Genomic DNA, 54039 nt, shown 5'->3' with positions numbered 1-54039 from the left:
ATGAGTATAAAGAGTTGCATCAGCAAACAAGCAACCCCAAACAAAACTTCAAACTTTTCCATCGCCAAGTAATGATGATTAAAGGTTGGCTTAGAGGTATACATCATAGTGTTAGAAATTTACAGCCCTACCTGGACGAATTTTGCTACAGGTTTAATCAAAGTAATTCAATAGAAGAGATTTTTCACAACATAACTGGCAGAATGATTAATACTCAACCAATTTTTATTAAACAATTGAAATTGGAGTAGCTAAATGCCTACTTCCATAAATATAAATAAACTACTATAACGAATGCAGTACATCAAATTTTACAGCAAATCCGATATTCTTTCTTTGACACATATCCGACGCTTTGAAACCAAAATAGGGGAGCGCCTGCAAACAATTTCAGATGTAAATAATCTTGAAAATTCTATTGCATCGTCAACAGCAAAGTTTGTGCTGGTGGGCATACCGGAAGACATAGGGGTAAAGGCCAATTATGGTGCTGGAGGTACAGACACCGTTTGGAAGCCTTTTCTCGAATATTTTGTAAATATTCAAAGCAATGATTTTTTGGAAGGAGGAAATATCCTATTGCTCGGTCATTTTGACTTTACGGGTATTTCTTCCGTTATAGAAGGTAATGCACATAGTTATGAAGAAAAGGTAATGGCTTTTCGCCATGCGGTAAACGAGGTAGATGAAGCCGTTGAACCTCTTATAAAGCTAATTACTCAAAACAATAAGATACCGATAGTAATCGGGGGAGGTCACAACAATGCCTACCCTTTATTAAAAGGTGCATCAAAAGGTTTATACAACTCAGGTCAAATACCCCTGGCGTCTATCAACTGCATTAACCTAGACGCATTTGCAGATTTCAGACCGCTGGAAGGTCGTCACAGTGGTAACGCATTTTCTTACGCAGAAGAAGATAGGTATCTACAGAAATACTGTGTAATTGGAATCCAGGAAAATTACCTGACACAAAACACCTGGCTTGATGTAGTGAACAATCCCTTCATAGATTTTATTAGCTATGAAGACATTTTTATACATGAAAAACAAAATTTTCTGCAGGCAATAGCACAAGCTACCACTTTTACAGAAGACACTTATACGGGAATAGAAGTAGACCTTAATTGCATTGAAAATGCTTTGAGCAGCTCAACTATAGCAACCGGCGTTAATCCTATACATGCACGGCAATTTGTTTCTTATGCTGCAGGGGACACAAAAACTGCTTACCTGCATATTTGCGAAGGAATCTCAACTGCATCTAACGACAAAAAAACTGAGACTACAGCAAAATTAATTTCACACCTGGTAAGTGATTTTATAAAGGCGAAAGAATAGCAAGTATTTAGAAAACTGGTGGTTAATGTCCCTTGTAAAAATGGAAGGTAATGCGCATGTGTTTCAATTTTAAGTGGCGTATCGTTAAGTTATAGCAGCTTTTTTAGGATTTACAGCAATTGAAGTGTCGGCAGTGTGCCTGTTTCTATCAATCCAATAAGCCCATATTACAAATAACCATTGTAATTGTCCGGCCCATGCAATTGCCTTAACGTTTGAAGGAGGTGCCCCAAACATATTTGCAATATGAATAACGAGCAGGAAAATCGCAAGTGACCAAAAGCCGATTGAACCTGCTTTATTAGATGCCTTTGTAGCAGTTAAGTAAAGAAATATGCCTGATACAAATAATAGTAGCTCCACTATTAAACTCGCAGTTATTGATTTCCATAAACCTAAACCAAATAAAGGTGACTTTCCGGGATATAAGGGTAAATCAGGAATATGAACAATAAGGTCAAGCACCCAATGGCTTACCACGCATAGGCCCAGGACTATGGCCGACTTTGTCTCTTTCTTAAATAGCCAATATAAAACTGAAAACAACAATCCCCATAATAATACCATTGCAAGGCTATGCGATATTGGATAACTTATAAAGTTAAGTGGAAGCCCTTTTTTTCCTGTAATCTCTACCTTTTCAACATGGAGCAGGAGCAAAGTTGGCCATAAAAGATCTAAAAATTGCACTGCTAAAAAGTAAGTTCCTAATGACGGAGTAGGGTTAATCTTCTTTGCCGCAAAGCCAAGTGCAAAATGTCCTATGAACATACGAACCTGTTAAGGGTTAAATGAATATATGAAAAAAAACTTATTAATTAATTAAGAAGTCAAAAGTAAACATGACATTGTGGATATGCAAGAGTGTTGTGGAATCCCTTATGTAATACATATTTTTAGAGGACATATATTCATTTAGAGAGTAATATTTCCTACAATCACTTTTAAGGGTACCTTTTCAGTCAAAGTGCCGATACTGGTGTTTTAGTTGCACTTATTAATTTATACAACTTTCCGTCGGGTTTGGTTAATAAATATAATTCTCCTCGCGAATCCCGCCCAAAATGCACATCTACACGACCAGTTCCACAAAGCTCGGTAAGTGTCTTCACCTTGCCATCGACTGAGATGTTCCATTCTTTTATGATAGCTTGCCTTCCTTGCTTTACATCACTCATGTCTATATAAAATAATCTGCCGGTTGGGATATCGCCGAACAGGTATTTGCCTTTTAATTCCGGGATAGAAGTTCCGGAATATTCAAATCCTCCTGAAATCGCTTTTCCTTCATCGTGATCATATTCTGCAATAGGATAAGTGATGTGGTAGCTACTATCATTTACTGGAAGTGGATACACTTTATTTAATTCGCCATAAGGATTTAAAACAAAAGAACCTTCTCTTACAGGCCAGCCATAGTCATGGCCTTTCATAACAAGGTTAACTGATTCAATATTACCATGTCCGATATTGCAAACCAGCATTCGCCCACTCTTGCTCCAGGTAATACGATGTGGGTTTCTAAAGCCATAAGCATAAATTTCTCCCAGGTCTTTACTGTTTTGACTTTTAGTGAAAGGATTTTGGGGCGGAATTCCGTACTGACCGTTTCTGCTGTTTTTGCCAGTAGGATTGATGCGAATAGTAGTTCCCCATATTTTTTCACGACTATGCGTTAAGAAGGGAAATCCGTTTTCAACACTGCCACCATCACCAATTCCTATATACAAGAGGCCGTAATCTTCGTTACCAGGTTTAGCAAGTGGGTTGAAGGTAATCTCCTGAACGCCGTGAATACCCGCAACCATATTCACTCTGAACAGTTCCCTGCCTTTTCCTGAAAAAGTAGCAGCAGCAGGGTTGTCAGCTTTCCACTCCGTCAGCACCCATTGCAAAGTAACCTTAATAGAATCGGGGTAGGCGAAATCTGCTTTAGCTGAACCGGGAGGTTCTGTGTGGGTTGTATATATAAGACCGTTAGTAGCAAATTGCGGATGAAAAGCAAAACTGCCAAAGCCTGTAGCCAGACCAGGCTCATTAACAAATTTAGGTTTAAGTTTAGCCATATCCATATACACCGACGGCTTATTATCTTGTAGCTTATAAAGTTTTCCACGGAGGTCGAGGACAAATGACGTACCTGTATTTGGTTGGTAATCTAACTTTGTTATTCTTGTTAAAGGTAACTTTCCACTGTCACTGGAAGGAGGAAACTGTGTTACCTCTTTCATTTCTACCACCAGATTTGAAGATTTGATTTTGCCGGGAATAGGATCTGATAATTCCTTGCCATCTTCCTTTGTTACCTTTGTAGCAGGAAGTTTATGGGTATTTAAAAATGAGACGATTTGGTTCAATTCATCATTTGTAAAAGTTGGAAATGAAGGCATAAATGTCCTGTATTTTTTATACAACTGTTTAGCCCTCTCATCTCCAGACTTAATAACTGATTGTGGATCTTTTATAAAATGTTCAATCCATTCAGCCGAAACCTTCGTTGTTAATCCACCTAATTGCGGACCAATGCCATCCTGGCTAAAGTTATGACAACCGCTACAATGCTGGTTGAATGATATTTCACCTTTATTAATCGTAACAGAGTCAGTAGAGATGTTGTTATTTGCAGAATTTACAGAATTGCAGGCGCTACAATAGAATAAAAACCACACAGTTAAAATAACCAGAATTCTTTTCTTCATTATTAAAGTATGCATAATTAATTAAATCAAATCTATAACTTTTAATGTTTTCTCATGCACATCTTTAAACGGCATTATAATCTTTAAGCCACAAACATTCTGAACATTTGTAGTGCATAAGCTTTAAAATCTCACTTTTTATTTCACTTTATGTGAAAAATTCTTGTGTATCTTTCAGTCTGTTTGTAATACTTTGTTTAGTTCTATTAATTTGTATTTTATTTATTTCTATTCTTAACATGAAGAAATACGATCGCAGAGATTTTTTGCAAAACATAGGGGGCCTTCTTGCATTAGCATTTGCCGCAAGCGCATTTGATTTCAAAAAAAACAAACCTCTTCTTTCATTTTCGACCTTAGGTTGTCCTGATTGGAGTTTTGAGAAAATAGTAAATTTTGCTAAAGAAAATGGGTATGACGGCTTGGAGATACGAACTATTCAGCGGCAGATGGACCTGCCTAAATGTGCAGAATTTAGCACTCTGCAAAAAATTGCTGAAACCAGGAAATTTGTAAAAGACAAAGGGATTAAAATAGTTGACCTGGGAGCATCCGCATCTTTACACCACAGTAATAGCATAGAACGCAAAAAAAATTTAGACGAAGCAAAACAGTTTATCGACCTTGCCGAGCAATTAAAATGCCCTTACATAAGAGTGTTTCCCAATGATTTTCCCCCTGACCAGGATCGTAATGCCACTATTGATCTTATTTCAAAAGGTTTGTTAGAATTGGGCGATTATGCAAAAGGAAGTGAAGTAACTGTTTTATTAGAATCGCACGGTCAGGTTGTAAAAAGCAATGACCTCGAAACGATCATGAAGGCTGCAGAACATGAACATGTAGGGTTGATTTGGGATATTGTAAATATGTGGGTAGTTACTAAAGAACCTCCGGCCGAGGTGTATCAAAAGTTGCGAAAATACATCAGGCATACTCATATCAAAGATGTAAACATAGTTGATGGAAAAGAGCATTACACATTATTAGGCAAAGGAGAATCACCCGTTTTTGAAGGAATTGATGCTTTAAATAATGGTGGATACACTGGCTATTTTAGTTTCGAGTGGGAAAAACTATGGCACCCCGAAATTGCTGAACCCGAAATTGCACTTGCTGATTTCCCTAAAACAATGGAGGAACATTTCAAAAAAATGAAAAATTCATAACTGAAACAAATCTTTTGTTTATTTTTTCTGAGTATTGTTGAAGAAGTGAATTTGAATAGGATACACGTAGTACCGTGTTGTATGTGGGCGAGTTTCTACTCATCGTCATCATTCAATAACTCTCCGTTTGCTAGTTCCGGAATAAGCGTTTTTACCTGTTCATCGCTTAATGTTTCAACTCCTTTGAGTCGTTTTTGTATGGCTCTTGTTCTTTTGCCTACCACATCTTCCAGTTGATTTAATCCTGTTTGTATGTTGTTTTGCGCTTTTTGTAGTAGTGTGCTGAAATTGCCAAATTCTGTTTTTACTGCACTTAGTAGCTGCCAGACTTCGCCGCTGCGCTTTTCAATAGCAAGAGTGCGAAAACCCATCTGTAAACTGTTGAGGAGTGCAGATAAGGTAGTGGGACCGGTAATAATAATTTTGCACTCGCGCTGGATAGCTTCGAAGAGACCCGGTGTACGCAGTACTTCGGCATACAAGCTCTCGAAGGGCAGAAACAAAACGGCAAAATCTGTAGTATTAGGCGCGTCAATGTATTTGCTGCAAATATCCTGTGCACAGTTTTTAATGCCTTTTGTAAAAGTACGGCGGTGCTCTTCTACCAACTCTGCGTCTCCATGATCATAAGCTTCCAGCAGCAGTTCAAATGCTTCTTTTGGAAATTTACTATCGATAGGTAGCCAAACAGTACTTTCAATGTGTTGCCTTCCGGGTAGCTTTACGGCAAACTCTACGACGGCATTGCTGCCTTGCTTTGTCTTTACGTTCTTGCCATACTGCTCTTGAGTAAGTATTTGTTCCAGCAGGCTTTCAAGTTGGTATTCGCCCAGCACACCTCTTGTTTTTACATTGCTCAGTACCCGTTTAAGATCGCCAACGCCTGTTGCCAGTTGCTGCATATCTCCAAGCCCTTTGTGTACCGCTTCGAGTCTTTCGCTTACAAGTTTGAAAGATTGCCCGAGCCTTGCTTCAAGTGTTTGCTGTAGTTTTTCGTCAACTGTTATCCGCATTTGTTCCAGCTTTTGCTCGTTACCCTTTTGCATTTCTGCGATTTTCTTTTCAAGCGTTTGCCGCATACTGTCGAGGCGGGTGCCTATGTCCGTATTCTGTTCAGTCTGTTTGCTTAAAAGTGCGTAGAAACTATCTTTCTGAATGCTATTAAATTTATGAATTGATTGTGAGAGGTCTTTTTTAAATACTTCGAGAGCCAGCTTTATCTCTGTACGTGTTTCCTTCACATTTATACCATTAGATTCTTTGAAAGCAGTGAGTTTATAATCAATTGTACTGGTCATGTGGTTTAATTTTTCTTCAAACGAAAACAGGGAGGAGGCAAGTTCTTTTCGTGCCAATGCAGCATTATCGAATACTTCTTTACGATTCCCCGCAATCTCTGCTTTTACCGAAAGGTCAATTCGTTGTATCTCATTTTTTAATGACTCAAGTTTGTATCCGATCTCGTTTTCTTTGCTGTTATTCGTATTTAATGATATGATGAGATTGATGACAAGCAGTATAGTAATAATGGAAAGAGCGATATATATAATAGTCATAAGGCAATTTAAAGTTTAGTATTGAATAAAAAAGAGGAGGAAACTAATCAAAAGAATTAATTAAGCTAAAAGATGGCTTCAATGTGGCATTTATACAGTGATTAGATTAGAAGTTAGCATGTAATTTTTTAAAGGGTTAACGCAAGATTGGCAGCAATGTAAAACACTAGACTAAAAGGCAAGGATTAAGACTAACATATCAGATCGAAAACTTGCATACTAATTGTTTTACCAGTGCTTTTTTTATGACGAAAATCACGCTTTAATATCTCTGAAGTCATCATTGCCCAAGCCACAGAAAATTATCTTGTGTACACAACGCTATACAATAAAGGTTATATGACGAAACTAACTTTTTTACTAGTCGTTTTAGCACTGATGTTGCGAATATGATAGCGCCGTAAATGAGATTGAGCGGGCCTAGCAGATGCAATTATTCGTTAAAGCTGTAGCACATTTAAAAAACCTTTTTTCGCACCTTGAACAGTAGAGTTTAAGACAAATACCTGTTTTAAACAGGAAATTTTCACATGCAATACTGATCCGGATAAAACCATCAAGTAGATTTATTTCAGCTTCTGCACATCAAGTATTGGGGTATAAACAAGCTTATAATATTTTTTCTAATCCTATGATTAAGAGGTGATTATTGTAAAAGATTTTTATTGAATTATTTGTTACTAAAAATATTAAATTTTAGTTTTGAGTTTTAAAAAAGTTTAATTATTATTGTTATATAATTAATTGATTTAATTTTACTTCCTCTATCCTAAGGTCAAAAAGCCTATCCATATATTCAGTTATTAATTTTTTTAATAAATAAAAAAGAAAATTTCTTTTTTAAAAATGAAGGTATTTTCTAGGGCAAGTTGGGTTATAATAAATATATGGTAAATAATTAAATGGTTGGAAGACCACTATTAAATACTTCTGACTACTTTTCTTGTTTTCCTGTTGTGCAAAAGGCTAGAAAAGGTTTATTGGTATAATACCAATAAAATCTTGGAATGAATGCAGACTCCCCCCATCGCCATTCATAGCTCTATATGTACAAAAGTGGCCATTAGCAGTTTTGGTCAATAATCGAAATAACAGTTTTAGTCTCCTTAATTATTTATTGGTGATATTAGTGATGTTAGTCATTTTTATTTCTGATAAATGTGGCTTGTGAGGAGAATTAGCAATGTTATTTTGAGTTGTTATTGGAAAGTGGATGAAAGGATATCTTAAGTTTTTTATCTCTCTCTTTTTGTATATTAAAATTTGCTTTGTACCAATGTATTTGTGACAAAGTTGGGCAGAGCCTGCTTATTCCTTATTTAATGCTTAAAATAATAATATGAACAAAGAAGTGAAATGGTATGCTGTTTATACCAGGCCTAAATGGGAAAAAAAAGTTGCTACTCACCTGGAAAAAAAAGGAATTGAACATTATTGCCCTTTAAATAAAGTGTATCGTCAATGGAGCGATCGCAAAAAAATAATTTTTGAACCTTTATTTACTTCCTACGTATTCATTCATGTGGCAGAACATGACCACTTACGGGTGCTTCAAACAGACGGCGTTATAAATTTTGTGTATTGGTTAGGGAAGCCAGCTGCTATTAAGGACAGTGAGATCAATGCGATAAAATGTTTTTTATCGGATCATCAAAATGTGCAGTTGGAAAAAACTAAGCTTACAGTAAATGATAAAGTACGCATTACACAGGGACCATTAATAGCAATGGAAGGAAATGTGATAGAAGTAATGAATCGTACCGTTAAAGTGGTTCTTCCTTCACTTGGCTTTACCATGACTGCCCAGGTGCAACGTTCTCATATTGAAAAGGTTACCACAAGACGAAAACAAGCTTTTCTTTAAAAAAAGCTACTGATAAAACTCACAGATATTTCAAAGAGCCTTTTTTATTTCAGTATTGCGACTGCAGTTATCCATCAAGTTTTTTTATCTAAATGTTTTAACAGGAGGTTCATTAATTCATTTTTTGTAAAGACTAATTGCTATTATGTGGAGGACCTTTTATTTCAATAAAAATTAATTATTTGTGACTGACAGTGAATAAACTTATCTCTAGTGTTTTCGTTATTCTATACTCCCCATTACTTCTTATCTATTCTTAACAAATTTCTTTAGAGTAAATCTTTATGCTTAGGAAGAAAAACAGAATTCTTTTGATTGGGGGAAATTATTTTCCGGAACCAACAGGTATAGGTAAGTATAGTGGTGAGATGATGAAATGGTTGGCTGAACAGGGAAATGATTGTACTGTGATAACTACTTTTCCATATTATCCCCATTGGAAAGTACAAAAACCATACGAAAAAAGGTGTTTTTGGTACAAGGCTGAAAAGATCTCTGTGATGAACGAGTTTTCAATAAATATTATTCGTTGTCCTCATTATGTACCTAAAGAACCAACAGGGATTAGAAGAGTAATATCGGAATTCTCATTCTTTTTTTCATCGTATCCGGCAATTCTTCTATTGCTTTTTAGAAAGAAATTTGATTATGTAATTACTGTTGCACCTCCTTTTGAATTAGGATTACTTGGTATCTTGTATAAAAAAGTGAGGGGTGGCAAATTTTTGTATCATATACAAGATCTTCAGATAGATGCTGCTCGTAACTTGAAAATGATAAAAAGCAACAGGATTGTAAAAATATTTCTGGCGATAGAGAAATACATAATCAAACATGCAGATTTTGTTAGTACTATTTCTAAGGGAATGGTCCAAAAGGTTAAAAATAAATGTAATAAAGACGTTTTTCTTTTTCCAAATTGGGTAGATATTGAAACATTTTATCCTCTCAGAAATAGGGCTGACCTTAAGCATCATTTTGGTTTTAATTCCACAGATATCGTTATTTTATACTCTGGTGCTATTGGACATAAACAGGGATTAGAAGCAATTCTATATTCCGCTAAAGCTTTAAAAAGTTTATCTAATGTAAAATTTGCAATTTGTGGTTGTGGTCCTTATAAAGATCATCTTACCAGGTTAAAAAACGAGATGAATTTAACAAACTTGCTTTTTTTGCCTTTGCAGCCACTAAACATGTTTAATTTGCTATTAAATATGGCTGATTTGCATTTGGTATTGCAGAAGGCAGAAGCTAGTGATTTGGTTTTACCTTCTAAATTAAGCACAATTTTATCAGTAGGAGGAATTGCAATTGTTACCGCAAATAATGATACAAGCTTGCATGAAATAATGAGTTCTAACAATATGGGTATTTTAATAGAACCAGAAAACCTTCAGTCTTTAGTAGAGGCTATAAAGAATAATATAAGTAATTGTAATTTAGAGGAAAAGAGAAAAAAAGCTCGACTTTATGTTGAGAAGCATTTGGAAAGAGATAAAATTTTAAACAATTATTTCTCCAAAGTTTTGAATAATGAAAAAGCCGATTTTAAGTTGGTTGTTAAAAAAGTCATTTCAACAGCTAAGTTAGATTAACAGCTTTTTCCTACTCTTTAATTATATATTTAAACGTCAATATATAATACAGGCAAAAAAATCGTCTTTATCTAGGTAATCTAATTGAGTATTTTTTTTACTCTTTTCGGATTTTCTGCTGCAAAGAATAATAACAAGAAGGGATATAAGAGCGATTAGTAAAAGGGGAATGGTTAATACTACAAATAAAAACTTATACATTTTATTTACTAGTGCTTTATAAATTATGTTTTTAAATAACAGAAATCAAAGTAACGGATACGCCACCCTTTAAAACTTTAAATTTTAATTTTCGCAAAATACTTGTGGCTTCATTACTTTAACTGCCCGTAAAAATCATGCCATCTCGGTTTCTATTTCTACAACATTGCAATAACAATTGCACGATATATTGATCGGAAACTGGGTACCGTAACAATCTGTAAACCTAATTAATTTGTTAATAACCAAACTTGATTTTATTTTTCCTGCTGGGAGGGATTTGCTAATTTCAAGTTCAGCATCCCATTAACATACCTCCCGTTCTGCCATGATTAAAAAAAATAAGTTCACTTTTCTTTTTGCACTTTCCTCGTTTATGTTACCAATAATTTTTTTGACAGCTTGTAATTCTTCAAGGAAGATTAGTAAAGATTACCTTTACTTTAAGTCTGGCGCAGACACAGTAGATATACAACAAAAGGAAACGGTTATACAGCCTAATGACTTGTTGAGTATCCAGGTTTTTAGCAGGACAATTAATCAGGAACAGGCAGCAATTTTTAATATACCAAACACGAATAATGTAGCTGCTACGGGGTACCAGGTAGACTTGCATGGAAATATAGAAATGCCAATAATTGGCAGCATAAAAGCAGTTGGCCTGACAAAGGACCAGTTACAGACACTATTAGCAAAAAAATTAAGTGATTATGTTAAGAACCCGTCCGTACTGGTTCGTTTTTTCCAATTTAACGTAAACGTACTTGGTGAAGTTAGAACACCGGGGACGCAAAAATTTTTAGTGGATAGAGTTACGATTATTGATGCTATTGGTTCTGCTGGCGACCTTACAGACTATGGTAAAAGGGAAGATGTAACTGTAATCAGGGAGGAAAATGGAAAAAAGATTTTTCAACGGGTAGATCTACGTAGAAAGGACATTTTTGAGTCGCCGGTTTATTTATTACAACCAAACGATATTGTATATGTTGGGGCAAATAACAAAAAATTGAAAGCACTCAACGTAGATGTTGATACTCAGAGAACAACAGGATTAATTTTTAGCATTGTTTCTATTGCTGCTACACTAACCTCATTAATTGTTACCTTTTCAAGATAATCATGAATCAGGAAGACAAAGATTTGTTCGCAGGAAGTTCAAATGGCCATACAATAAAAGAACTATTATCAAAATATTTTGCCAACTATCCTCTGTTTATTAGTTCACTGATAATTTGTGTAGGAGCGGGTATTTTATATACACGTTATACACCACCAAAATATTTGGCTACCACGTCAGTATTTATTAAAGGCAATGAAAGCAGTGGAACAATGGGAGGAGGCAATAGCTCAGATTTGATAGAGTCCGCTTTGAACGGTAAGCAGCAAGTAAATATTGATAATGAAATACAGCTGATTAGCTCTGGTAGCTTAATGGAAAGGGTGGTTGCTAAACATCAATTCAATATCTCTTATTTTAAGTTGGGCAAATTGCTCGTGTCTGATTTGTATTTGGATGCTCCTTTTCGTCTGGTGCCACAGCGGATAATCGATAGTACCAAGTCGCAGAGTATTACGATAAAAAGCCTAAACAAAAGTGGCGGTACGTATTTATATGGACCTGAAAAAGAGGAAAAGATGTTTACTTTTAAGTGGGGAAAACCTTTTGCCTTAAGCAATAATACTTTCATATTATTTGCTAATGGTAGTATTCGCGATGGTGACGGAGACTATATTACAACGTGGAGACCGGTAACAGCAACTGCAGAAGACTTATCGGACCAACTCACCGTTACTGCACTTGACAGTAAAACGAGTATTATTCAGCTTAGCATTTTAACAGAGAACCTTGAGCAAGGGAAAGATATTTTAAATGCTGTTGCTAATGAATTTAATTTATCTGATATTGAAGATAGAAATAAATTATCTGAAAATACTGTTCGTTTTATCGATGAAAGATTAAATATAATTTCAGGCGAGTTAAAAGGGGTAGAAGGAAACATGGAAAGCTATCAGGGAAGTAATCAGTTGATTGATATAAAAAGTCAATCGTCACAATCGTTTGATAATTCAAATGCCACTTCTAATGCTATTAAAGAATTAAACATACAGCAAGGTATTGCAGGTATGATATTAAATTACTTTAATGATCCTGCTAACAATGATAAGTTAGTTCCTTCTTCACTTGGTTTAAACGACGCCACCCTTGCCACACTTATTGCACAATACAATGAGTTGCAATTGAAGAAGGAAAGGGAGGCACCTTTGGTCGCTTTGAAAAGTACAGTAATGCAGGATTTGAATACTCAGTTAGAAAATTTAAAGGTAAGTATTCTTGAAAATTTAAAAAATATTAATAGAAATTTAAAGTTGCAGGAGGCGAATTTACAGCAACACAATAATCAGTACAAACAATTTCTTTCTGCCCTGCCGCATAATGAAAGGGTAATGCAGGAAATTAAAAGAAAACAAAGCATTACTGAAGGTTTGTATTTATACCTGTTACAAAAGAGAGAAGAGGCAGCTATTTCCAGCACTTCAGCCAACGTAGCTCATTACAAACAAATTGATCCTGCTAAAAGCTTCGGATCAGTGGAACCTAATATCAGGAACATAAGGATGTACACAATCTTATTAGGACTATTTTTACCATTTGGATGGATCTATTTAGCAGATATGTTAAATGATAAAGTGTCAAATCGAAATGATATAACAAAGCGAGTTGAAATTCCAATTATAGGAGATATTAGCCACATAAACAAACATAAAAGTCGTTTTGTGTCTTCACAAAGGCGGGACTTGTTAGGAGAGCAGCTACGAACTATTCGTACAAATCTTTCTTTTTTAAATAAGAAGACACAGGTAGTATTAATTACTTCCTCTGCCACTAATGAGGGTAAATCTTTCGTTAGTATTAACCTGGCTTCTGTTTTGGCTATGTCCGGAAAAAAGGTTGCTTTACTTGAATTCGATTTGCGCAAACCTGGTATTAGTATGGCGCTGAACATCGATAATAACCTTGGTATTACGGATTATCTTACCGGCGCTACAAATAATCTTGGGAAGATATATCATATCTCCAAGGAGATACCCTCATTAGATATATACCCGTCCGGCGCTGTACCTCTAAACCCGGCTGACGTACTCCTTAATGAAAATATTTCTGCTTTGTTTGCTGAGCTTAGACCTAAATATGATTATATTATTATTGATTCTGCTCCTGTAGGAGTGGTAAGTGATGCTTTTATATTCGGGTACTATAGTGATGTTGTGTTGTATATTATACGTCAGCGCCAGACTTTGAAAAAGCAACTGGATTTTGTAAATGATATTTATAAATCTAGAAAGCTAAATAACATAGGATTGATTTTAAATGATGTAAAAACTGGTGGCAAATATGGATACAGTGGTTACGGTTATGAAAGTAAAAACGGATATTATAATAATGAACGCTTAAATGGTAAAAAAGTTTTTACTTGGGCCAAGAGGAAAAATTCAATAAATATTTAATTATAACTAATTAATTGGGGCAGGATTTTAAATTTAAATAGGATTTCGATCAATTGTAATACTTTTCTCACTATTTATACCGAAGCATTGTTAGCGCGCACTTTTTCTGACTTTTGACTAAGTAACTTAATTTTCTGCATTGAAATTTAGATTTGTTTAGTCTCTTCCAATAATTCCAATCACCGTAGTTTAAGGATAGACAAAAGCAGCTTTTCTTTTATACTGCTAATTTATTAAGCTTTAGTGTTAGTACTTATGCTAAAGGGAACTATAACCTTAAAACCTTCTGAGAAAGTTGTTTTTGCTTCATCAATGAATAGTTCAGCAAATAAAAATTTTTGGTGGAAATGGCTCATCGTAATTACTATTTTGTCTCTTTTTTTTGCTATTTCCATAGATTTTGCACCCTACCTTCATTCTGACGAGTTTATGATTATTGATTTAGGGCGAATAATACTAAATCCTCATACAGAATGGTCAATTGCCTGGATTACAAAACTCGATCATCCAGCTTTGCTTTGGTCTTACATTGGTCCGGTAGTACAAGAATTTATTTTTGAATACTTCGGTCAGTATGGACCTAGAATATCGGCTTTAGTAGGAGCTATGGTAGCGGCAACAACAATGGTAGGATGGCTTCATGCCCGAAGAGTTTTAGCCAATTCAGCGTTTATATTTGGCGTCATTTTTTTCTTAGATCCTCTTTTTGTACAATCTTATACCATTGGTAGAATAGATGGATGGGCAATGGGATTGTGTTTAGCGGCTTGCTGGATAATTAGCGACGCTAGACTAAGGTTAAGTTATAATAAGTTATTTAGAGGAGGTTTGTTACTTGCTGGCGCGTTAACTATAACTGCATTCTTTACCTGGCCCTCTTCAGTTTTCCTGTTTCCTCTTATACTGCTGGAGCTTATTTATCTTTTTATTAAATATAGAGCAACTAACAAAGATTATTATATACTTACCAGCCCAATAGTTTTCTTTGGATTGGGTGCCTGTACAATGGGTCTACTTTTACTTTTGCCTGTTTTTTCATTATTAGTTCAACAATTTATCAACATAACTGAAGGGCTAAAGACAAATACGCGATCAGGGACGGAAGGAGGCACTCCTCACATTTTTTACCATTTTTTTACTCAGTGTATTGCGTTATTTAGAATTATTAAGTTTAGCCCAATATTAGTGTTATCAGCCATAGTATGTATGGCGATGAAACGTGAAACAGGACTAATTGTTGCTTGGTTCACCGCAGTACTTGTAATGTTATTTACGGTAGTTTATATACATCGTGTTCAATACCTGTTACCTTATTTCATAGCTGCTATTGCAGGTATGTATCAAAAGGAGGATAATCTTAAAAACAAACATTCAACTTATTTGCTAAAAAGAAGTGCAATATCCTTGCTCCTTCTTTGGTCTATAGGCCTTTCTCTTTTCATTCGATCGGCCTTAGCATTTAATGATAAGACTTATAGAAACAGGGCTGCGGTTTATAAGGCTGCCCAAGTCATGATTGGTAAAGGAAAATATAAAGTATTAATTATACCTTATGAATTCTATTACGCAGGTCGTTCACTCAATTGGCAAATGTATAAACCCTACCTGGGGCAAAACGAGCCTTTCTCTACCAAAGAGTTGGAACGTATTCTACCTCATGTTGATTATGTTATTACCAATTTTCAGTCAGAAGAGACAGCAGGTTTTGTGCAGCAACTAAAAAAAGAAGGAATGCGTTACCAGGGAGATTATAACATATATAATTTTCCAGTAGAGAAATTTAATGGGATTACTACGAATATAACACGATTAAGAAATTTATATTCAATCTTTTATCAGCCGTACGGTCCTTATAGACTCTATGAAAGGTGAGTATGAGGTGCAACTTATATTCATGGGCAGCAAATGTTTGTAGTAAAAAGATCCTCAATTCTACTTGTTAAGTATTGATTATGCAGAGGAATGATACTGGGCCTATATCTATCAGTCGGGATCCTTTTAATAAAATCAGACGAAATTTGATTTGGAAGAATTTAAATATTCGTTTTTGGCTGTTTTCAATTTTAATTCTGGCAGTAATATTTTTAATAGAATCATCTACTATAGATGTAATGCCTAGCTTACAAAAAGATGAAATTCAAATTACAGATTATGGAAGACTAACTCTGAATCCATTGAGTGATTGGTCAGTTAATTGGTTAGTGCCAGAAGGGAAGCCAATTTTACTATGGTCTTATCTTGGACCCCTGTTATCCGAATTAAGCTATCAAATTTTTGGTAATTCGGGATTAGGTCCAAGAATAGCCGCACTATTGGGAGGGCTAGTTGCGGCAATAATGTCGCTGAAATGGCTATCTGCACGTCAAGTACCATTATATGCTGCTTGCTGTTTAAGCTTAGCATTTTTGCTGGACCCCTTATTTGTACTTTCTCAAAGGATGGCAAGGGTAGACAGTTGGGTTATAGCAATTTGTCTTGCTGCCTGCTGGTTGTTAAGAGCATCAGATTTAAAGAGAGACAAGTTTTTATGGATTCGTATAGTCTGTGCTGGTGGTCTATCTGCTGTTGCGGCACTTGTTTGGCCCTCCTCTATATTTCTTTATCCACTTATAATGCTGGAGTTTGCCCATTTAGTTAAATTTAAAATAAGTGATACTGGAAGTTGGAAATATGCTGCTATAAACGTATGTTATTTCATTGCCGGGTGGGTCTTCTTTTTGACAATACTGCTAGTTCCAATTTGGCATAATTTGTCAATAATTTTCAACGACATGTCAAGCGTTGTCTCTAAAAATGTCGATACCTCTAGATCTTTTTCGACGCGGATTTATGCAATATTTAACCAACACCTTTGGATGAAGCTAATAAAAGCGTTTGTAAAAACGTTAAGTCTTTTTCTGCCATTATTAGCGATATTTGGAGCTATATATCGAAGGGAAAAAGGGCTAATACTTGTCACAGTTTTTGTTGTCGCTTTAATTTTTGCTACGTTAATATATGAGCTTCGGGTTCTATACCTCCTCCCTTATCTTTTGCCATTAAGCGGTGGTATTTTTCAGCGTTTAGCAGATACTCCGGCAAAATTATTGTTAAGGCGAATTAGCGTGTATGCCCTTGTTGGAGTGGTATTATGGGCTGTCGTAACTTCCCTGTTTGTACGATCTGTCTTGGGTTATCAGGATAAGATGGAACGTAGTCGTGGTAAAATTCTTCATGCTGCAAAAGCATCAATTGGGCGTGGCGATTATAGGGTCTTTTTAGCTTTTAATTATGAACTTTATTATGCAGGTCGATCTTTAGGCTGGAAGCTTTATACTCCCTATGGCCAGCAAGATTATGATAGTGAGGGTAATTGGATAGATAAGGGTTATAATCCTTATAATAAATTCATTGAGCTTTTTTCCGAAATGGATTATGCCATCTTTTCTGACGGTAATATTACTAAGGAACTGTCAAATGAGTTAGATGCATCTGGACTACGCTACTACAGTAAAATGTTATTGAATAATGAAGAGGGCAGCCTTAATGAAAGTAGAACTGGCGGCAGAATGAGAGATCTGATACTTTTTTATCTGCAAGGAACCAAAAATTATGGCCCTTATTTGATCTATAAAAGGACTAAAAATCCAATAGTTGAAGCTAGTCTTAGATAAACGCACAAAACTTCCTGGCCTTATTAATTCAAAACTATACTGTAGTATCTATTGCTCCATAAACGATTACCTTTTTTAAGTTAAAAACTATATATATGATAACAATAGGCATCATCGGTTATGGCTATTGGGGCCCTAATCTTGTCAGGAATTTTTTTGCGGCCAAGGACTGTTGTGTCAAATCGGTTGCTGATTCGCGTTTGGAGCGCCTACAGCAACTTGGCAAAATATTTCCAGGAATATCGGGAGTGTGCGATGCAGATGATATTATTTATGATCCTGATATTGATGCTGTAGTCATTGCTACACCTGTTTCTACTCATTTTCAGCTCGCAAAAGAATCTTTGCTACACGGTAAACACGTGCTCATCGAAAAACCTATGGCATCTTCAGTTCAAGAGGGCGAAGAATTGATTGAGCTTGCGGAGCAAAAGAACTTGTTACTTATGGTAGATCATACATTTCTTTATACAGGCGCAGTAGAAAAAATGAAACAGCTGGTAGCAGATAAGGAATTAGGAAATATTAAGTATTTAGATTCAACCAGGATAAATTTAGGATTATTTCAACCTGATATTAATGTGCTTTGGGATTTAGCTCCTCACGATATCTCTATACTAAATTATATTATTAAAGAAACTCCATACAGCGTGAATGCTACAGGCATTACTCATACTAATAATGAAATTGAAAATATTGCTTACCTAACGATTAATTATAATTCAGGGTTTATTGCCCATTTCAATTGTTCATGGACGAGCCCGGTAAAGGTGAGAATGATGTTGATTGGTGGCGATCAAAAAATGATTTTGTACAATGACCTCGAACCGACGGAGAAGATTAAGATTTATGATACCGGCTACAATCATAAAAGTGACGAAGAAAAGAAAAGAATTCTTGTTGATTACAGAACGGGAGATATTCACGTGCCGAAGCTTAATACAACTGAGGCTCTTTTAGGAATGGCAAACGATTTTGTTGCCTCCATTCAGGAGAAAAGACAGCCTAAATCTTGCTACCAGATCGGTCTCGATGTGGTAAGAATTTTAGAGGCGTCAAATAAATCTATTAAAAATAACGGATGCGAGGTCCTATTAAATACGCCTAATAGGGTTCTTAAACAAAAAAATTACCAAGTACTAAGACATTAAGATGGAAACCGTTTCTAATAATAGTGATAAGCAAAGCTTACAAAATGTAAGATTGGGAAAAGATGTGAAGATTTACAATTTTGTAAATGCTTATGGATGCAGCATCGATGACGGTTCTAAAATCGGAACTTTTGTCGAGATCCAAAAAGGAGCAACCATAGGAAAAAATTGCAAGATCTCCAGCCACACTTTTATATGTGAAGGAGTGCATATCGCCGATAATGTTTTTATTGGCCATAACGTAACCTTTATTAATGATAAATTTCCAAGGGCTACCAATGAAGACGGTTCGTTGCAAACAGAAACAGACTGGAATTGCGTAGAAACGTATGTGGAACAAGGTGCTTCTATCGGCTCAAGCGTAACAATACTTTGTGGAGTCAAAGTAGGGAAAAGAGCTGTTATAGGAGCCGGATCAGTAGTTACGAGAGATGTACCCGAAAATGCAGTTGTTGCGGGTAATCCAGCCCGCATTATTAAGTATTTAGAAAAAACACTTGCCTGATATGTATAGTGTAGCAACCCAAAAAAAAATTCAGTGCCTCGATCTGAAAGGCCAACATCAACAGATTAAAAAAGAGGTATTTGAGGCTTTTGAAAAAGTGTATGATAATACCGCTTTCTCTGGAGGACCATTTGTAGAAGAGTTCGAAAAAAGTTTTGCTTCTTTTTGTCAAACAAAATTTGCAGTAGGTGTCAATAATGGTACTTCAGCTCTACATCTTGCAATGCTTGCTTTAGGGATAGGGTCAGGAGACGAAGTTATTGTTCCTGCCAATACCTTTATTGCTACCGCCTGGGGTGTGTCATATACCGGCGCTACTCCTGTATTTGTCGATTGCACGTCTGACACATGGCAAATTGATGCGAATAAAATAGAAGAAAAGATAAGCCCACGTACAAAAGCAATTGTGGGTGTGCACTTGTATGGTCAACCATTTGATGTAGATTTGGTAGCAGATATATGCAAGAAACACCACCTTTATTTACTGGAAGATGCGGCGCAGGCGCAAGGTGCTGAGTATAAGGGTTTGCCTGTTGGCGGATTTGGAGAAATGGCCTGTTTCAGTTTTTATCCCGGAAAAAATTTAGGCGCATGTGGTGAAGCTGGCGGCATTACCACAAACAATGAAGAATACTATAAGCATTTATTGAGCTTAAGAAATCATGGTTCTAAAATTCGTTATTATCATGATGAAATAGGATTTAATATGCGAATGGGTGGTTTGGAAGGAGCTTCTTTAAATGTGAAACTGAAATACTTGGAAGGATGGAATAACCGAAGAAAAGAGATCGCGAAGCGGTATCAACAGGATGTCAACAATCCTCAGATAACTGTACAAGCTCAACCACATTGGGCAAATTCTATTTATCATTTGTTTGTAGTAACAACAGACGATAGAGACAGCCTTATTAAATACTTACATGAGAATAATATTTTCCCGGGTTTGCACTATCCCGTTCCATGTCATCTGCAAAAAGCCTACTCAGTGCTTGAGTATAAGGAAGGTGATTGCCCTAATGCAGAATACTTGGCAAATCATTGTTTGTCACTACCAATGTATGCTGAACTGGCAGATGACGAAATTGAGTATGTAATTGATGTTTTGAACAGGTATTAAGGTATGCTGATAAACAAATTGAGTAAAAGGGTACAAGCTTTGGACCTTGATTTAAAAGGGAAGGTAGTGCTTACGGAAGCTGCAACAGGTGCATATGTGGTAACACCAATTTTGGCCGCAATTGCAGGAGCTAAGGTTTATGCTTATTCAAAAAATACCCGATACGGAACAGTAGATGAAGTATTTGAAAAAACTAAAGAAGTTTATTCTGATTTTAAGAACAACCTGGATATAACATTTATTGATACCATTACGCCTTCGGTAATTGCACAAGCAGATATTATTACGAACTCCGGCCATTTGCGGCCATTAAACAAAGAGAAACTTCAGCATGCAAAAGATGATGTTGTTATTCCTCTAATGTATGAAGCATGGGAATGGCGCGATGCCGATATGGAGATTGACTACATTAGACAGAGGCGATTTAAAATTGGAGCTACAAATGAAAGACATCCTGAAGTAGATGTTTTTAACTTTTTAGGCGACATGGCCGTAAAGCAAATATTAGACGCGGGGCTATGTCTTTATCGCAACAGGTTTATTCTCCTCTGCAATAATGATTTTGGACCTTACATTGCTAAAGTAGTAGCAAAAATCTGTGATAGATTAGGCATTATAGACAAGCAGGAAAACAAGCATAAATACGATGGTTTAGAAAATGTAGAATGGCTTAGCTGTTTCCCGGAAGTAAATATTCCTGAAAATTATAAAGATGCTGAAGCTGTTATTTTCACAGCTTACCCTTTTGGTGATACATGGATAGGCGATGACAGTCAATATCCAATATCAGTCGAAAGTATTAAGTCAGGTTTAAACCATCCATTGATCTTGCGATATGCAGGAGATGTTGATGCGAAAGCATTAGATGCTGCGAGCATCAACTATTTTCCTGAACATGTAGGCAGTGGTCATATGGGTATTCTTCCCTCTGCCATCGGTTACGATCCTATTATACGTTTACAGGCAGGTGGGCTAAAGGTTGGTGAAGCATTAATTACGGGCAACTACCATCACAATAATATTCCCATACTGGAACTGTTATGAATTCAAGGGAAAATTTAATAGCTATTGGCCGTTCAAGATACTTGTACGATGCTATCCGGTATTTAAAATCGATCGGATACACATTCAAAGCTATTATTACAGAGGAGGCATACGAAGAGTATGATATCAAGCATCACGATTTCGAAAAATTGGCAAATTGTATTGGAGCCCGTTTTTTCATAACAAAGGTTTTGTATACTGATGAAATCATTGAAATAATAAAGGGCAATAACATCCGTGTAGCAATCAGTGCCAATTGGAAATTTACTATTCCTAAGAAATTTCTTGATTTATTTGAATGTGGCATTCTCAATTTTCACCTTGGCAACTTACCTGATTATAAGGGCAATGCTACTGTTAACTGGAGCATTATTAACGGAGAAAGACATATTAACGCCAATATCCATAAGATGGATCCTATTCTCGATGCAGGTGACGTAATCTGTAGAAAAGCAATACCCATAACTGACGATTCGTATATAGCCGATATTTTAAAGCAAGCTGAAGAGGCTGCGCCTTTGCTTTATGAGGAGGCAGTGAAAAAAGTTTTAGAAGACCCCGACGCTTTTGAATTGAAAGGTAGTGTACACGGCCTTCGTTGTTATCCCCGGCTTCCTGAAGATAGCCAGATTGACTGGCATCAAAATGCAGAAGATATCCATAAACTTGTTCGCGCTTCCGGCCATCCTTATAGTGGTGCTTTTACTTTTTTTGATGGAGAAAAAGTAATTATATGGAAGGCTTCTTATTATCAGCCGCAAGAGCCGTTTTTGGCGGTGCCCGGCCACGTAGTAGCTGTTGATAAAAATACGAACAACATTATTGTAGCATGTAAAAATGGAATGTTAGAGGTGCAGGAAATAGAGCATATGGGAAAACGAATGCCTGCCGCAGCACTTATCAAAAGTATTAGAGTACGATTCAAATTCAAATCATATGTTTGACATCGAGCAAAATACAGTAACAGTAATTATTCCCATATTTAATGAGTATGAAGGAATACCATTCCTGGTAAAAAGCCTGAATGAGTTTTTTGCAGAAAATACTCTTATTAAGGGAGAGGTTATTTTTGTTAATGACGGTTCTGTAGATCATTCAGCCGCAAGGCTTTCTCACATGGGGCATGACACGTACCACGCAAAAATTATAAACCTTTCACGCAACTTTGGCTCCCATGCAGCTTTGCGCGCTGGCGTCGCCTATGCTTCAGGTGATTTTATCTGTTTTAACTATGCAGACCTCCAGGATCCTCTTGAATTGATTGTAGAAATGAAGGCAAAGATGGAAGAAGGCAACGACATTGTTTGGGCACAACGTGAGAGTACTAATTCATCATTTGCCGAAAGGGCCTTCTCTGCTGGCTATGCCTTTTTAATGAAAAAGTTTGCTTTTAAAAACTTTCCTGAAAAAGGTTTTGATATTGTCATGTTTCGTAAAAAAGTAGCGAGACAATTAGTTCGTAATATAGAAGCAAACTCTTCCATTTTTCTACAAATATTGGGACTGGGATTTCGGCAGGATTGTATATCTTATAAAAAAAGGGAAAGGAAGACAGGCGCTAGCAAATGGACAGTTTCAAAAAAAATAAAGCTTTTTATTGATTCCTTCGTTGCCTTCTCATTTGCACCTATTAGGCTTGTATCAATTATAGGCATTATGTTTTTCTTTTTTGGTACTTTATGGACTGGTTATATTATTTTCAGAAAACTTGTCTTCAATGATTTGGTTAGCGGCTGGCCTGCCCTTATCTCTATATTGATGGTAGGTTTTGGGATCACTAATATTTCATTAGGAATAATTGCCGAATATCTATGGCGAACGTTAGATGCTAGCAGGAAAAGACCTGTTTTTGTGATTGACGAAGTAGTGGAATTAACTAAAGAAAGCGAAGTTTTTATCCAAGAAAAATAAAATGGCAAAAGCAATCTTATACATACTATTATATGCTGCTTTTAATGTTTCGGGAGCGGCATTAATTAAATGGCAATTAAGGGGTAAAAGCTTGGCAACACTTAATGACTGGTTGAAATTCTTACTTAATCCGCCATTTGTAATGGCCTTTTTACTAATCATACTTTCAGCGCTCGCATTATTCAAAGCTCTTTCAACAAGCAATTTTTCTCTGATTATACCGATAGCTACCGGCATCAACTTCATCTTTACAATAGCAGTAGGTTACTACCTGTTCCAGGATAAGTTATCCGTACTATCTTTTTTAGGGTTTGTATTAATTATAGGCGGAATCATCATCTTAAGTATAAATAATCATGCACATGCATAATAAAATTTACAACAGTAACATATTAATTACAGGTGGTGCCGGGTTTATAGGCTCTTACGTGGTAGAAGAGTTGTTAAAACATGAACCCGCAAAAATTATCATTATTGATAACCTAATTCGCGGCACGTACGAAAACATGCGATCTTTTTTAGATAATCCCTTAGTTGAGTTTGTAGAAGGTGATGTAAGGGATGCAGAGTTGTTGGAGAATTGCATTAAAGGTGTCGACTATGTTTTTCACATGGCGGCTCTGCGAATCAACGCATGCGCTGCTAGTCCAAGAGAGGGTTTTAATGTAATGTTGAAGTCGACCTTTGAGTTAGCAGAATTGTGCGTAAAACATAAGGTAAAAAAGGTAATCTATAGTTCCAGCGCTTCGGTATACGGTTTAGCACAACATTTTCCAACACCCGAAACAGATAACCCCTATAATAACCAGACTTTTTATGGTGGTGCAAAATTATGGGGCGAGCAATTGTTCAGAAGCTACAAGTTTATGTTCAGTTTAGATTATGTAGCGCTGCGATATTTCAATGTCTATGGACCGCGTATGGATACCGACGGCAAGTACACTGAAGTTATGATTCGATGGTTGGATTGCATTAACGACGGAAAGCCGCCGCTGATTTACGGTGATGGTAGCACAACCATGGATTTTGTTTATGTGAAGGATGTAGCAAAAGCAAATGTAGCTGCCTTATTATCCGATGTATCGGATGAGGCATTCAATGTGGGTAATTGCGAAGAAACAAGCCTCAAGCAACTTTTACAGGTTTTGCTCGAAGTAAATAATTCAAACCTAATTTCAGAGCATAGAGAAGAAAATACAATAAACCCGGTAAGCCGAAGACTCGCAGATAATAGCAAAGCGAAAAAGTTATTGAATTTTGAGCCTTCGGTTGGTTTAGAAAAAGGTTTGTATGAATTAAGTAAATGGTATTTTGAAAAGAAAAAAACAATTGTTTATAACGTATGATTCCGATAGCAAAACCATATTTAACAGAGGAAGAAGCACAAGCCGCTTACGACACTATTCTTTCAGGATGGATTACGCAAGGACCAAAAGTGCAGGAGTTTGAAGAGAAGTTTGCTGCTTATACCGGCGCTAAATATGCTGTTGCTGTCTCTAACTGCACTACAGCTTTACATTTAGCCATGGTTGTTGCTGGCATTGGCCCAGGTGATGAAGTTATTTGCCCATCGATGAGTTATATAGCTACCGCCAATGCTATCAAATATGTTGGCGCCACACCTGTCTTTGCCGAAGTACAAAAAGAGACATACAATCTTGATCCTGTTGATGTCGAGAAAAGGATAACAATAAAGACGAAAGCCATTTTGCTAGTACACCAGATAGGCATGCCTGCCGACATTGATGCATTCAAAGTGTTGTGCAGCAAGTACGATCTAAAACTTATTGAAGATGCTGCCTGTGCTGCGGGATCAGCATATAAAGGAAAAAAGGTTGGTTCTCATTCTGAATTAGTATGTTTTTCTTTTCATCCCAGAAAAGTTATTTCAACGGGCGATGGGGGAATGATAACAACAAGTCGTGAAGACTACTACAACCGGCTCAGGTTATTGCGGCAGCATGGGATGTCTATCAATGATCGGGTCAGGCACGAAGCAAAAAAGATAGTTTTTGAAGATCACGTAGAGGTTGGATACAATTACAGAATGACAGATATTCAAGCTGCAGTTGGTATTAAGCAATTAGAGAAGCTTGATTGGATTGTAAATGAACGAAGAAAGATTGCAGCGGTCTATAATGAAGCTTTCCGTCATTTATCTTTTTTGCAATTGCCGTTAGAAAAGGAAGGATATTTAAGCAATTATCAATCATACAGTATTTATCTTAAAAAGTCTTGTCCCATCGACCGAAATTCATTGATGCAAAAATTGTTAGATAAGGGAATTGCAAGCAGAAGAGGTATCATGACCTCACACCGGGAAAGTGCTTATAAACAAGAAGCAAAGAACGTAAGTTTACCAGTTTCTGAGGATCTGCAGGATAATTCTATTATTTTACCCTTGTATGTACCTTTGCAGAAAAAGGAGTTAGAATTTATTATTGATACTTTTTTGTCAATAGTTAAAAATAAACATCAAGAAGTTCCTGCATTTTAATTAAAAACTTACAGAGTGATAAAATCCTTTTGTGTGTTAAATATACTAGTATTACTTCTATGAAAGCACTTGTTCAACGGGTGTATTCAAATCCTTCTTACGCTAAAGTGCTTGAATGGAGTAAGCTTTTGACAATTACAGGTTCTGCCCAAGTTGTGGTGCAGGTAATAGGCTTTGCAAGCGGAATTCTGATTATTCGGCTATTGTCGACACAAGAATATGCATTTTATACAATAGTAAGCACTATGTCGGGCGCAATGATTATGTTAGCTGATGGGGGTATATCAACTGGAGTGCTAGCTCAGGGAGGCAAGGTGTGGCAAAGTAAAGAAAAGCTTGGAGTAGTTATTGCAACAGGTATTAGTCTTAGAAAAAGGTTTTCAATAATTAGTCTGCTCTTTGCAATCCCTGCAATGCTTTTTCTTCTAAGGCAGCAACACGCTACATGGGGGATTGCCATCCTTATTACTGTGTCACTTATTCCTGGCTTTTTGTCAACATTGTTTGGTAATTTACTTGATATTGCTCCAAAACTCCGGCAGGACATTTCACCTTTACAAAAAATTCAAGTTCTTACTAATCTGGGGCGTCTCGCTTTGTTGTGTATTTCCCTCTTTATATTCCCTTGGGCATTTATCGCAATCCTTGCTGCAGGTCTTCCTCAAATTTGGGCAAACAGACGTTTAGAAAAAGTGTCATCCAGTTACGCTGACAGGAATCAAAAAGCGGATCCTGTGATTCAAAAAGAAATTCTGGGTACAGTCAAAAGAACTCTTCCTGATGCAATTTATTCTTGTCTGTCAGGGCAAGTTACTATATGGCTTCTTTCAATATTTGGATCAACGGTTGCCCTTTCTCAATTGGGTGCTTTAAGCAGACTTAGTGTAATTATCAACTTATTTAATATATTATTTTATACTCTTGTTTTACCTCGTTTTGCTCGTTTACCAAACAATTCAATATTGCTGATTAAACGTTATGCGCAAATTCAGGTAGGACTATTATTTTTAACTTCCCTCATTGTCACCGTCATATGGTTTTTTTCTTCCGAAGTATTATGGATTTTAGGACCGAAATTTTCCGGTTTAACTAATCAGCTCGTGCTGATTATGGCAGCAAGTTGCTTAAGTTCTATTGCCGGTTTATCATTTTACTTATGCACAAGCAGAGGGTGGGTAATTAATCCAGTAATTTCAATTCCGGTAAATATATTATCAATAATTTGTGGAGCGTACCTTTTGGATGTTTCATCTTTACATGGAATATTGATACTTAATATAGTTATAGCTATTGTTAATATGACGATGCATGTTTCCTACGGAATAATTAGAATATTGACGGCGAGCAAAATAAACACGGCATAAATACTTATTAAAATGATGGGTTAAAAATGAGTTTATGTATTGATGTAAAAGCAGTTAAATAAAATGTCTTTGAAGATATTATTTCTTAATTCTAGTATACCTAATTATGTTACTGATGGATTATTTCATGGATTGCGATCAATTTCCGGAGTTACAGTAATTGATATTCCTAGAATAGATTACATGTATGCTGATGCTTCTCATAACGATTTAATTAAAACTGGCAGCAGAGGAAACACGCTGTATAAACTACTAGATACAAAAAGTGATGAAAATGGAAAACGTACATTTTGGCAAGAGGATCTTGAGGAGTATAATTACATAGTTTTTACAGATATTTTTCATCAATGCGATCTTTTTCAATTTATTTACTATTCTATTCACCCCAAAAGAAGAAAGTCTCTATGTATTGTTGATGGTTATGACGTAACTTCTATGTTTCCATTTATTAGAAATTCTTTTAACCTGAGAGTAAGACCATGGGCATACTTGTACAATATAAAAAAGGTAAACTACTTTAAAAGGGAATATGAAAATACAGGAACCTTATATGGGCTGTCTGAACAAAGGCATCCTGTTATAAACAAATTATTTTCTAAGATATTAAAAAAACCCGTAAATCTTCTTCCAATTTCGATGTCGATTCCAAAACAGCATATTGAATTTATTCCCGTGAAGGAAAAGTTTCAGGACTTTGTTAATTATAATGTCGATAACGATTTGAGTGCCTTATTTCCTGAAAGGCCGTTATCTGAGTTAGGAAAGTGGCAACCTGTTTTTGAAAACCAGAATGAATATTTTAACGATATCAGAAGATCTAAGTTTGGTGTTACGGCAAAAAGGGCAGGGTGGGATTGTTTGCGCCATTACGAATATGCTGCCAAAGGGGCTATACTATGCTTTAAAGACCTTAAAAGGAAAAGTGATTTTTGTGCTCCCTTTGGTTTAAATAATTCAAATTGTATTATTTATGATAACAAGCTGGAGTTGTTGAATACAATCAAATCCATGTCTATCTGGCAATTAGAGAGTATACAGGAAGCACAGTACAAATGGATAGCTAATTTTACAACTGAAAAAGTTGCTTTACATTTTATAGATCAATTGGAGTTAGCTAAAACGACTTGCTAGAATTGACTTGATTGGTAAAGTTTAATAAATCACATTATGAGAATTGTTTTTCTATGTGGCTCTTTAGAACCCGGGCGTGATGGAGTTGGTGATTATACAAAACGCTTGGCTTGCGAGTTAATTCGGCAGGGTTCTGAGGCTGCTATTGTCTCGCTTAATGATAATTTTATTACTGAACCATTAGTAGTTACAGAACAAATCGATGAATTTGTATTGCAGGCGTTGCGTCTTTCTTCTACAATGTCTTGGAAGAAACGCTTTGAAGTTGCCAAAGAATGGATAGACAAGTTAAGTCCGAATTGGCTTAGCCTCCAGTATGTGCCTTTCTCGTTTAATTCAAAAGGCTTGCCCTTTGGTTTCAACAGGCTAGTCGCAAATTTAAGAAAGGGTACATATCTACATGTCATGTTTCATGAACTTTGGGTGCAAGGCGGTTATTCTTTTAAAATGAACATTTATGCTTCCCTACAAAAAATGATTATTAAGCAGTTGAAAGAGGAACTTAAACCGGAAGTAATTCATACTCATTTACCATTTTTTTATCTCAAATTAAAGAAATTAAATTTTGACGTAAAGCCTTTGCCATTGTTTTCTAATGTAGCGGTTCAAAAAAATGAAAGAGCAAGTCATGTAGATGAAGTTTTCAGAGTAGGAATTTTCAGCCATATCGATATTAATCAATCTATAGTCAATTTTCTTCAAAATTTAAAGCAAATAATTCATGAAGATGGTATTTTGTTTGAAGTCCTTTTGATAGGTGAGAATAATCAATTGAAGCACTTTGGAAATTTTTTAGAAGGGTTAGATGGTTTTAGTAACATAGTAAGATATACCGGCTTTCTTAAAAGCGCTGCGGTGTCTCATGCTATACAAACTTGCAGTATTGGCCTCACGTCTGTTAAAAGGCATGCTTTAGGCAAAAGCGGAACGGTCGCAGCATTCTTATCTCATCAAATCCCTGTAGCAGCTCCATGTTCCTGTTCGGATATAAATGACAGTAAAATGGGTTTTTTCTCAAATAGAATTTGTAAATCAATAATTATAAATCCTGATTTATCAAGCATTAATCAAGCTAAAATAGCTACTGAAACTTTTGGCGAAGAAATTGAAATTTCGAGAATCGCAGAAACTTTTTTGAAAGATCTGTGCAATTCATACTAAAACATTTACTTTATTTTCAATAATACAGAAATGCGAACATCTTACTGATTTGATGAATAAGCTAAAATACATAAAAAAAGTGTCAGTAGTCATTCCCGTGTATGGCCAGTGGAAGTTAGTGAAAAGAAATGTCGATGCCCTTCTTAAATACGATAGAAAAAACATTTATGAAATTATTATTGTAAATGACAAATCTCCTGAAGAAAACCCTTATTCATTTGATGATACGGTAGTTAAAATAATAAACAATGATAAAAATATAGGATATACAGGTACAGTCAATAATGGATTAAAGAAAGCAGAATCAGACGTTGTAATACTTTTAGATTCTGATGCTTTCCCTATAGAAGCGTTTGTAGAAAAGTTATTAGCAATGTATGAAGATTCAAATATTGGATGCATTGGATTTCGAACAGTTGATGAAGATGGTAATGAAACAGGAAGTTTTGAGCAATATGAACCCTCGGTTATTGGTCTTATTTTAGGACAGCAATTGCAACTCAAACTTAATATGATTGAATTTTGGAGAAAAAGAAAAATTTTGCCGTATTCTTGTTCTGTTAGTTTTCGTAAGAAGTGTCTTCAGGAGTTGGATTACTTTGATGCGCAACTATTTCCGACGTTAGAGGCTGATAATGATATTTCGCTGAGAGTGCATCAATCAAAATGGAAATTGATTATGACCCCCGAAATTACTCTGTGTCATAAAGGTGGTAATTCCTATAACATCAATTATAAAAGAGTTCTAATGTATCATGAGAGTAGGTGGAGGTTATTAAAAAAACATAGTAAAATTAAAGCCCCTGCATTGGTGAAAGAACTGATTAAAACAAGAATAAAGGTTGAATTATTAATTCTGGCTTTTCTTGAAATAATAAAATATAAAAATATGGATATTGGGGAAAAAATAAAAGGACGAAAAATAATATTACAGAAAGTAAATACTTTCAATTAGACGTTGGCTGACGTTAGCTATTATCTTTTAATCATGGCACTGAAGATTCTCTTTTTAACTCATAAATTTTATCCTGATATTGGAGGAATTGAAACTATTTCCTCCCTTTTAGCTTGTTCCTTTGCAAAAAAAGGATATGATGTACATCTGTTAACCTGGTCTGCAGACCCAACAGGAAAGAAGTTCCCATTTACCGTAATAAGGAAGCCAGCGTTGCAAAAGCTTTTTCAAGAACATGCCTGGGCCGACATGGTGTTTGAAAACAATTTATGTATACGCTTATCCTGGCCCGGTTTGTTTTATAAACGTCCTACGATAATTGGACTACACACGTGGATCTCACAGGTAGATGGTAAAGTAGGTTGGCAAGACTTGTTTAAATATAAGTGGTTAAAGAGGGCGACTGGAGTCATCGCATGCAGCGATGCTGTCAGAAGGCGTTGTTGGCCAAAGGCATTAGTAATAGGTAATCCGTACCAGGAGGAAATATTTCGAGTCCTAACTGATATACCACGAACCCTTGATTTCGTTTTCCTTGGAAGACTGGTTTCAGACAAAGGAGGAGCACTAGCGATAGAAGCCTTCCATCGTCTTGTCTGTCAAGAAGATGGTCAGAAAAAGGAAAGCAATAGACGAATATTGACTATTATAGGTGATGGACCAGAACGAGGAAATCTTCAAGGATTAGTTGCTAAACTTGGAATTAAAGATAATGTAGTTTTTACCGGTGCTCTGGGAGGTGAAGAACTTGTCAATTGTTTAAATCAACATAAGTTTCTTCTTGTTCCATCAATATGGGAAGAACCATTTGGAATTGTTGCTTTGGAAGGAATGGCTTGTGGGTGTGTGCCAATTGTATCTAACGGTGGGGGATTACCCGACGCGGTTGGTAATGCGGGCCTAGTTTTTAAAAGAGGTGATGTAGATTCTTTAGTAGCTGCCATACAAAAAATAAATAATGAACCGAATTTGGAACAACAATTGAGAAACGCCGCACCTGCTCATCTTAAAAAGCACAAACAAAGCATCGTTTTCGAGCAGTATTTAGATTTATTGAGGAAAGCGGTTTTAAGTTTTTAATTAAGGTAATGAAAATACTATTATCTCATCCAACAGGTAACGCAAATGTTCGTGCTGCAGCCGAAGGTTTTTTGAAAGCTGATATTTTGGGTGAATTTAATACAGCTATTGCAGTTTTTCCCGGAAGCATTTTCCATAGATTAAGCGGTATTCGCCCATTGGCAGAATTTCGTCGCAGAAGTTTCAACGAAAAGTTGCGACCTTTTACAAACACATTTCCATGGACAGAGATTGGAAGGTTTGCTGCCTTAAAATCAGGAATGCAGCAATTGACAAAACATGAAACAGGAATGTTTTGTATCGATGCAGTTTATCGAAGTATGGATCGTCATGTCGGTAAAAGGCTTAAGCATGCGCGCAAAAATGAAATTAGCGGTGTATATGCTTATGAAGATAGTGCGGTTAAAACATTTGTAAAAGCAAAAAGTCGAGGACTAAGTTGCTTTTATGATCTACCTATCGGCTATTGGCGATGTGCGAAGCAACTCTTGGAAAAGGAAAGGGAACAATGGCCCGATTGGGTTACTACTTTAAGTAGTTTTAATGACTCTCAATACAAATTAGCACTTAAAGATCAAGAGCTGCAATTGGCAGATAAAATATTTGTTGCAAGCCAATTCACTGCCGATACATTAAAACACTTTCCTGGAAAGCTCTCTGATATTAAAGTCGTGCCATATGGTTTTCCCCCCGTTGTTGAAAAGCGGCATTATAACATAACTGCCCATCATCCTTTGAAGCTTCTTTTTGTTGGCGGCCTTTCTCAGCGAAAAGGTATTGCCAACCTTTTTGCTGCCGTCAAAACTCTGGGCCATTACGTTGAACTGACGGTAGTAGGCCAAAAAACAACTAATTCTTGTGTCCCCTTAAATGCTGAATTGAGCAAGCATCGTTGGATTCCCTCTTTGCCGCATTTAGAGGTACTTAAATTAATGCAGACTCATGATGTCCTTGTTTTTCCCTCTCTTTTTGAAGGATTTGGACTAGTTATAACAGAGGCTATGTCTCAAGGAACACCTGTTATTACCACTGAAAGAACTGCTGGTCCTGATTTAATTGTCCACGGTCAAGATGGGTGGTTGATTGAAGCCGGATCTACTGATGCGTTGAAAACTGCTATTGAAACGATCCTGTTTAATCCGGAAATAATACGAAATGCAGGTCGGGAAGCTATGGAAAGAGCTCGAATAAGACCGTGGGAGGTTTACGGACGTGAACTGGCAGAAGCGATAGTTGATAATACCTGATCTGTTTAATTAATCGGTTGAACTATTACGATTTGTATGTTGAATTATTTTTATGATAACTCTGCTGTAAGTAATTTATCAGTTAATGCTCATCAATCTGAGTTACGTAAAATAAATTACTTTGCCGACCCTATGCTTAGGTTAAAGCGGGCAGTTTGGATTTATTTTTTTCTTTTGATTTTTGAAGGCGCTTTGCGCAAGTGGGTGTTTCCTGGATTAGCTACTCCGTTACTTATTATCCGCGATCCAATAGCTTTATGGCTTATTCTTGTTTCCTGGAAGAGAGGCTTACTACGTATGAACCCATTCTTATTTTTAATGATACTAATAGGGATAATAAGCACATTTACTGCTCTCTTTTTAGGACATGGAAATTTTTTGGTAGCTGCATTTGGTGCAAGAATATTAATGATACACTTTCCATTAATATTCGTTATCGGCCGTATTTTTGCGAGGGCAGATGTTATAAAATTGGGAAAGGTATGTCTTTGGATTTCCATTCCAATGACCGTGCTTATAACACTTCAATTTTATAGTCCCCAGTCGGCATGGGTAAATAGGGGTATTGGTGGTGACATTTCTGGGGGTGGTTTTGACGGAGCTCTTGGTTATTATCGTCCGCCGGCTACTTTTTCTTTCACAAACGGCACTACACTTTTTTATAGTTTCTGTGCACCGTTTATCTTTTACTTTTGGCTAAATAGAAAAAACAGAAGTAATTTAATGGTTATTGCAGCTACTATCAGTCTATTGGTTGCTATCCCCCTTTCTATAAGTAGAGGGTTGTTTTTTTCAGTGGCAGTAACTTCAGTCTTTAGTATAATGGCTATTTTTAGAAAGCCGAAATATATAAGAGGAATGCTTCTTATCTGCATGGGTGCACTAGTAGCTATTTTTTTCTTTAATAAAACGAGTTTTTTTGAAACGGCAACTCAAGCATTTAGCTCTCGCTTTGAAAATGCCAATAAGGCAGAGGGTGGTGTAAAAGGGGTTTTGGGTGACCGTTATTTAGGAGGAATGGTTGCTGCACTGACACAATCCTCAGGATTACCGTTATTTGGTTATGGTATAGGGATGGGCACCAATGTAGGAGGAATGTTGCTAACAGGAAAAAATGTGTTTTTAATTTCAGAAGGAGAATGGGGGAGATTGATTGGAGAAATGGGAACCTTATTAGGCTTGAGTGCTATTTTTTTGCGGTTAGGGGTATGTGCAAAAATTTTAATTGCCTGCTATAAAAAACTTGTACTTGGCGATCTTCTGCCATGGATGCTTTTAAGCTTTGCTTTATTACAAATACCGCAGGGGCAGTGGGCGCAGCCTACTTCTTTGGGCTTTAGTACAATTATTGGAGGTATAATAATCGCTTCATGTAGGTTTTCAAGTGAAAGATAGATGTTATCAATGACAATAAATCTTGCATTCTCATGAATATTGCTTTCTGCATCAACCGGTTAGCACTAAAGGGGCTAGGTGTAACACTTTATTCTTTGATCTGCAATTGTTCAAATAAAAGCAGTTTGAAATTTTGGTTTTTATGTTCAGATCTTAATGAAAAAGACCGGGAAGCAATTTCGCAGCTTCTAATAGGAGCCGGCCTACCAAAAACTCAGACTTTTATTGATTTTAATCCGCGAAAAGAATTTGGAACTTTTCCATCTTTACATGGAGATTGGACTGCGTATGGGCGATTACTTCTCGTGGATTTTATAAATGAAGATCAAGTGCTTTATTTAGATGCTGATTTAGTAGTTGAACTGGATGTTTTGGAAGTGGAAACTTTTGATTTTGGTGGAAATATATTGGCTGCTGTTGGGGGAGGCAAATTCAAGTACACATTAGGTAAAAAATTTTACATTGATAAATTGGACATATCTCCAGAATTTGAGTATTTCAATTCTGGTGTTCTTTTGTTTAATCTGAAGGAGTGGCGTACCCAAAATGTGAAGGAGAAGTCTTTGGAAATTGCGGAGAAATATCAGAAAGAACTTCCTTCTCACGATCAATCCTTGTTAAATATAATTTGTTCCGGCAGATTTTCAAAATTGCCTGCATCATTTAATTGCGAATGGATTGCTTCTGAACCTAAGCCTAGTATTTCAAAAAATATGATTTTGCATTTTGTTGGTTCCCCAAAGCCTTGGGATCCTTTAGCTTTTTTATTTCATAAAGGATACAATACCTGGAGGAGTTATCTGAGTCCAGAATGGAAAACTGAGTTCTGCCATTATTCCTTTGCGGATTATAAAAGAACCTGGAGAATCCGAAACTCATATTTACGAACCATAAATATGAGTTTAAAGAGCTTAAGAACCAATAATGGTATTGGTAAGATCATCAGTCGATGAGATGTTATATAAGATAAAGGTTGTTTGCTAATACAAGCCCATGCATATAATCTTGATAGGAAATTATAAGCCGGATAAGCAGGAAAGTATGATTCGTTATGCACTAATGCTTGAATCAGGGTTTATTAAGGCCGGATTTAAAACTCGCATTTGGTGGCCAACTGTCTTTCTAGGTGGTTTTGTTAAGTCCACTACGTCAGGTTTGGGCAAGTGGTTGGGCTATATAGATAAATGGGTTTTTTTTCCCTTAATCTTGAATTACAGATTATTAAAATTAAACCAAAATAATTTTAGGTTTCACGTATGTGATCATTCAAATGCACCTTACTTAAAACATCTGCCAGCCGATACTACTGGGATTACTTGTCACGATGTAATTGCAATAAGAGGTGGACTAGGTCATGCTGACGCTTATTGTGATTCATCAAAAATGGGAAAAATACTTCAAAGGTGGATTTTGGGTAATTTATGTAAAGCAAAGTTATTAGCGGCAGTATCCACATTAACACTTAATCAATTGAGAAAACTGATCTTACACCCATCTATTCAAAGTAAAAACTGGCGTGTGATTTATAATGCTTTGAATGCAGAATTTACACCGATTGAAGAGAAGAAAAGAAAACTTTTGTTGCAGAATACTGGATTATATCCCGATATGCCTTTTCTACTGCATGTTGGTTCAGGTCTACCAAGAAAAAACAGAAAAATGTTATTAGATATGGTACATGTTATTAAAAATGAATGGCAAGGAAATATTTGTTTTGCTGGTGACCCGATTGATGAAAAGCTTCTTTCCTTGGCGGAATCACTTGGCATAGAAAAGAGAATAGTTTCTATTATTAAGCCCGATCATGATACTCTAGTTGCCTTATATAATGCTTGTGAAGCCTTTATTTTTCCATCCTTTTCTGAGGGATTTGGTTGGCCGCTTATTGAAGCACAAGCTTGTGGCGCACCTGTTATTGCAAGCAATATAGAGCCTATGCCTGAAATAAGTGGACGAGCCGCCTTACATGTAAACCCGTACAGCCCTGAAGAATTTGCAGAAGCATTTCTTTCTTTAAAAGATATTGATAAGCGATCTGAAATAATAGAGAAAGGATTTTATAATTCACGACGTTTTTCTTTAAATAAAATGATAGATGAGTATCTTGCCCTGCATAAATTAAAGTGCATAGAGTCGAAAAATTATGTTTCTGAAAGTTATTAGTTATTTTCTTCCATGGCCTTTAAGAAGAAGGGCATTGCAATTGTGGTTTGGTTACAATATTCATCCCTCAGCAAAGATTGGCTTTGCATGGGTATTTCCGCACAATCTTATTATGGCTGCCAATACGAGAATTGATCATTTTACAGTTGCTATTCATCTTGACAAAATTGAGATGGAAGCAAACTCATCTATTGGCCGTGGTAATTGGATAACCGGTTTTTCCGCTTACACTAAGTCTCCACATTTTAAACATCAGGTTGGACGAAAAGCAGAATTGCTTCTTAAAGAAGCTGCAAATATTGTTAAGAATCATCATTTTGATTGTACTAATACAATAGAAATAGGACGATTTTCTACTATTTCCGGTTATAATTCCCAATTATTGACCCATTCTATCGATTTGGAGGAGAACCGCCAGCACAGCTCCCCAATCTTTATTGGTGACTATACTTTTGTGGGTACAAATGTCGTTATTTTGGGCGGCGCTTCACTTCCTAATTACTCAGTATTAGGGGCAAAATCTTTACTAAATAAAGCTTATACTGAAGAATGGAAATTGTACGGTGGAGTTCCTGCAAAAGCCATTTCTGACATTTCGAACAGAGCTAAATATTTTACAAGGACGGAAGGCTTTGTGTATTAGTAATTTGGATTAATTTTTTTTAGTAATGAGGGTTTTACATATAATTTCAGAAATGGATCCTAAAATGGGTGGGGTTGGCCAAGCTGTAAGAACAATGGTAGCAGGTCTAACCAGATTAGGTATACAAAATGAAATAGCTTGCCTTGATGCTCCGGATGCCCCTTTTCTCGTTGATGAAAAATCAATTGTGTATGCTTTAGGACCGGGGAGAGGACCATGGAATTATAGTAAGAAGTTGAGTTATTGGCTTAAAGCAAATTTAACCCGGTTTGATACAGTAATTGTTCATGGCCTTTGGCTTTATAATAGTTATGCTACGTATAGAGTATTACTTCAACTTAAAGCAGAAAGCAAATTAAATAAGCAAAGAAGAAATTTCCCGAAACTTTTCGTTATGCCTCATGGCATGTTAGATCCTTATTTTCAAAAAGCTCCGGGAAGAAAATTAAAAGCTTTGCGAAATCAGATTTTTTGGAAACTTGCTGAACATAAGCTAGTAAATGAAGCAGATGCTCTGTTATTTACCTCCTTAACAGAGCAACAACTTGCCCGGGAACCCTTTTCTCCTTATAAGCCTAAAAGAGAATTGGTAGTGGGTTTAGGAACGGAAGAGCCTCCTTGTTATACCACTGCTATCCAACAAGCCTTTATTCAACAATGTCCTAAAATTAGAAACAATCCTTATATACTTTTTTTAAGTCGTATTGATGATAAAAAGGGGGTTGATATCCTCATTCAGGCTTATAAAAAAGCCCTTAACAAATCCGGTTCTATACCTAAACTTGTTATTGCAGGACCAGGTTTAGAAACTGCTTATGGCAAGCAAATGCAACAAATGGTTTTAGATGCATCTCTTACAGATCACATATTTTTTACCGGCATTGTTAATGGCTATTCTAAGTGGGGAGCATTTTATGGCTGTGTAGCATTCGTACTTCCTAGTCATCAGGAAAACTTTGGAATTGCCGTCATAGAGGCATTAGCCTGTGGCAAACCAGTGTTAATAACAGACCAGGTAAATATCTGGCAGGAAATTAAAGAAGCGGGGGCAGGTTTAGTTGCAGCAGATTCAGAAGATGGAGTAATAGGTTTAATACAAATGTTGTTGTTGATGAATGAAAATGAGAAAGCACAAATGGGAAATCAGGCCAGGGCGCTATACCAAAAACATTTTGCAATAACTCCGGCCACAAAGAGATTATTTGAAGCTATAACTTCAGCCCATATTTGTTAAATTTCATTTGTATATTTAAGATGTAATAATAATGCATGCATAACCAGGATACTTTTACCGGTCCTTCTTTTTCGTTACGTAATAGAGTAGGACGCGTTTTGTGGGGCGTGGTAAATGTTTTTTTTAGATTTTCACCTATACCATTTTATGGGTGGCGTTCGTTACTACTTAAAATATTGGGAGCAAAGGTGGGTAAAGGGGTTCATGTTTATCCTGCAGTTAAGATATGGGCTCCCTGGAATTTAGTGCTTGAAGATGAGTGTGGAATAGCTAACGGCGCAATTCTTTATTCGCAGGGAAAAATTACAATAGGTCGTCGTGCTGTTATTTCTCAAGGAGTTAACCTTTGTGGAGGAACTCATGATTATACTAAGATTGGCTTTCCCCTTGTTACTAAACCAATATCTATTGGTGACTATGCATGGGTAGCTGCAGAAGCTTTTGTACACCCCGGTGTTAAAATAGGGGTAGGATGTGTGATAGGAGCGCGGTCTGTCGTAACTAAGGATATGCCGGATTGGACCGTATGTGCAGGACACCCCTGCGAACCAATTAAGGAAAGAAGGATTGATAATTTTCCTATGCCTTCAAATATTAACGATAGACGTTTTCCTCTTAAAGCTCATTAGATAGCAAAATTTTTAAATTTTTATTGTTAACAGCAGGAATCCCCTATCTATATATCCTGCCAATGCACACCTATTTGTCTTTTCATGATTTCAGTTATCATTCTTACTAAAAACGAAGAACGAGATCTTCCTAATTGTTTAAATTCTCTTATCTGGTGCGATGATATTCATGTACTTGACTCAAACAGTACAGACCAAACAATACAAATTGCAGTAACCTATGGTGCTAAAGTTGTAACCAATCCTTTTATTAGTTTTGGAAAACAACGAAATTTTGCATTAGATAATATCAATACAAAGCATAGCTGGATTCTTTTTCTTGACGCTGACGAAGTGGTATCGAATAAATTTAAAGATGCAATGATATATGCAATAGAAAATGCAGCTGAGGACACTGCAGGCTTTTATTGTTGTTGGAAGATGATGCTTGAAGGAAAGTGGCTTAAGCATTCTGATAATTTTCCTAAATGGCAGTTCAGACTCATGCGCAAAGGCAGAGCAAGGTTTACCGATTTTGGTCACGGTCAGAAAGAAAAAAATATAATTGGAAAAATGGAATATATAAAAGAGCCCTATTTGCACTTTGGTTTTTCTAAAGGGTGGATGAATTGGATTGACCGTCACAACTTATATTCCACGAACGAAGCTTTAGCACGAATTAATAATTGTCCTCCTTTCAAGAATATTTTTCATCGGCATGAAAGTGTTCGTAACCCTGCCTTAAAATGTTGGCTTAGCAAATTACCGATGTGGCCTTTTTTTCGCTTCTTCTACACCTATTTTATAAGAGCTGGTTTTCTTGAAGGACTACCTGGTTTTATTTATTGCGTTAATATGGGGTACTACGAGTTTCTTATTCAAATTAAAATGAGGGAAATAAAGAACGGGTATAATTTCAAAACTAATATCTAAGGAAGAAATAGTTTATGAACTTTATGTTTACATGTGAAAATACAGTGATACTGAGAAATATTAGTGTCGCAAATGTTCAACTCAGGTTTTGTGATGAATCATCTTACTTGTCTTCCATTCATTTATTACTACACTAATTAATTGCTTTACAACATCTCATTATAATAATGGAAAAATAAATAGTAAGATAGGATTTTTTATAGAATATAGGTTACATTTAAATAGTAGATAAATTAATTCTGATAAAGATGTATCACAAGAAATTATCGATATTGGTATATTCAATTCTATTTCTTACAACATCAACCTTGGTATTAAGTCAGCAAATCAACAAGTCTTTTTCCTTTATTTTAAATAATAGTGCCAAAACCAGTGCCGGGATATATAAGACTGATGGAACATTAATTAGGACGCTTTGGAGTGGTGTAAATTATAACGCGGGAACCTATAAAATTAACTGGGACGGTACTGATGACAATAGAAATAATGTTCCTGTTGGAAATTATATTGCAAAAGTACTATCTAATAATGTTAGCTATAAGTGGGAAGGCGTTATTGGTAACACTTCAGATAGCATGACAGGCAGCACTGTATATCATAGTAATGACATTATAAAGTGCATGGCTATTTCTGGGAATACTGCCTTTTGTGGCGCCGGTTATGCTGAAGGCCATTCAAGTCAAATTAAATTTAGTTTAGCAACCCCTCAACAAAAAAAAGAAGTTTTTGGAGAACATTCTACAAATCAATCTACATATTACAATACTACCGACGGAGTAAATGTATATTGGGCAGGATATGATCCCTTTAAGCCATCTAATCATTTTGTCTTTGCAACTAAAATCAATGGAGGTGTTGAAGCACTTTTTTCATCAGGAAGTACACTTAAAATGACATATGGAATAACTTATAAGAGTGTTATTGATTATTTAAATAATGACAACGCCACAATTACAGGTTTGGCAGTCCAGAAAAATCATGATTATTTATTTGTATCCCATAAAGTTTTAAATCAAATTCATGTACTTAACAAATCTACAGGTGCTTTAGCGCAAATTATATCTTTTACGTCCCCCCGAGGATTAGCTATAGATGGTAATGACAACCTTTGGGTTATTAGTGGAGCTAACACAGTATCAAAATATACAGTTAATAGTAAAGGTTATTTATCATCAGCCATTGTAAGAATTTCAGGATTAATTAACCCTTTAGCAATAGCTGTTTCGCCAGATAACAAAACAGTAGTAGTAGCCGATGCCGGAACAAGTCAACAATTAAAAGCGTTTAATAATTCCAACGGATCTTCTTTATGGACGTATGGGCAATTAGGAGGATATAAAAATGATGCAACAGTTTTAAATAACAGATTTTATTTTAGTGACCTAAATACAGTAATTAACAGCACCTTTATATGCTTTGAACCTAACGGCTCCTTTTGGGTAGGTGATACGGGGAATTTCAGAATGCAGCATTATTCTGCCGACAGAACTTTCATCAATAGAATAATGTATTTACCCACAATCTATAGTGTTTATGCTGATCCTAACAAACCTTCCCGTGTAATTGCCGGTTATTTGGAATTTGCGGTAGATTATTCAAAGCCGGTTGGCGCAAATAACGGCTCATGGAAACTGGTTAAGAATTGGATGGCTGCAATTCCGCCTAAATATTTTGGCTCTTTTACCCGAATTCTACAGTCAGTTACAACGCTTAGTAATGGCAGAACTTATGCCTTAAGAAGAGATGAAACAACAAATACACCTGTAGTGGTAGAGCTGCCCGCTACTGGACAAATAAGGTTTACAGGAATCAAATTTGACCAAAATAGTGACAAACAGATATATAGTGATGGATCTTTAAGAAGCTATTTAGTTACAGCTGCCGGTATCAGTTGGTATAAACAGACTTTGACAGGGTTTGATAATTCAAATAATCCAGTATGGGGGCCGCCAATCTCGCTTGCTTCGACCAGCGACCGGTCTCTTATTCCAGGTAGTGCGTACCCTTTACCTATACCAATAACTTCATCAAATATTGTTATAGCATTTAATGGAGGAGGTGACTCGGGCTACGCTTTGGGTGGTATAAAAACTGGTAGTGCCAAATGGAAGTGGAAAACAGCTATGACAACCCATAAAGAATATGAAGGGGCATTTCCTCCAGATGGATATTTTGATAAAGGTAATGGTGTCCAATATGCCGGAAACGTAGCTTTGGCATTTGATAGGAACATAGTATGGGGATATAACGGAGAATTTTGGAAACAAAGCCAGACAAATAAATGGAACCATGTGTATGATAACGGTTTATTTGTAGGTCAATTTGGTGTCACTGGACCTGAAGTAAAAGGACAAGAAGCAGCAGCAATGATGGCGGGTAATGCTTTTTCTCCTGCAATGGTAAAAGTTGGAAACAATTATTATCTTTACCATAATGATGAAAGCCATCATGGTGGTGTCCATAGATGGAAGATATCAGGGATTGAGACTATACAGGAGCAATCATGTCTACTATCAGATTCATTTTTAACGAGTATAACACCTTTACTACCAGGCATAGATTTAATGGCTGGGTTGCCCTTCAATAAAATTCTTGAAGATAATACAGCAGGATGGACAAGAAATCCTACTGAGAATAATATAAAAACCTGGATTGCCCGAACAAACATAAAAACCTACGATAAAAGAAAGTCTCCTGATTTGTGGGTTGCATGGTCAAATAACATAAGTCACTCGATCAGAAGGGATTTAGGCTCAAATACAAATTTATCTTCCTGGGATTTATCAGGAAAAATAAGCTATGAGGGGAATATGCCAAACACCGATAATGCCATGCTTTATTTTGATGTTTTAGACAATTTTGATAAAATACTCGTTAGATTTTATACAAAAATTAATTTTAACAACTGGACTGTAAGCATCTATGCCAATAATATTTTAGTGAGTTCAGGGGATAGTGATAAGATGGAGAATATTTTGGCTGAATTTCAACCGCTTGATATTAAGTTAACTAATGGTGCAATAAAAGTTACTTATGCAAAGTATCCCGCTGTAATTATTAAATCTTTTGATGCCGCTGCTAATATACACAATCCTAAAACAATGAGATTGAGTTTTAAGTATGTTCCATCTGGTAATATATTCGGAAAAAAAATAGACTTGGATGAAATGCGTTTTGTTGCAACTAAATCTACCAGTTCTATTCAATCCTTAAATGCCGATACAAGTACAAGTATTGCAACTACTTCTAAATCCAATGTTATAAAGACAGGCACCAAACCTGAAGTTGCTCAAAGCTTTTCAAATATTGATTCTAAAAGGGTTGGCATGAATTTAAAAAAAAGAAATAATTATTATGAGATTAAAACGGGAGACCAAACAGGAATTAACAGATACAGTAAAATATTAAAGCTCAAACTCAAGGAAGAAAAAGGAAATTTTAATGTGTATCCAAATCCTGTTACCGATAATTACCTTACTGTTAAGTTCAATAATATTTCTAAAGGAATATATCTTATTAAATTGATAAGCAGCAATGGACAAACTATTTATACAAAAACCCTTACTCATTTAGGCGGTTCAGCTAGCCAGTCAATTCCTTTTAATCCTAATTTTTCCTCCGGAACATATAATTTGCAGATAACAGGAGATGGCTCCTATTTTAACAAACGATTATTGAAATAGGATTTTTCTTAAAGTTTTAAGTCGACAATAACTTAAACCTGTCCATACATTTCCAGATGTTATTTTATTTATTAAAGAGATTAATAAGAAAGTTGTAAAATTAAATTTTATAACAAAGGACGGGGCTATAAGATGACTCTGAGGAAAAGCAAGGTGTTACATAACTTGAGTTCCTATCTTCATAATTTAATTTTAAGATAATTATATTAATAAAGCCCTAGTATAATAAAAATATTATTACTTCGTTCACTTTAGCTAACGAATAAACAATTATGAGTGCCGGAGTAAAATTATTATTAATAATTATTTTTTTAACTAATTACAAACCGTCGTTTGCACAAAAGAATTATCAAGTATCTAAACGATTTGGTTTTTTGATAGGAGTAGATGCATCAAATATGAATTTTAATAAGGGTGTTCCAACACCTTCTGTTCCTGTTAAAGCTAACTGGAAAAGTGGAATAACAATGGGTTTTCTGGTTCAGGTGCCATTGGCTCAAAAGCTTTTTTTACAACCGGAATATATTTACACAAGAAGAAGAAGTGCCGATGAAAGTACAGGTTTGCAGTACACCGCTGATTATTTTGCTATGCCCATTCTGCTGAATTATTATCTATCTTCCCGCTTTTCCATGGTCGTTGGGCCTCAGCCGGAACTATTAATACATGCTCAGTCGTATAAAGATGGAATCAATAGTAACATAACTCATGATACGGAAGAACGTAGTGTGGCGGGGGCGGTAGGGTTTGATGTTCGACCAAAAGCAAATTTTATTCTTTCTGCCCGGTACTTGCAAGGTTTTAATCATATCGGCATCGGCCAGCGATCTAATGTGAAAGAATTTAAGTATGAGGTAATAACTCTAACGGCAGGTATAAGATTCTAAAAAAGATTACACTAGCTTTCAACTTCCATTTTTTTAACCTGTAAAAAATCAAAGTGAAACGACATTATTTAATCTCCAATTTTTTTTCAATTTCCAAAATACACCTCCGATTGTTTTATTTCCTAAAAGTCAGTTACCAAGCTAATTTTAAAATATTTCTACATGCGGTTCCCACCGCTTGACTTTTAATTTTCATTTACCCGAATCTTATATTCCTCCTTTTAATGCTGTTTTCGCAGCCTTCTCCTCTACAAATATTTCCTTCTCTGTTTCATTTTCCCTTTACTCTTTTTCTTTTTAACTGTAGATTGTTTTAGTCTTTTGGTCTCAAAGCCTTCATAATTCATTTCATGTCTTTCACTTTATTTTTTTTTAAAAATTCCATCTTCGATTAGTCCATACTGAGATTTCTTTTTACCATCTCGAGCATATGCTCGTAGTGAGACCCTTTCCAGTAAATTTTTTTACAGCGGGAGCACTGAAAAAAATCGTCGAAAAATTGAATAGTTTTAGGAGGAAGTTCTTTTAAAACACTTTCTTTTTCAACTTTCTTTATTTCCCCATTGCATGACAGGCATCTTTGAAAAAGTGAGACTTCTGGTAAAAGGTTGAAGCGGTTTACAACCTCTTGCAGTTGCTTTTCCACCGTTTGCGACCGCAACCAATAACCCCATTTTATTGATTTGTGCTTTAATAAGCCTATGTCACGCGTCAAAACAACTCGTTGCTCTATTTCTGCAATCTCAACGATAAATTTATCAGAAAAGTCATTTTTGTATAATGTATCGAATCCAAGTATTCTTAGGGCTCTTGCCAATCTTCCAACCTGTACGTCTGCAACAAAGGTTATTGGGTAATTAAGAGTAGGTGAGAGCGAATGACTTTTTACAAATGGTGTGTTTGCGTTTGCAGGATAAACCTCAACGGTATCATTATTAGTAAGCTTAAATGTAAAGTTTACCGGCGAACCATTTACAATAATAAAATCTACTTCAGTATGTGGAATGCCAATAGCCTCAATAGCATCTTTAATTGCAGGAGTTCCTTTAAAATTATACCTAAAAGGTTTGTATTTATTAGTTGCTGGAAGAAAATCGTTCAGCGTTAGGAAGAATTGAAAAACCGCACTTTGAATCATATAGCTATTCGCACTCTGAGTATTACATTATGTTTCAATATTCTATACCTCCGTCTTTTATGCTTTCCTTTTTGTGTTTGTCTATCGTTTCCAGCACTTGTTGAGGGTTAACATAGCGGGTAAGCTCATTAATTTCCGGATCGTCAGCTTCCTTTATATTAAGTTTATGAGCAATGGCCGTGACCAATGTAATTAATCGTGTTATTTCATGCTCTGCAAGTAAGCTTACCTGCAGATCTAAATTTGCCCGTTTGTCAGCCAATTGATTCATACGATTCTGACGGATAAGAACAAAGGTCGATAAGAAAATTGCCTCGACAGAAGCCAATATCATTAATCCGGTGAAAGAAGGATCTATGGGTTTAATACCGAGTAATCCGACATTATAAATAATCCATAAACCAAAAATTATAATGTGAATATACACAAATGACATACTTCCGGTAAATGACGTTATTTTATCAGCGATGTGTTCATCAGAAGTCTTTTCTTTTTCTTCCTGTTGACGAAGTTTAATTAGCTCCCTGATATTGCGTTCCATTACTCCTGCAATCTCCGAAACATCCTCAGTAGACCTTGATAGCTTATCTTCATTACTCATATTCTAAATTTACAACTAGATCAATAGATTGTTTAAAATCAGGTTATAATAAGGATGAAATTGTAAGCTGTAACTACTTGCTCTTGTAGTATTTGGAATAATAAATATGGAATTTAGTGAAACTGAATTAAAAACTTATCTAATGGTTCCTGATGTTGAATAAGCGTAGTTTTGCCGGTCTCAAAAATTGTATTTATTCTTTTGCAATATCTGCATGCTGTTTGCGATAAAAGAGATAATGTCATCTTTATATGGAATGCTGTGAATAAAATACCTTAAATGAATTTACCCCTTTCTCTGCGAGCATTACAATACTATAATTTCCGGTTATATTTTTCCGGCCAGGCCATTTCTCTTATCGGCACCTGGATGCAACGCATAGCAGTAAGCTGGCTTGTTTATTCTGTTACACATTCTGCTTTAATGCTTGGCGTTGTTGGGTTTGCGGGTCAGATACCTGTTATGTTGCTTTCTCCCTATGCAGGTGCTTTTACTGATCGTCACAGCCGTTATAGAATATTATTAAGAACACAGATAGCAGCTATGTTACAGGCTGGTGTGCTAACGCTAATGGTAATGAAAGGCTTTTACAATATTCCCGGTATTATTTTTTTAAGCGTTGTACTTGGCGTTATCAATGCATTTGATACACCTGCACGACAGGCTCTTATGATTGTTTTAATAGATGATAAAAGCGATTTGCCAAATGCTATTGCCCTTAACTCTTCTATGGTAACACTGGCTCGCCTGTTAGGGCCTGCAGCAGCGGGAATCTTACTTAGCAGCTTTGGAGAATCAATTTGTTTCCTGATTAATTTTTTAAGTTTTATTGCAGTAATTGTTTCGCTTTTGCTGATGAAGTTGAAAATACCGGAAAGAAAAAAGCAACAGGAAAACATTTGGGAAGGATTGGTTGAGGGATATAATTACCTGAAGCATCACAGGGGAATTCGTTTAGCTATACTTTTAATGGCGCTTACCAGTTTTTTAGTAATGCCTTACTCGACCTTGCTGCCTGTATATGCAAAGACGGTTTTTAAGGGAGATGTTACTACTTACAGCTGGTTGAACAGTATTTCAGGATTAGGTGCGCTGATGGGCGCAATATTTATGACCAATCTTAAACCCGGAAGAAGTTTGCCGAAAATTATCGTCTACTCCAGCCTCTTGATGTCGGTAAGTTTAGCACTATTTTCTTTCACCTCTTATTTTCCATTAGCGTTATTTTTACTTATGCTGGGTGAAAGTGGTATGCTTGCGCAAATAGCTGCAACCAACACTTACATTCAAACCAATGTAGATGAGAAAATGAGGGGAAGAGTTATCAGTTACTACGTAATGGCTTTCCAGGGTATGCAACCTATCGGAAGCTTTCTGATAGGTTTTTCAGCTCATTATATAACCGCACCTCATACAGTACTCATTGAGGGTTTAGCAGGTATAGTGACAATATTATTCTTTATACCCCTTGTAAGAAAGAAAAAAGCTGTGGAGGCTGAAGTAAAAGAATAAATTTTATTTTTTGCGCTACTTATTGAACACCATGTACCTGCATATCTAATACATAAACAGATTCCGATGCTGTAATAAATAGTTTATCTCTATTCTTTCCTCCAAAACAAACATTGGCTGTCCATGGCGCAGGTATATCTATATGTTCAACCTGTTTACCTTCGGCATTATATACGGTTACTCCCTTTCCGGTCAGATAAATGTTGCCTTTGTTGTCGATTGTCATACCGTCGGAGCCCTGTTCGATAAATAGCTGCGGCTCTTGTAATGACCCATCAGGATTAATTGCGAATTTGTAAGTCTTGTTGCCTTGTATATCTGCAACGTACAGAAGTGTGCCATCGGGTGTTCCGATAATTCCGTTTGGCTTTTGAAGACTGGAATCAACTACAATAGCTTCTTTTTTATTTGCAGGAAGAAAATATACCATTTCTTTTTTTATACGCGGGCCCTGTCTCGTCCAGTAATCGCGTTTGTATAAAGGGTCAGTGAAATATATTCCTCCATTGGGATGTATCCACAAGTCATTTGGCCCGTTAAATAATTGCCCTTTATAATCGCTTAGTAAAACGGTGGTTTTACCAGTGGGAGTGATAGACCACAATTCGTTTTTTTCATCAGCGCAAGAAATTAAATTGCCTTTTTTATCAAAATACAATCCATTAGATCTGCCCATTTTTTCAAAAAAGAGAGAAAGTTTTCCATCCGTACTATACTTCCATATTTGATCATTTGGCTGATCTGTAAAAAATACATTTCCGTACTTATCAACTGCTGGCCCTTCTGTAAACTTAAACCTGTTTGAAATGAGTTTCGGCGATGCTCCTTTTGCAATGATGCTGCTTGGAGTGGTGTCATTATTTTGAAAACAATAACCGGCTGAAGGAGTAGCTATGAGAAGAATAAATAAATACTTAATAATTTTTTTTTTCATTTGACAATTTTGAAACAAGAAACGGATGAATTATTGAAATTACTTTTTAAAGTGCAGACAAGCATAAATGGGAATAAAAAATCTTATAGGGTAATAAACCACTATTTTAATACATATTAATTGATTCCTGATGCTTTTGTTTCATGGGTTCATAATATCAAATAATACTTCTCTTTTTTCACGTGAATTTTTTGCGCCGGCAATTGGCGCTTCCAGTATGTCGTTTTTAATTGCCTCCATTGCTTCTTCCATAAATTTATCTACAGGCAGACCTCCATGAGATAGTGTTTTATCCTCGCGTCTGTCGCTTCCCAATTCTGTATCCACCGCCGGTGGCGCTATCTCAAATACTTTTATTGAAGTATTTTTTAATTGATGGCGCAGTGATAATGTTATTGAATGAATAGCCGCTTTTGTAGCACAATAAACAGGCATAAAAGACAAGGGTACAAAAGCCAACCCTGACGAAATATTAATAATTGCAGCTTCTTTTTTTGTAGAAAGATGTTGAGCAAACAATGAAGAAAGATGTATTGGTGCAGTAAGGTTTGTTTCGACTTCATTGTTTACCCTCGTAAGGTCTACGGGTTTTGTAAGGTCCGTTAATAATTGAACGCCTGCATTATTGATCAGAACATTCACATCGGGAAAGTTAGTAACGACCCATGCGGCAAGTTCTTCACGGTCCTTTGTTTTTGCTACGTCACAAACGCGCGTAACAATTTCTTTTTGTTGGTGTTGTATTTCTTCTAACCTATTTTTTCTGCGTCCGCAGATAATCACTTTATTGCCTAACTTCAAAAATTCTTTCGCGAAGGCTAATCCAATTCCTGATGTACCTCCGGTAATAAGTATTGTATTTCCTGTAGTTTGCATTTAGAATATTTTAAGCTCAAAAATAAAAAGTCAAAATTCGCATTAATGCTTTAAAAAGTTGGTTGATAAGAAAAGCCAATAACCCATATTAATATTGATTATTGGCTTTCATCTATGATCATCTCCTGCCATTTAACTTTCGTTATTCAACTGTTTTGTCAACGGTCATCTGTTAGTCCATCTAATACCTTAATCTCTGTTATACATTATTGTCCATTCTCTAAGCCGATTCTCTGCATCGATAGTCACCTGGTGGGGAATAAGTCGCCATTCCCAATTGTTTTCACCTGATGCCGGCGTGTTAATACGTCCCAGTTCATCTATTCCTAGCACATCTTGTATGGGTAATATGGCAATGTTGGCAACAGATGCATATGCAAGACGAGCCATTTCTATATGAATGTCATCTTCTGTTAATTGCTTTCCAACATACTGCTCAATTTGGTGGTGATACTTGTTACCCTCCTGGCGGTACCATCCGCGCATTGTATTGTTATCATGTGTGCCTGTGTAGGCAATAAAGTTTTCAGAATAATTATGAGGTATGTGAGGCGATTTAGGCATATCATCACCAAAGGCGAACATCAAAACCTTCATTCCCGGAAAATCAAATTCGTCCCGAAGTTCGTAAACAGCATCATTTATTTCGCCGAGGTCCTCTGCTATAAATGGTAAATCTCCTAACGCTTTTTTTACTGCACGAAAAAAGTCTGCCCCAGGGCCTGGTTTCCACTTACCATTTTTTGCTGTTTTTTCATTTGCAGGAACTTCCCAATAATCGGCAAATGCGCGAAAATGATCAAGACGCAATAAGTCAAAAAGCTCTATATTCTTTTTAAAACGTCCTATCCACCAGTCGTAGTGGTGCTTTTTAAGTACATCCCATCGAAATACCGGCATGCCCCATAACTGCCCATCGTCGCTAAATGCATCAGGAGGAACGCCGGCCATTCCAATCATGTTTCCTTCTTCATCCAGACTAAAGAGATGTCTATTTGACCATACATCTACTGAATCATAACTGATGTAAAAAGGCAAGTCTCCAAAAAAATGAATGCCTTTATTATTACAATAAGCTTTTAAATCCTTCCATTGTTTCGAAAAAATGAATTGTAGCCATTTTATTTTTTTAATGGCTTCCTTATTTTCAGATACTAATGTGTGTAATGCTTTTTTATCCCGTAGTTTAAACTCCTCGGGCCATTCAAACCAGGGTTTGCCTCCATTTTCCTGCTTTAAAACCATATATAAAGCGAAGTCATCTAGCCAGTGAGCTTCTTTTTCGCAGAACTTTTCAAAGTCCTTTTTAAATTGATGTCCCTTGCCCTGCTGATAATTTTGCCATGCTTTTTCAAAAATTTCAGCTTTTATACGTTCTACTTCATTAAACAGTGTTTTCCCCTCCTGCGGAAGGTAATACTGCTCAAGCTCTTTCGTATCCAGCAAACCATCTTTTGCTAATACCTTGGGGCTAATAAGCAAAATGTTTCCTGCCCGGCTTGAGATAGAGCTGTAGGGTGAATGGCCTTGTCCCTGCTCGGTAGGGTTTAGTGGTAATAGCTGCCAGTATTTTTGTTTGCTACGATTTAAAAAATCTGCAAATAGTATTGCTTCAGGTCCCATGTCGCCAATACCAAAAGCTGAAGGCAGTGAAGAAATGTGCAGTAAAATACCGGCGGCACGTTTGTTTTCCGTCATAGTTTATTGTAATTTGAGAACTGCCAGCGGCAGACTTTTAAAGATTTCTTTTACAGCAATTCCTTTTTCGTGATTTCCTTTTGTTTTGCTAAATAAATGCTCATAAGCTGAAGGCGCTTCTGCAGGTAAAATAAGTCTGGTATTATACCAGTTGATAGAGAATGCTTCTTTTCCCTGCTGAGTACTTACAGATGCAAGATGAAGTGGTACAGCAATTACATACCAGGTTTGCTGATATTTTCTTGCAAATGCCAAAACATTTTCTTTTAATTCGCCTTCTACAACAAGTGGAACATAATCTCCTTTACTAAACAGCTGAGCATTTTGTTTCCGCTCTTTTAATAACTTATGTACGAGCCAAAGCTTAATTTTTCCGTTGTACCTGTTTTCCCATAAGTGATACATCAGGTTCTCGTGTTGCTCGTCTGCCTGCGCTTCCAGTTCCTCCATCAATCGCTGCCGCTCACCATAGTTAACAGGTCTGCGATTATCCGGATCGACAAGGCTAAAGTCCCACAGTTCTGTTCCCTGGTACACATCGGGAATACCTGGGCAGGTAAACTTTAGCATCACTTGAGCTAAAGAATTTATAATGCCAAAATCAGCAACTTTTTTATGTAATTTTTCAAAATTTGACCAAAAAGGTTGATCAGAATCTAATAAACGAACAGCAAATTCTTTGGCAGCATTTTCATATTCTTCATTCGGTGTTGTCCAGTTCGAATGTGTTTTTGCTTCGCGAAGTGCTTTTTGGAGATATTCCTGGATGCGTGTTTTAAAATCGTCATCTTCCTGGCCCGGCATAGGAAATGCTCCTATCAAAGTCTGATAAATTAAATATTCATCATTAGCATCAGGGGCATTATTTTGTTTAACGTTATTATTAAGCTTTTGCCATTCTTTTACAGATTCGAACCATTCTTCGGGCAAGTCTGTCAGTACATTTAATCGGGTGCGAACGTCTTCCCCTCGCTTGGTATCATGTGTAGAAGTTCCATTGATAGAAAGAGGCCATTTTTGTTGGCGGTCAATCATCTGCTGATGAAATTCTTGTGGACTTGTGCCAAAGGCTTCAGGTGAATCGCCAACCTCATTATGGCCTATAAACCTGTTGTAAGTGTACATTAAAGTATCTTCAACTCCTTTAGCCATAAGCGGACCCGTAAATTGCATGCAACGCTGGTAAAATCTCAAAGCGCGGCTATTATAATCAAGAGTTTCTTCTTTTGGTTTTATAAGAAGAGCTTCCTTTAATAGTTCTATAGCCGGAGCCAATTCTGCCCCGCTATTGCGTATGCCAATCAATATATTCAGTACTTCATCACTCTCTTTTTCCGTCAGGGGTAACCTGTTTCCGTAATAGCGATAAACCGGACACCTGATTAAAAATTCTGCAATGGCTTCTTTTAATAATTCCATGTCTACCTTGTCCAATTCATCTTTTTCGACGAGGTTCATTTCAATAAAAAGGTCATGAAGGTTATTTAATTCTCCCGACATGTTTTCATGCAAAATGTATGATTTCTTATCGTGCAACTGTTGGTGTGCTGACTGGTCATCATTAACAAGCTCTGTATAGAATTTTGTAAACTGTTCTTCACTGGTTCTTTGGGGAAAAACATTGTTAACCATTGAAAGGAAGTCATAACCCGTATTACCTTCGATGGGCCAGTAATCCGGTAAATCTTCACCCGGTTCAAGTATCTTTTCTACAACTATATATGTTTCTTCGCCTGCCAGCTCTCTTAACTGTTGCAGGTAACCCGTCGGGTCATACAAGCCATCTATATGGTCGATTCGCAAGCCTTGAAATATACCCTGATCCAGGAGGTATTTAATATACTGATGGTAATGTTGAAAGACATCTGCATTTTGCATATTCAGGCAAATGAGACCGTTAACAGTAAAGAAGCGGCGAAAGTTTATCTGGTAATCAGTTTTCTGCCATTCACACAACTGGTACACCTGCTCATCTGCTATCTTCTTAAGCAGTTCTTTATCGCGGTTCACCTGTTGTAAGCAACTTTCTATGTAATCTTTTGTTTGCTCATTTTTTGCCAGGGCTGCAAGCTGAAGCTGAAATTCATGCAGCGGTTCTGTGTAAGCTGTCGGTTCTTCTACCTTTTGTATTTCCTTTATCTGGTCAATTAATTGTTGAATGGCTTGCACCGGTTCTCCCTCTCCAGCCTGAAGAATGGAAAAATAAGAACGAAGACGAATAGGCCAGACGCTTTCATAATATTTAAGCACAAACCCTGGCTCGTCAAAATCTATTGTAAGCTCTCCATTTTTTATGACCTCGTCTAAAGGACTGCCTAAAAACGGAATCATTATTTTGCCGTGATATATCTTTCCTGTCCATGGAACATCAAAAAAAGAGGCATATAGAGATCGCTGGCCTTTTTCAAGCACGTCTTTTAACCATGGATTGGTAGGATCAAAGGCCATATGATTAGGTACAATATCCTGTAGCCAATTTATTCCATGCTCTTTAAGTCTTTCGCTAATAGATGTAAGCTGTTCTTCTGTACCAATTTCCGGATTTATTTTATGCGGATTTACTCCGTCGTACCCGTGTAGACTTCCGGGTGTCGCCTCAAAAATAGGAGAGGCGTAAATAGTTGCAACCCCGAGCTTTATAAGATATGGAATAATCTTTTCAAAATCTGTAAATGTAAAGTTGTTATGAAATTGGAGTCGATATGTAGAGATTGGGTTAATCATTAAAATTTTTATAAATTAGAAAAGATTCCGGTTGAATCATAACAGTTGATTCGCCAGGAATAATATCGGGGGAAGCAGCCGGGCCATTCCATATAGGATCTGCAGAGTCTAAAAGCTTTTGCCACTCTTTTTTATATTTTGGCAGCGATAGATTTTGTTTCTCTTTTGAAAAATTCATTATACAATAAATATGTTCGCTTCCATGCCACCTATGCAAGAGGAGGGTTTGCTTCGACTCATCAATCTCTACATCCAG

At 36.3% G+C, this 54039-nt stretch carries 43 protein-coding genes and 1 pseudogene (1 of these 44 cut by a window edge); 34 read left to right on the top strand and 10 right to left on the bottom strand.

Annotated elements, in window-relative coordinates; translation table 11 throughout:
- Both B154_RS33060 and B154_RS0111325 read left to right on the top strand, forming a co-directional pair.
- Window positions 1-251 (top strand): annotated as a pseudogene (locus tag B154_RS33060) (IS1595-like element ISBaba1 family transposase); the annotation flags it as partial.
- A gap of 43 nt (window positions 252-294) precedes the next feature.
- Entirely contained in the window at window positions 295-1341 is a 1047-nt protein-coding gene (locus tag B154_RS0111325; RefSeq protein WP_018614311.1) for a formimidoylglutamase, read from the top strand.
- 84 nt (window positions 1342-1425) lie between these two features.
- Here the strand turns inward: B154_RS0111325 and B154_RS0111320 are convergent, their stop codons facing one another.
- Together B154_RS0111320 and B154_RS0111315 are read right to left on the bottom strand one after the other, a co-directional pair.
- The gene (locus B154_RS0111320; protein WP_018614310.1) at window positions 1426-2112 is read right to left on the bottom strand and encodes a metal-dependent hydrolase; all 687 of its coding nucleotides are present in this window, start codon (window positions 2110-2112) and stop codon (window positions 1426-1428) included.
- Window positions 2113-2303: 191 nt separating this feature from the next.
- Window positions 2304-4040 (bottom strand): PQQ-dependent sugar dehydrogenase, encoded by a 1737-nt coding sequence (locus B154_RS0111315; RefSeq protein WP_169337661.1) that lies wholly within the window; start codon window positions 4038-4040, stop codon window positions 2304-2306.
- A 239-nt stretch (window positions 4041-4279) separates the two neighbouring features.
- On the opposite strand from B154_RS0111315, the gene B154_RS0111310 reads away from it, so the two are divergent.
- Window positions 4280-5209: a sugar phosphate isomerase/epimerase family protein gene (locus tag B154_RS0111310; protein ID WP_018614307.1), complete on the top strand. Its 930-nt coding sequence runs from the start codon at window positions 4280-4282 to the stop codon at window positions 5207-5209.
- A 95-nt stretch (window positions 5210-5304) separates the two neighbouring features.
- On the opposite strand, the gene B154_RS28330 is transcribed toward B154_RS0111310, so the two are convergent.
- Entirely contained in the window at window positions 5305-6765 is a 1461-nt protein-coding gene (locus B154_RS28330; protein WP_018614304.1) for a DNA recombination protein RmuC, read from the bottom strand.
- A gap of 1339 nt (window positions 6766-8104) precedes the next feature.
- On the opposite strand from B154_RS28330, the gene B154_RS0111300 reads away from it, so the two are divergent.
- The 30 genes from B154_RS0111300 to B154_RS0111150 all read left to right on the top strand — a co-directional run bounded on the left by B154_RS0111300 (window position 8105) and on the right by B154_RS0111150 (window position 44300).
- The gene (locus B154_RS0111300; protein ID WP_018614302.1) at window positions 8105-8629 is read left to right on the top strand and encodes a UpxY family transcription antiterminator; all 525 of its coding nucleotides are present in this window, start codon (window positions 8105-8107) and stop codon (window positions 8627-8629) included.
- Window positions 8630-8913: 284 nt separating this feature from the next.
- A complete protein-coding gene (locus B154_RS0111295) occupies window positions 8914-10227 on the top strand; it encodes a WcaI family glycosyltransferase (protein ID WP_018614301.1) in 1314 nt (437 codons plus the stop codon).
- A 577-nt stretch (window positions 10228-10804) separates the two neighbouring features.
- A complete protein-coding gene (locus tag B154_RS0111285) occupies window positions 10805-11548 on the top strand; it encodes a polysaccharide biosynthesis/export family protein (protein WP_026260118.1) in 744 nt (247 codons plus the stop codon).
- 2 nt (window positions 11549-11550) lie between these two features.
- The gene (locus B154_RS0111280) at window positions 11551-13938 is read left to right on the top strand and encodes a GumC family protein (RefSeq protein WP_018614295.1); all 2388 of its coding nucleotides are present in this window, start codon (window positions 11551-11553) and stop codon (window positions 13936-13938) included.
- Between the two features lie 255 nt (window positions 13939-14193).
- Window positions 14194-15810: a hypothetical protein gene (locus tag B154_RS0111275; protein ID WP_026260117.1), complete on the top strand. Its 1617-nt coding sequence runs from the start codon at window positions 14194-14196 to the stop codon at window positions 15808-15810.
- An 80-nt stretch (window positions 15811-15890) separates the two neighbouring features.
- A complete protein-coding gene (locus tag B154_RS0111270) occupies window positions 15891-17591 on the top strand; it encodes a hypothetical protein (protein ID WP_018614292.1) in 1701 nt (566 codons plus the stop codon).
- Between the two features lie 95 nt (window positions 17592-17686).
- Window positions 17687-18742 (top strand): Gfo/Idh/MocA family protein, encoded by a 1056-nt coding sequence (locus tag B154_RS0111265; RefSeq protein WP_018614291.1) that lies wholly within the window; start codon window positions 17687-17689, stop codon window positions 18740-18742.
- Window position 18743: 1 nt separating this feature from the next.
- Entirely contained in the window at window positions 18744-19247 is a 504-nt protein-coding gene (locus B154_RS33605; RefSeq protein ID WP_018614290.1) for an acyltransferase, read from the top strand.
- Between the two features lies 1 nt (window position 19248).
- Entirely contained in the window at window positions 19249-20364 is a 1116-nt protein-coding gene (locus tag B154_RS0111255) for a DegT/DnrJ/EryC1/StrS family aminotransferase (RefSeq protein WP_018614287.1), read from the top strand.
- 3 nt (window positions 20365-20367) lie between these two features.
- Window positions 20368-21408, top strand: coding sequence for a hypothetical protein (locus B154_RS0111250; RefSeq protein ID WP_018614285.1), 1041 nt, complete (start codon window positions 20368-20370; stop codon window positions 21406-21408).
- Window positions 21405-22352: a methionyl-tRNA formyltransferase gene (locus B154_RS0111245; RefSeq protein WP_018614281.1), complete on the top strand. Its 948-nt coding sequence runs from the start codon at window positions 21405-21407 to the stop codon at window positions 22350-22352. The genes B154_RS0111250 and B154_RS0111245 overlap by 4 nt, the downstream gene beginning before the upstream one ends.
- Window positions 22345-23319, top strand: coding sequence for a glycosyltransferase (locus tag B154_RS0111240; protein WP_018614280.1), 975 nt, complete (start codon window positions 22345-22347; stop codon window positions 23317-23319). Before B154_RS0111245 ends, B154_RS0111240 begins: the two co-directional genes overlap by 8 nt.
- Before the next feature lies 1 nt (window position 23320).
- The gene (locus B154_RS0111235; protein WP_018614273.1) at window positions 23321-23689 is read left to right on the top strand and encodes a hypothetical protein; all 369 of its coding nucleotides are present in this window, start codon (window positions 23321-23323) and stop codon (window positions 23687-23689) included.
- On the top strand, window positions 23682-24665 hold the full coding sequence (locus B154_RS0111230) for an NAD-dependent epimerase/dehydratase family protein (RefSeq protein ID WP_018614272.1): 984 nt from the start codon (window positions 23682-23684) through the stop codon (window positions 24663-24665). Before B154_RS0111235 ends, B154_RS0111230 begins: the two co-directional genes overlap by 8 nt.
- Window positions 24662-25816 carry a DegT/DnrJ/EryC1/StrS family aminotransferase gene (locus B154_RS0111225; protein WP_018614271.1) on the top strand — a complete coding sequence of 385 codons (1155 nt, stop codon included), beginning with the start codon at window positions 24662-24664 and terminating at the stop codon, window positions 25814-25816. Before B154_RS0111230 ends, B154_RS0111225 begins: the two co-directional genes overlap by 4 nt.
- 59 nt (window positions 25817-25875) lie before the next feature.
- Window positions 25876-27180 (top strand): lipopolysaccharide biosynthesis protein, encoded by a 1305-nt coding sequence (locus tag B154_RS0111220; RefSeq protein WP_018614269.1) that lies wholly within the window; start codon window positions 25876-25878, stop codon window positions 27178-27180.
- Between the two features lie 63 nt (window positions 27181-27243).
- Window positions 27244-28311 carry a hypothetical protein gene (locus tag B154_RS0111215; protein WP_018614267.1) on the top strand — a complete coding sequence of 356 codons (1068 nt, stop codon included), beginning with the start codon at window positions 27244-27246 and terminating at the stop codon, window positions 28309-28311.
- A gap of 36 nt (window positions 28312-28347) precedes the next feature.
- Window positions 28348-29472 (top strand): glycosyltransferase, encoded by a 1125-nt coding sequence (locus B154_RS0111210; protein ID WP_018614266.1) that lies wholly within the window; start codon window positions 28348-28350, stop codon window positions 29470-29472.
- A 52-nt stretch (window positions 29473-29524) separates the two neighbouring features.
- Window positions 29525-30427: a glycosyltransferase family 2 protein gene (locus tag B154_RS0111205; RefSeq protein WP_018614264.1), complete on the top strand. Its 903-nt coding sequence runs from the start codon at window positions 29525-29527 to the stop codon at window positions 30425-30427.
- Window positions 30428-30460: 33 nt separating this feature from the next.
- Window positions 30461-31507 (top strand): glycosyltransferase family 4 protein, encoded by a 1047-nt coding sequence (locus tag B154_RS0111200; RefSeq protein WP_018614262.1) that lies wholly within the window; start codon window positions 30461-30463, stop codon window positions 31505-31507.
- A gap of 8 nt (window positions 31508-31515) precedes the next feature.
- Complete coding sequence (locus B154_RS0111195; RefSeq protein WP_018614260.1) at window positions 31516-32754, top strand: glycosyltransferase family 4 protein; 1239 nt, start codon at window positions 31516-31518, stop codon at window positions 32752-32754.
- 36 nt (window positions 32755-32790) lie between these two features.
- The gene (locus B154_RS0111190; RefSeq protein ID WP_018614258.1) at window positions 32791-34149 is read left to right on the top strand and encodes a hypothetical protein; all 1359 of its coding nucleotides are present in this window, start codon (window positions 32791-32793) and stop codon (window positions 34147-34149) included.
- 32 nt (window positions 34150-34181) lie between these two features.
- Window positions 34182-35102, top strand: a complete 921-nt coding sequence (locus B154_RS0111185; RefSeq protein ID WP_018614257.1) for a glycosyltransferase family 8 protein — start codon at window positions 34182-34184, stop codon at window positions 35100-35102.
- 40 nt (window positions 35103-35142) lie between these two features.
- Window positions 35143-36312: a glycosyltransferase family 4 protein gene (locus B154_RS0111180; RefSeq protein ID WP_018614255.1), complete on the top strand. Its 1170-nt coding sequence runs from the start codon at window positions 35143-35145 to the stop codon at window positions 36310-36312.
- On the top strand, window positions 36293-36955 hold the full coding sequence (locus B154_RS0111175; RefSeq protein ID WP_018614252.1) for an acyltransferase: 663 nt from the start codon (window positions 36293-36295) through the stop codon (window positions 36953-36955). Before B154_RS0111180 ends, B154_RS0111175 begins: the two co-directional genes overlap by 20 nt.
- A 25-nt stretch (window positions 36956-36980) precedes the next feature.
- Entirely contained in the window at window positions 36981-38189 is a 1209-nt protein-coding gene (locus tag B154_RS0111170; RefSeq protein ID WP_018614251.1) for a glycosyltransferase, read from the top strand.
- A gap of 35 nt (window positions 38190-38224) precedes the next feature.
- Window positions 38225-38818 carry an LbetaH domain-containing protein gene (locus B154_RS0111165; protein WP_018614250.1) on the top strand — a complete coding sequence of 198 codons (594 nt, stop codon included), beginning with the start codon at window positions 38225-38227 and terminating at the stop codon, window positions 38816-38818.
- An 84-nt stretch (window positions 38819-38902) separates the two neighbouring features.
- Entirely contained in the window at window positions 38903-39730 is an 828-nt protein-coding gene (locus tag B154_RS0111160) for a glycosyltransferase family 2 protein (RefSeq protein WP_018614249.1), read from the top strand.
- A gap of 248 nt (window positions 39731-39978) precedes the next feature.
- On the top strand, window positions 39979-43413 hold the full coding sequence (locus tag B154_RS0111155; RefSeq protein WP_018614248.1) for a T9SS type A sorting domain-containing protein: 3435 nt from the start codon (window positions 39979-39981) through the stop codon (window positions 43411-43413).
- A 272-nt stretch (window positions 43414-43685) separates the two neighbouring features.
- Window positions 43686-44300, top strand: coding sequence for a porin family protein (locus B154_RS0111150; RefSeq protein WP_018614247.1), 615 nt, complete (start codon window positions 43686-43688; stop codon window positions 44298-44300).
- Window positions 44301-44691: 391 nt separating this feature from the next.
- Here B154_RS0111150 and B154_RS0111140 read toward each other — a convergent pair whose 3' ends face one another.
- Window positions 44692-45438, bottom strand: a complete 747-nt coding sequence (locus tag B154_RS0111140) for a Mut7-C RNAse domain-containing protein (protein WP_018614243.1) — start codon at window positions 45436-45438, stop codon at window positions 44692-44694.
- A gap of 34 nt (window positions 45439-45472) precedes the next feature.
- The gene (locus B154_RS0111135) at window positions 45473-46039 is read right to left on the bottom strand and encodes a DUF1003 domain-containing protein (RefSeq protein ID WP_018614242.1); all 567 of its coding nucleotides are present in this window, start codon (window positions 46037-46039) and stop codon (window positions 45473-45475) included.
- A 279-nt stretch (window positions 46040-46318) separates the two neighbouring features.
- On the opposite strand from B154_RS0111135, the gene B154_RS0111130 reads away from it, so the two are divergent.
- Entirely contained in the window at window positions 46319-47551 is a 1233-nt protein-coding gene (locus B154_RS0111130) for an MFS transporter (RefSeq protein ID WP_018614240.1), read from the top strand.
- Between the two features lie 19 nt (window positions 47552-47570).
- On the opposite strand, the gene B154_RS0111125 is transcribed toward B154_RS0111130, so the two are convergent.
- The 5 genes from B154_RS0111125 to treZ form a co-directional block, all read right to left on the bottom strand.
- On the bottom strand, window positions 47571-48485 hold the full coding sequence (locus B154_RS0111125) for an SMP-30/gluconolactonase/LRE family protein (protein WP_018614237.1): 915 nt from the start codon (window positions 48483-48485) through the stop codon (window positions 47571-47573).
- A 141-nt stretch (window positions 48486-48626) separates the two neighbouring features.
- Window positions 48627-49361 carry an SDR family oxidoreductase gene (locus B154_RS0111120; protein WP_018614235.1) on the bottom strand — a complete coding sequence of 245 codons (735 nt, stop codon included), beginning with the start codon at window positions 49359-49361 and terminating at the stop codon, window positions 48627-48629.
- Between the two features lie 189 nt (window positions 49362-49550).
- Entirely contained in the window at window positions 49551-51059 is a 1509-nt protein-coding gene (gene malQ / locus B154_RS33055) for a 4-alpha-glucanotransferase (RefSeq protein WP_018614233.1), read from the bottom strand.
- A gap of 3 nt (window positions 51060-51062) precedes the next feature.
- Window positions 51063-53783, bottom strand: a complete 2721-nt coding sequence (treY, locus tag B154_RS33050) for a malto-oligosyltrehalose synthase (protein ID WP_018614231.1) — start codon at window positions 53781-53783, stop codon at window positions 51063-51065.
- Window positions 53776-54039 carry the end of a malto-oligosyltrehalose trehalohydrolase gene (gene treZ / locus B154_RS0111105; RefSeq protein ID WP_018614228.1) on the bottom strand. 1578 nt of this gene lie beyond the right edge of the window, so the window shows 264 of its 1842 coding nt (coding positions 1579-1842); its start codon lies beyond the right edge, outside the window; its stop codon occupies window positions 53776-53778. Before treZ ends, treY begins: the two co-directional genes overlap by 8 nt.

Source organism: Segetibacter koreensis DSM 18137 (assembly GCF_000374045.1).
Taxonomy (GTDB): domain Bacteria; phylum Bacteroidota; class Bacteroidia; order Chitinophagales; family Chitinophagaceae; genus Segetibacter; species Segetibacter koreensis.
This window is presented reverse-complemented; position numbering and strand designations above follow the sequence as displayed.

What these genes read in the sequence shown, in the direction of transcription:
- B154_RS0111165 (WP_018614250.1), top strand. Translation starts at nt 38,225, where the DNA reads ATGCATAACCAGGATACTTTTACCGGTCCTTCTTTTTCGTTACGTAAT.
- B154_RS0111190 (WP_018614258.1), top strand. Translation starts at nt 32,791, where the DNA reads ATGTTGAATTATTTTTATGATAACTCTGCTGTAAGTAATTTATCAGTT.
- B154_RS0111125 (WP_018614237.1), bottom strand. Translation starts at nt 48,485, where the DNA reads ATGAAAAAAAAAATTATTAAGTATTTATTTATTCTTCTCATAGCTACT.
- B154_RS0111175 (WP_018614252.1), top strand. Translation starts at nt 36,293, where the DNA reads ATGTTTCTGAAAGTTATTAGTTATTTTCTTCCATGGCCTTTAAGAAGA.
- B154_RS0111325 (WP_018614311.1), top strand. Translation starts at nt 295, where the DNA reads ATGCAGTACATCAAATTTTACAGCAAATCCGATATTCTTTCTTTGACA.
- B154_RS0111250 (WP_018614285.1), top strand. Translation starts at nt 20,368, where the DNA reads ATGCTGATAAACAAATTGAGTAAAAGGGTACAAGCTTTGGACCTTGAT.
- B154_RS0111220 (WP_018614269.1), top strand. Translation starts at nt 25,876, where the DNA reads ATGAAAGCACTTGTTCAACGGGTGTATTCAAATCCTTCTTACGCTAAA.
- B154_RS0111265 (WP_018614291.1), top strand. Translation starts at nt 17,687, where the DNA reads ATGATAACAATAGGCATCATCGGTTATGGCTATTGGGGCCCTAATCTT.
- B154_RS0111315 (WP_169337661.1), bottom strand. Translation starts at nt 4,040, where the DNA reads ATGAAGAAAAGAATTCTGGTTATTTTAACTGTGTGGTTTTTATTCTAT.
- B154_RS0111275 (WP_026260117.1), top strand. Translation starts at nt 14,194, where the DNA reads ATGCTAAAGGGAACTATAACCTTAAAACCTTCTGAGAAAGTTGTTTTT.
- B154_RS33605 (WP_018614290.1), top strand. Translation starts at nt 18,744, where the DNA reads ATGGAAACCGTTTCTAATAATAGTGATAAGCAAAGCTTACAAAATGTA.
- B154_RS0111270 (WP_018614292.1), top strand. Translation starts at nt 15,891, where the DNA reads ATGCAGAGGAATGATACTGGGCCTATATCTATCAGTCGGGATCCTTTT.
- B154_RS0111280 (WP_018614295.1), top strand. Translation starts at nt 11,551, where the DNA reads ATGAATCAGGAAGACAAAGATTTGTTCGCAGGAAGTTCAAATGGCCAT.
- B154_RS0111135 (WP_018614242.1), bottom strand. Translation starts at nt 46,039, where the DNA reads ATGAGTAATGAAGATAAGCTATCAAGGTCTACTGAGGATGTTTCGGAG.
- B154_RS0111140 (WP_018614243.1), bottom strand. Translation starts at nt 45,438, where the DNA reads ATGATTCAAAGTGCGGTTTTTCAATTCTTCCTAACGCTGAACGATTTT.
- B154_RS0111205 (WP_018614264.1), top strand. Translation starts at nt 29,525, where the DNA reads ATGAATAAGCTAAAATACATAAAAAAAGTGTCAGTAGTCATTCCCGTG.
- B154_RS0111200 (WP_018614262.1), top strand. Translation starts at nt 30,461, where the DNA reads ATGGCACTGAAGATTCTCTTTTTAACTCATAAATTTTATCCTGATATT.
- B154_RS0111185 (WP_018614257.1), top strand. Translation starts at nt 34,182, where the DNA reads ATGAATATTGCTTTCTGCATCAACCGGTTAGCACTAAAGGGGCTAGGT.
- B154_RS0111310 (WP_018614307.1), top strand. Translation starts at nt 4,280, where the DNA reads ATGAAGAAATACGATCGCAGAGATTTTTTGCAAAACATAGGGGGCCTT.
- B154_RS0111210 (WP_018614266.1), top strand. Translation starts at nt 28,348, where the DNA reads ATGAGAATTGTTTTTCTATGTGGCTCTTTAGAACCCGGGCGTGATGGA.
- B154_RS0111215 (WP_018614267.1), top strand. Translation starts at nt 27,244, where the DNA reads ATGTCTTTGAAGATATTATTTCTTAATTCTAGTATACCTAATTATGTT.
- B154_RS0111300 (WP_018614302.1), top strand. Translation starts at nt 8,105, where the DNA reads ATGAACAAAGAAGTGAAATGGTATGCTGTTTATACCAGGCCTAAATGG.
- B154_RS28330 (WP_018614304.1), bottom strand. Translation starts at nt 6,765, where the DNA reads ATGACTATTATATATATCGCTCTTTCCATTATTACTATACTGCTTGTC.
- B154_RS0111195 (WP_018614260.1), top strand. Translation starts at nt 31,516, where the DNA reads ATGAAAATACTATTATCTCATCCAACAGGTAACGCAAATGTTCGTGCT.
- B154_RS0111155 (WP_018614248.1), top strand. Translation starts at nt 39,979, where the DNA reads ATGTATCACAAGAAATTATCGATATTGGTATATTCAATTCTATTTCTT.
- B154_RS0111235 (WP_018614273.1), top strand. Translation starts at nt 23,321, where the DNA reads ATGGCAAAAGCAATCTTATACATACTATTATATGCTGCTTTTAATGTT.
- B154_RS0111170 (WP_018614251.1), top strand. Translation starts at nt 36,981, where the DNA reads ATGAGGGTTTTACATATAATTTCAGAAATGGATCCTAAAATGGGTGGG.
- B154_RS0111130 (WP_018614240.1), top strand. Translation starts at nt 46,319, where the DNA reads ATGAATTTACCCCTTTCTCTGCGAGCATTACAATACTATAATTTCCGG.
- malQ (WP_018614233.1), bottom strand. Translation starts at nt 51,059, where the DNA reads ATGACGGAAAACAAACGTGCCGCCGGTATTTTACTGCACATTTCTTCA.
- B154_RS0111295 (WP_018614301.1), top strand. Translation starts at nt 8,914, where the DNA reads ATGCTTAGGAAGAAAAACAGAATTCTTTTGATTGGGGGAAATTATTTT.
- B154_RS0111245 (WP_018614281.1), top strand. Translation starts at nt 21,405, where the DNA reads ATGAATTCAAGGGAAAATTTAATAGCTATTGGCCGTTCAAGATACTTG.
- treY (WP_018614231.1), bottom strand. Translation starts at nt 53,783, where the DNA reads ATGATTAACCCAATCTCTACATATCGACTCCAATTTCATAACAACTTT.
- B154_RS0111225 (WP_018614271.1), top strand. Translation starts at nt 24,662, where the DNA reads ATGATTCCGATAGCAAAACCATATTTAACAGAGGAAGAAGCACAAGCC.
- B154_RS0111150 (WP_018614247.1), top strand. Translation starts at nt 43,686, where the DNA reads ATGAGTGCCGGAGTAAAATTATTATTAATAATTATTTTTTTAACTAAT.
- B154_RS0111230 (WP_018614272.1), top strand. Translation starts at nt 23,682, where the DNA reads ATGCATAATAAAATTTACAACAGTAACATATTAATTACAGGTGGTGCC.
- B154_RS0111180 (WP_018614255.1), top strand. Translation starts at nt 35,143, where the DNA reads ATGCATATAATCTTGATAGGAAATTATAAGCCGGATAAGCAGGAAAGT.
- B154_RS0111160 (WP_018614249.1), top strand. Translation starts at nt 38,903, where the DNA reads ATGATTTCAGTTATCATTCTTACTAAAAACGAAGAACGAGATCTTCCT.
- B154_RS0111285 (WP_026260118.1), top strand. Translation starts at nt 10,805, where the DNA reads ATGTTACCAATAATTTTTTTGACAGCTTGTAATTCTTCAAGGAAGATT.
- B154_RS0111320 (WP_018614310.1), bottom strand. Translation starts at nt 2,112, where the DNA reads ATGTTCATAGGACATTTTGCACTTGGCTTTGCGGCAAAGAAGATTAAC.
- B154_RS0111120 (WP_018614235.1), bottom strand. Translation starts at nt 49,361, where the DNA reads ATGCAAACTACAGGAAATACAATACTTATTACCGGAGGTACATCAGGA.
- B154_RS0111255 (WP_018614287.1), top strand. Translation starts at nt 19,249, where the DNA reads ATGTATAGTGTAGCAACCCAAAAAAAAATTCAGTGCCTCGATCTGAAA.
- B154_RS0111240 (WP_018614280.1), top strand. Translation starts at nt 22,345, where the DNA reads ATGTTTGACATCGAGCAAAATACAGTAACAGTAATTATTCCCATATTT.